At 59.8% G+C, this 57,511-nt stretch carries 51 protein-coding genes and 1 pseudogene (1 of these 52 cut by a window edge); 35 read left to right on the forward strand and 17 right to left on the reverse strand.

Annotated elements, in window-relative coordinates; all coding sequences use genetic code 11:
* Positions 1-118: 118 nt before the first annotated feature.
* The 4 genes from ALQ04_RS00930 to ALQ04_RS00945 all read left to right on the forward strand — a co-directional run bounded on the left by ALQ04_RS00930 (position 119) and on the right by ALQ04_RS00945 (position 3,699).
* A complete protein-coding gene (locus tag ALQ04_RS00930) occupies positions 119-1,192 on the forward strand; it encodes an ABC transporter substrate-binding protein (protein WP_122313794.1) in 1,074 nt (357 codons plus the stop codon).
* Positions 1,179-2,177, forward strand: a complete 999-nt coding sequence (locus ALQ04_RS00935) for an ABC transporter permease (protein WP_122313795.1) — start codon at positions 1,179-1,181, stop codon at positions 2,175-2,177. The genes ALQ04_RS00930 and ALQ04_RS00935 overlap by 14 nt, the downstream gene beginning before the upstream one ends.
* Positions 2,171-2,965, forward strand: coding sequence for an ABC transporter ATP-binding protein (locus tag ALQ04_RS00940; RefSeq protein ID WP_122313796.1), 795 nt, complete (start codon positions 2,171-2,173; stop codon positions 2,963-2,965). Before ALQ04_RS00935 ends, ALQ04_RS00940 begins: the two co-directional genes overlap by 7 nt.
* Before the next feature lie 89 nt (positions 2,966-3,054).
* Positions 3,055-3,699 (forward strand): TetR/AcrR family transcriptional regulator, encoded by a 645-nt coding sequence (locus ALQ04_RS00945; protein WP_122313797.1) that lies wholly within the window; start codon positions 3,055-3,057, stop codon positions 3,697-3,699.
* Between the two features lie 92 nt (positions 3,700-3,791).
* Here the strand turns inward: ALQ04_RS00945 and ALQ04_RS00950 are convergent, their stop codons facing one another.
* A complete protein-coding gene (locus tag ALQ04_RS00950; protein ID WP_122313798.1) occupies positions 3,792-6,536 on the reverse strand; it encodes a glycoside hydrolase family 3 protein in 2,745 nt (914 codons plus the stop codon).
* Positions 6,537-7,016: 480 nt separating this feature from the next.
* On the opposite strand from ALQ04_RS00950, the gene ALQ04_RS00955 reads away from it, so the two are divergent.
* The 13 genes from ALQ04_RS00955 to ALQ04_RS01015 all read left to right on the forward strand — a co-directional run bounded on the left by ALQ04_RS00955 (position 7,017) and on the right by ALQ04_RS01015 (position 18,133).
* The gene (locus ALQ04_RS00955; RefSeq protein WP_183142077.1) at positions 7,017-7,235 is read left to right on the forward strand and encodes a hypothetical protein; all 219 of its coding nucleotides are present in this window, start codon (positions 7,017-7,019) and stop codon (positions 7,233-7,235) included.
* A gap of 87 nt (positions 7,236-7,322) precedes the next feature.
* A complete protein-coding gene (gene gspE, locus ALQ04_RS00960) occupies positions 7,323-9,047 on the forward strand; it encodes a type II secretion system ATPase GspE (protein WP_183142078.1) in 1,725 nt (574 codons plus the stop codon).
* Positions 9,044-10,246, forward strand: coding sequence for a type II secretion system inner membrane protein GspF (gene gspF / locus ALQ04_RS00965; RefSeq protein ID WP_122313801.1), 1,203 nt, complete (start codon positions 9,044-9,046; stop codon positions 10,244-10,246). Before gspE ends, gspF begins: the two co-directional genes overlap by 4 nt.
* A 24-nt stretch (positions 10,247-10,270) precedes the next feature.
* Positions 10,271-10,702 (forward strand): type II secretion system major pseudopilin GspG, encoded by a 432-nt coding sequence (gspG, locus tag ALQ04_RS00970; protein ID WP_122313802.1) that lies wholly within the window; start codon positions 10,271-10,273, stop codon positions 10,700-10,702.
* Between the two features lie 8 nt (positions 10,703-10,710).
* Entirely contained in the window at positions 10,711-11,145 is a 435-nt protein-coding gene (locus ALQ04_RS00975) for a GspH/FimT family pseudopilin (protein WP_122313803.1), read from the forward strand.
* The gene (locus tag ALQ04_RS00980; RefSeq protein WP_122313804.1) at positions 11,145-11,516 is read left to right on the forward strand and encodes a type II secretion system protein; all 372 of its coding nucleotides are present in this window, start codon (positions 11,145-11,147) and stop codon (positions 11,514-11,516) included. The genes ALQ04_RS00975 and ALQ04_RS00980 overlap by 1 nt, the downstream gene beginning before the upstream one ends.
* On the forward strand, positions 11,513-12,145 hold the full coding sequence (locus ALQ04_RS00985) for a prepilin-type N-terminal cleavage/methylation domain-containing protein (protein WP_122313805.1): 633 nt from the start codon (positions 11,513-11,515) through the stop codon (positions 12,143-12,145). The genes ALQ04_RS00980 and ALQ04_RS00985 overlap by 4 nt, the downstream gene beginning before the upstream one ends.
* Positions 12,142-12,876: a general secretion pathway protein GspK gene (locus ALQ04_RS00990; protein ID WP_122313806.1), complete on the forward strand. Its 735-nt coding sequence runs from the start codon at positions 12,142-12,144 to the stop codon at positions 12,874-12,876. Before ALQ04_RS00985 ends, ALQ04_RS00990 begins: the two co-directional genes overlap by 4 nt.
* Positions 12,873-13,928 (forward strand): type II secretion system protein GspL, encoded by a 1,056-nt coding sequence (locus ALQ04_RS00995; RefSeq protein ID WP_122313807.1) that lies wholly within the window; start codon positions 12,873-12,875, stop codon positions 13,926-13,928. Before ALQ04_RS00990 ends, ALQ04_RS00995 begins: the two co-directional genes overlap by 4 nt.
* Positions 13,903-14,514, forward strand: a complete 612-nt coding sequence (gene gspM, locus ALQ04_RS01000) for a type II secretion system protein GspM (protein ID WP_122313808.1) — start codon at positions 13,903-13,905, stop codon at positions 14,512-14,514. The genes ALQ04_RS00995 and gspM overlap by 26 nt, the downstream gene beginning before the upstream one ends.
* Positions 14,511-15,038, forward strand: coding sequence for a general secretion pathway protein GspN (locus tag ALQ04_RS01005; RefSeq protein ID WP_122313809.1), 528 nt, complete (start codon positions 14,511-14,513; stop codon positions 15,036-15,038). The genes gspM and ALQ04_RS01005 overlap by 4 nt, the downstream gene beginning before the upstream one ends.
* Positions 15,038-17,338, forward strand: a complete 2,301-nt coding sequence (gene gspD, locus ALQ04_RS01010) for a type II secretion system secretin GspD (RefSeq protein ID WP_122313810.1) — start codon at positions 15,038-15,040, stop codon at positions 17,336-17,338. Before ALQ04_RS01005 ends, gspD begins: the two co-directional genes overlap by 1 nt.
* A 75-nt stretch (positions 17,339-17,413) precedes the next feature.
* A complete protein-coding gene (locus ALQ04_RS01015; RefSeq protein WP_122313811.1) occupies positions 17,414-18,133 on the forward strand; it encodes an alpha/beta hydrolase in 720 nt (239 codons plus the stop codon).
* A 14-nt stretch (positions 18,134-18,147) separates the two neighbouring features.
* On the opposite strand, the gene ALQ04_RS01020 is transcribed toward ALQ04_RS01015, so the two are convergent.
* Positions 18,148-19,296, reverse strand: a complete 1,149-nt coding sequence (locus ALQ04_RS01020) for an MFS transporter (protein WP_183142081.1) — start codon at positions 19,294-19,296, stop codon at positions 18,148-18,150.
* A 626-nt stretch (positions 19,297-19,922) separates the two neighbouring features.
* On the opposite strand from ALQ04_RS01020, the gene ALQ04_RS01025 reads away from it, so the two are divergent.
* From ALQ04_RS01025 to ALQ04_RS01035, 3 genes are read left to right on the forward strand one after another with little or no spacing between them, the layout of a single operon-like run.
* Positions 19,923-20,654: a GntR family transcriptional regulator gene (locus ALQ04_RS01025; RefSeq protein ID WP_122313813.1), complete on the forward strand. Its 732-nt coding sequence runs from the start codon at positions 19,923-19,925 to the stop codon at positions 20,652-20,654.
* A gap of 47 nt (positions 20,655-20,701) precedes the next feature.
* Positions 20,702-22,003 carry an MFS transporter gene (locus tag ALQ04_RS01030; RefSeq protein WP_122313814.1) on the forward strand — a complete coding sequence of 434 codons (1,302 nt, stop codon included), beginning with the start codon at positions 20,702-20,704 and terminating at the stop codon, positions 22,001-22,003.
* 55 nt (positions 22,004-22,058) lie between these two features.
* On the forward strand, positions 22,059-22,904 hold the full coding sequence (locus tag ALQ04_RS01035) for an amidohydrolase (protein WP_122313815.1): 846 nt from the start codon (positions 22,059-22,061) through the stop codon (positions 22,902-22,904).
* Positions 22,905-22,920: 16 nt separating this feature from the next.
* On the opposite strand, the gene ALQ04_RS01040 is transcribed toward ALQ04_RS01035, so the two are convergent.
* The 8 genes from ALQ04_RS01040 to pncA all read right to left on the reverse strand — a co-directional run bounded on the left by ALQ04_RS01040 (position 22,921) and on the right by pncA (position 33,482).
* A complete protein-coding gene (locus ALQ04_RS01040) occupies positions 22,921-25,959 on the reverse strand; it encodes an efflux RND transporter permease subunit (protein ID WP_122313816.1) in 3,039 nt (1,012 codons plus the stop codon).
* On the reverse strand, positions 25,956-27,047 hold the full coding sequence (locus ALQ04_RS01045) for an efflux RND transporter periplasmic adaptor subunit (protein ID WP_259644869.1): 1,092 nt from the start codon (positions 27,045-27,047) through the stop codon (positions 25,956-25,958). The genes ALQ04_RS01040 and ALQ04_RS01045 overlap by 4 nt, the downstream gene beginning before the upstream one ends.
* Positions 27,044-28,231 (reverse strand): efflux RND transporter periplasmic adaptor subunit, encoded by a 1,188-nt coding sequence (locus tag ALQ04_RS01050; RefSeq protein WP_122313817.1) that lies wholly within the window; start codon positions 28,229-28,231, stop codon positions 27,044-27,046. The genes ALQ04_RS01045 and ALQ04_RS01050 overlap by 4 nt, the downstream gene beginning before the upstream one ends.
* Before the next feature lie 63 nt (positions 28,232-28,294).
* Complete coding sequence (locus ALQ04_RS01055) at positions 28,295-29,164, reverse strand: alpha/beta fold hydrolase (RefSeq protein ID WP_122313818.1); 870 nt, start codon at positions 29,162-29,164, stop codon at positions 28,295-28,297.
* A gap of 492 nt (positions 29,165-29,656) precedes the next feature.
* Positions 29,657-31,054, reverse strand: coding sequence for a HAMP domain-containing sensor histidine kinase (locus ALQ04_RS01065; protein ID WP_122313820.1), 1,398 nt, complete (start codon positions 31,052-31,054; stop codon positions 29,657-29,659).
* On the reverse strand, positions 31,032-31,715 hold the full coding sequence (locus tag ALQ04_RS01070) for a response regulator transcription factor (RefSeq protein ID WP_122313821.1): 684 nt from the start codon (positions 31,713-31,715) through the stop codon (positions 31,032-31,034). The genes ALQ04_RS01065 and ALQ04_RS01070 overlap by 23 nt, the downstream gene beginning before the upstream one ends.
* A gap of 123 nt (positions 31,716-31,838) precedes the next feature.
* Entirely contained in the window at positions 31,839-32,753 is a 915-nt protein-coding gene (locus ALQ04_RS01075; RefSeq protein ID WP_122313822.1) for a formate/nitrite transporter family protein, read from the reverse strand.
* Positions 32,754-32,834: 81 nt separating this feature from the next.
* Positions 32,835-33,482: a bifunctional nicotinamidase/pyrazinamidase gene (gene pncA, locus ALQ04_RS01080; RefSeq protein WP_122313823.1), complete on the reverse strand. Its 648-nt coding sequence runs from the start codon at positions 33,480-33,482 to the stop codon at positions 32,835-32,837.
* Positions 33,483-33,681: 199 nt separating this feature from the next.
* Here pncA and ALQ04_RS01085 point away from each other — a divergent pair, with 199 nt between their 5' ends.
* Complete coding sequence (locus tag ALQ04_RS01085; RefSeq protein WP_122313824.1) at positions 33,682-35,808, forward strand: TonB-dependent siderophore receptor; 2,127 nt, start codon at positions 33,682-33,684, stop codon at positions 35,806-35,808.
* 45 nt (positions 35,809-35,853) lie between these two features.
* Here the strand turns inward: ALQ04_RS01085 and ALQ04_RS01090 are convergent, their stop codons facing one another.
* The 4 genes from ALQ04_RS01090 to ALQ04_RS01105 form a co-directional block, all read right to left on the reverse strand.
* Positions 35,854-36,810: a D-2-hydroxyacid dehydrogenase family protein gene (locus ALQ04_RS01090; protein WP_122313825.1), complete on the reverse strand. Its 957-nt coding sequence runs from the start codon at positions 36,808-36,810 to the stop codon at positions 35,854-35,856.
* 33 nt (positions 36,811-36,843) lie between these two features.
* The gene (locus ALQ04_RS01095; RefSeq protein ID WP_122313986.1) at positions 36,844-37,497 is read right to left on the reverse strand and encodes a DUF1345 domain-containing protein; all 654 of its coding nucleotides are present in this window, start codon (positions 37,495-37,497) and stop codon (positions 36,844-36,846) included.
* Between the two features lie 128 nt (positions 37,498-37,625).
* Entirely contained in the window at positions 37,626-38,969 is a 1,344-nt protein-coding gene (gene gudD / locus ALQ04_RS01100) for a glucarate dehydratase (RefSeq protein ID WP_122313827.1), read from the reverse strand.
* Between the two features lie 37 nt (positions 38,970-39,006).
* Entirely contained in the window at positions 39,007-40,332 is a 1,326-nt protein-coding gene (locus ALQ04_RS01105) for an MFS transporter (protein WP_122313829.1), read from the reverse strand.
* 506 nt (positions 40,333-40,838) lie between these two features.
* Here ALQ04_RS01105 and ALQ04_RS01110 point away from each other — a divergent pair.
* From ALQ04_RS01110 to ALQ04_RS01120, 3 genes are all read left to right on the forward strand, one after another.
* Positions 40,839-41,552 carry a FadR/GntR family transcriptional regulator gene (locus tag ALQ04_RS01110; protein ID WP_122313831.1) on the forward strand — a complete coding sequence of 238 codons (714 nt, stop codon included), beginning with the start codon at positions 40,839-40,841 and terminating at the stop codon, positions 41,550-41,552.
* A 154-nt stretch (positions 41,553-41,706) separates the two neighbouring features.
* The gene (locus ALQ04_RS01115) at positions 41,707-42,798 is read left to right on the forward strand and encodes a sugar diacid recognition domain-containing protein (protein WP_122313833.1); all 1,092 of its coding nucleotides are present in this window, start codon (positions 41,707-41,709) and stop codon (positions 42,796-42,798) included.
* A gap of 111 nt (positions 42,799-42,909) precedes the next feature.
* On the forward strand, positions 42,910-44,046 hold the full coding sequence (locus ALQ04_RS01120; protein WP_122313835.1) for a glycerate kinase: 1,137 nt from the start codon (positions 42,910-42,912) through the stop codon (positions 44,044-44,046).
* Positions 44,047-44,202: 156 nt separating this feature from the next.
* Here the strand turns inward: ALQ04_RS01120 and ALQ04_RS01125 are convergent, their stop codons facing one another.
* Positions 44,203-45,213: a LacI family DNA-binding transcriptional regulator gene (locus tag ALQ04_RS01125; RefSeq protein WP_122313837.1), complete on the reverse strand. Its 1,011-nt coding sequence runs from the start codon at positions 45,211-45,213 to the stop codon at positions 44,203-44,205.
* A 188-nt stretch (positions 45,214-45,401) separates the two neighbouring features.
* On the opposite strand from ALQ04_RS01125, the gene ALQ04_RS01130 reads away from it, so the two are divergent.
* The 7 genes and pseudogenes from ALQ04_RS01130 (at position 45,402) to ALQ04_RS01155 (ending at position 52,972) form a co-directional block, all read left to right on the forward strand.
* Complete coding sequence (locus ALQ04_RS01130; RefSeq protein WP_122313839.1) at positions 45,402-46,571, forward strand: Gfo/Idh/MocA family protein; 1,170 nt, start codon at positions 45,402-45,404, stop codon at positions 46,569-46,571.
* Positions 46,572-46,597: 26 nt separating this feature from the next.
* Positions 46,598-47,650 carry a sugar phosphate isomerase/epimerase gene (locus ALQ04_RS01135; RefSeq protein ID WP_122313841.1) on the forward strand — a complete coding sequence of 351 codons (1,053 nt, stop codon included), beginning with the start codon at positions 46,598-46,600 and terminating at the stop codon, positions 47,648-47,650.
* A gap of 43 nt (positions 47,651-47,693) precedes the next feature.
* Positions 47,694-48,944, forward strand: coding sequence for a nucleoside permease (locus ALQ04_RS01140; RefSeq protein WP_122313843.1), 1,251 nt, complete (start codon positions 47,694-47,696; stop codon positions 48,942-48,944).
* Positions 48,945-48,959: 15 nt separating this feature from the next.
* The gene (locus ALQ04_RS01145) at positions 48,960-49,829 is read left to right on the forward strand and encodes a sugar phosphate isomerase/epimerase (RefSeq protein ID WP_122313845.1); all 870 of its coding nucleotides are present in this window, start codon (positions 48,960-48,962) and stop codon (positions 49,827-49,829) included.
* Between the two features lie 165 nt (positions 49,830-49,994).
* Positions 49,995-50,762, forward strand: a pseudogene (locus ALQ04_RS27530) (MCP four helix bundle domain-containing protein); the annotation flags it as partial.
* 18 nt (positions 50,763-50,780) lie between these two features.
* Positions 50,781-51,620, forward strand: coding sequence for a methyl-accepting chemotaxis protein (locus ALQ04_RS27535; RefSeq protein ID WP_409077224.1), 840 nt, complete (start codon positions 50,781-50,783; stop codon positions 51,618-51,620).
* Positions 51,621-51,730: 110 nt separating this feature from the next.
* Positions 51,731-52,972: an AGE family epimerase/isomerase gene (locus ALQ04_RS01155; RefSeq protein WP_122313849.1), complete on the forward strand. Its 1,242-nt coding sequence runs from the start codon at positions 51,731-51,733 to the stop codon at positions 52,970-52,972.
* Between the two features lie 15 nt (positions 52,973-52,987).
* On the opposite strand, the gene ALQ04_RS01160 is transcribed toward ALQ04_RS01155, so the two are convergent.
* Entirely contained in the window at positions 52,988-54,076 is a 1,089-nt protein-coding gene (locus ALQ04_RS01160; RefSeq protein WP_122313850.1) for an AbrB family transcriptional regulator, read from the reverse strand.
* Between the two features lie 117 nt (positions 54,077-54,193).
* Here ALQ04_RS01160 and ALQ04_RS01165 point away from each other — a divergent pair, with 117 nt between their 5' ends.
* The 3 genes from ALQ04_RS01165 to ALQ04_RS01175 all read left to right on the forward strand — a co-directional run bounded on the left by ALQ04_RS01165 (position 54,194) and on the right by ALQ04_RS01175 (position 55,819).
* On the forward strand, positions 54,194-55,096 hold the full coding sequence (locus ALQ04_RS01165; protein ID WP_122313852.1) for a LysR family transcriptional regulator: 903 nt from the start codon (positions 54,194-54,196) through the stop codon (positions 55,094-55,096).
* A 95-nt stretch (positions 55,097-55,191) separates the two neighbouring features.
* Positions 55,192-55,398, forward strand: a complete 207-nt coding sequence (locus ALQ04_RS01170; protein ID WP_122313854.1) for a hypothetical protein — start codon at positions 55,192-55,194, stop codon at positions 55,396-55,398.
* Between the two features lie 208 nt (positions 55,399-55,606).
* Complete coding sequence (locus ALQ04_RS01175; RefSeq protein WP_122313855.1) at positions 55,607-55,819, forward strand: hypothetical protein; 213 nt, start codon at positions 55,607-55,609, stop codon at positions 55,817-55,819.
* Between the two features lie 88 nt (positions 55,820-55,907).
* Here ALQ04_RS01175 and ALQ04_RS01180 read toward each other — a convergent pair whose 3' ends face one another.
* Complete coding sequence (locus ALQ04_RS01180; protein ID WP_122313857.1) at positions 55,908-56,405, reverse strand: nucleoside 2-deoxyribosyltransferase; 498 nt, start codon at positions 56,403-56,405, stop codon at positions 55,908-55,910.
* Positions 56,406-56,572: 167 nt separating this feature from the next.
* Between ALQ04_RS01180 and ALQ04_RS01185 the strand changes: the two genes are divergently transcribed.
* On the forward strand, positions 56,573-57,511 hold the 5' portion of the coding sequence (locus ALQ04_RS01185; protein WP_122313988.1) for a VRR-NUC domain-containing protein. 705 nt of this gene lie beyond the right edge of the window; only the first 939 of its 1,644 coding nucleotides appear in the window; it begins with the start codon at positions 56,573-56,575; its stop codon lies beyond the right edge, outside the window.

Consider the following 57,511-nt stretch of genomic DNA (forward strand, 5'->3'; position numbering starts at 1 on the left):
GTATAAGAGACAGGTTTTATCCGGTGATATGGTTTTAACCCGTTGCCGGATCCTTGAGAAAAGTTATTAAAACTTTTCGGTGAAGGCGTTCACCGTACTTTCTCAAGGAACTACCTGCATGGCCGCTCTGGATTCTCTCACCCGTCGCCGCTTGCTGGGATGGGCCAGCGCAGCGCTGGCCAGCCCTCTGTTGCTGTCGTTGCCACGTTCTGGCTGGGCGGTGGATGAACACGCAGGGCATTTGAGCCATCCGGACATTGAGCCTGCCGGCACCGGAGAATTTATCCGTCTGGCCGAGCCGCGTGCGCTCAAGCTGGCGGTCAACCTCAATGCGGTGTGTCTGGCGCCGGTAGTCATCGCCCATGGCCAGGGTTTCTTCAAGAAACACAATCTGGACGTGGAACTGGTCAATTTCGGCAACTCCACTGAAGTGCTGCTCGAAGCCATTGCCACCGGCAAGGCCGATGCCGGTGTCGGCATGGCGTTGCGCTGGCTCAAGGCGCTGGAACAGGGTTTCGATGTCAAGCTGACGGCCGGGACTCATGGTGGTTGCCTGCGCCTGCTGAGCGCCATCAACAGCCCGATCAACAGGCTGGAAGACCTCAAGGGCAAGTCCATCGGCGTCACCGACATGGCCAGCCCGGACCGCAACTTCTTCTCGGTGCTGCTCAAGAAGCACGGCGTTGATCCGGTGCGCGATGTGCAGTGGCGGCTGTATCCGGCTGACCTGTTGGGCACTGCGCTGGAGCGCGGAGAAGTGCAGGCGGTCAGCGGCAGCGACCCGTTCATGTATCGCCTGATCAATGCCGGCAAGGCCCGCGAGCTGTCGACCAATCTGGTGGATGAATACGCCAACCTGAGCTGCTGTGTGGTGGGTGTCACCGGCAAGCTGGTGCGCGAAGACAAGCGCGTGGTGGCGGCTTTGACCCAGGCAATTCTGGAAGCCCACGATTATGCGGTGAAAAATCCCGAAGTGGTCGCCAAAGGCTTTCAGGCCCATGCCTTGAATACCTCGGTCGAGGAAGTGCAGGCGATTCTTCACGACCACACCCATGGCCATCATGCTGTCGGCGCGGCCTTGACCAGAGAGATCCAGACCTACATCACCGATTTGAAAACCGTCGAGGTGATCCGCCAGAGCACCGACGCTGCCGAGTTCTCAAGGGAGATTACTGCTGATGTCTTCAATTGAGGTTTCCACATCGGCAACAGTGATAGCCGCCAGGGCACCCCGCTTCTGGACCCAGGGCGCAGTGGCTGTGGCTGTCTGGATCGCGGTCGCGGCACTGACGCTTTATCTGCCCAACGCCACGCGCAAATGGCCGATGACCGAGGGCCTGGCCAATCTGTGCCTGGCGGTTGCGCTGTCGATCATGCTCGCCGGGATTGCCGGGCGCTGGTCGAGTGTATGGGCGCGGCGCACTCAGGCGGCCGGGCCATGGCTGATTGCCTTGCCGATTCTGTTGGGAATCTGGGAAGTGCTGACTGCCAAGTCGGGCCTGTTGCCTGTGCCATTTTTTGCACCGCCGCAGGCCTTGCTGGATGTGTACGTCGAAGACTGGCCGCGTCTGCTGGAAAGCCTGCTGCATTCGGCCTTGTTACTCGGCACTGGCGTAGCGCTGGGCGCGATCACTGGTTTTATCGCCGGAGTTTCCATCGGCTGGTCGAGCGGGATTGGCTACTGGCTGCATCCGGTATTGCGGATTCTCGGCCCGGTGCCGTCCACGGCCTTGCTGCCACTGTGCTTCTTTCTGTTTCCCACCAGTTGGAGTGCCAGTGTGTTCCTGATCGCCCTGGCCACCTGGTTTCCTGTCACGGTGCTGACCTGGTCGGGCGTCGCCAGTGTCGACAAGGCTTATTACGACGTGGCGCGCACGCTGGGTGCCAGGCCGACTTTCCTGATTTTCCGGGTGGCGATTCCGGCCGCCTTGCCGCACGTGTTCGTCGGGCTGTTCATGGGCCTTGGCGCGTCTTTCTCGACCCTGGTGGTGGCCGAGATGATGGGCGTCAAGTCCGGGATCGGCTGGTATCTGCAGTGGGCGCAAGGCTGGGCGGCCTACGCCAATATGTATGCCGCGCTGTTGATCATGGCGCTGGCCTGTTCCGGGCTGATCACGGCGCTGTTTCTTATTCGTGACCGTCTGCTCGACTGGCAACAAGGAACCATGAAATGGTAGCGACTGCTCAGGCTTCAAGTTCCGTATCGCAGGCCGGGCTGGCGTTGCGGATCGATAACCTCAGCCATGCTTTCGCGCTGGATGGACAGCCCCTGCCGGTGCTGGACAAGGTTTCGCTGGATATCGCGCCCGGAGAATTCGTTGCGCTGCTGGGGCCATCCGGCTGTGGGAAGTCCACCTTGCTGCGCCTGGTCGCCGGGCTGGAGCCGGCGGATTCAGGCGCGTTGCTGGCCGATGGCGTGCCCATTGCGGGTCCCGATCCGTCTCGGGTGGTGGTGTTTCAGGACCCGACCCTGTACCCATGGCGTCGGGTCCGGGACAACGTGGCGCTGGGCTTGCAGGCTCAGGGTTTGCTGAAAACCCATTCGGCCAGGATCGATGCAGCGCTAGCCAAGGTCGGGCTCAGCGAGTTCGGACGGGCCTATCCCCGGCAATTGTCCGGCGGTATGGCGCAGCGGGTAGCGCTGGCACGGGCGCTGGTCAATGAACCGCGACTGCTGATTCTTGACGAGCCGCTGGGCAAGCTCGATTCCCTGACCCGGATTGCCATGCAGCAGGAACTGATCGATCTCTGGCAGCGCCAGGGATACACCGCGTTGCTGGTCACCCACGATGTCGAAGAGGCGTTGCTGCTGGCCAACCGGGTGATCGTGTTCAGCGACCGGCCAGCCAGTATCAAGGCGCAATTGACCATTGAGCGGCCTTATCCGCGCCATCGCGACGATCCATACCTTGTCGACCTGCGTCGCCGGATTCTCGGTCTGCTGGGGTTGGGCGAACGATGGTAAAGGCCTGTTGCGATAACCGGTCGCGTTACGGGATTGCGAGCGCTGACTCGAGTGAGTAGGGTACGCGCCTGTTCAGGAAGGAGCTTGCCATGACCCGGCACAACCCACAGGACGCGCAGGCACCGGCAACCCGGCAACGGCGTGCGCCCAAAGGCGAAAAACGTCGTGAAGAATTGCTCGATGCGGCCTTGCAGGTGTTTTCCCTGGAGGGCTATACCGGTGCATCGGTGGCCAAGGTCGCGAGCATCGTCGGGATTTCCGTTGCGGGCCTGCTGCATCACTTCCCGAACAAGATTTCGCTGCTGATGGGAGTGCTGGACCGCCGCGATGAAGTCAGTCGCAAGCTCGCCGACGAGGTCCGTGCGGAAAACAATCTTTCCGGCCTGCTCAATAGCCTGCGCGCCATCAACCGTTCCAATGCCACGGCTCCGGGCGTGGTGCGTGCCTTCTCGATTCTGAATGCGGAAAGCCTGCTGGAAAACCAGCCAGCCTGGGCCTGGTTCCAGACACGCTATCAGCGGATCTACGAACGGATGCTGGGACAGTTTTCAGCGCTGGTCGAGAGGGGAGAAGTACGTGCCGACGTGGACTTGCCCACGCTGATCAAGCAGATTCTGGCAATGATGGACGGCTTGCAGATCCAGTGGCTGCGTTTCCCGGAACAGGTGGATCTGGTGGAGAGTTTCGACACCTACATTGCGCAGGTCGACAGGGATATAAGGGCTCATCCTTGAGCCAGGCCAGGCTGAAACAATCAATGTGGGAGAGGGCTTGCCCGCGACAATGATGTCACCGGCAAGCCGCTCCCAAACGTCAGCGCACGGGGTTACTCGTCACTGGCCTGGTCAAACACACCACCGGTCTTCACCGCCGGCTTGCTGACATTCACCGAGTTGAGTGCCGAACGTGGCAGTGGGTTGCTGGTGGTGGTCGACAGTTCCTGACGGAACGGGTTGACCACTTTGGCGTTCAGGCGGATGTCCTGCGACGAGTTGCCCAGCGACAGGTTGAAGGTGTCGGCATCGACCACCCACTGCTTGGACTTGACGTCGTAGTAAGCCAGCGAGCGATCATTGAGCTCGATGGTTACCCGCTTGCTTTCACCCGGCTTGAGGAACACTTTCTTGTAGCCCTTGAGTTCCTTGAGCGCGCGCTCGACTTTCGGATTCTGCTGACCCACATACAACTGGGCCACTTCCGAACCACCGACCTTGCCGGTGTTGGTCAGGTCGAACGAAACCTTGATCGGCGTATTGCCGACCGCGACACCCGGCGTGACGCTGATGTTGCTATAGCCGAAGGTGGTGTAGGACAGGCCGTAGCCGAACGGGTAGAGCGGCTTGATGCCTTTTTTCTCGTAACCGCGATAACCCAGCAGCAGGTCATCCTTGTAGTCCATTTCCTTGAGCGTGTTCTGGTTGTCGAATTTCGGGAAGGACGCATAGGCCGGGTTGTCCTCGATATTGCGCTCGATACTGATCGGCAGCTTGCCCGAAGGATTGACCTTGCCGAACAGAATCTCGGCCAGTGCCTGGCCACCGTTCTGGCCCGGGTAGAAGGCATGCAGCGCCACCGGAACCTGATCGATCCAGTCGCTCATTTTCAGCGCAGTACCGCCGTACATGGTCACCACGGTGTTGGGGTTGACCCTGGCGATGCTCTGGATCAGTTCGTTCTGGTACTCGGGCAGATCGAAGCTGTGGTCGAAACCTTCACCTTCGTACTCGGCGCTGTTACCCACCGCGACTACCACCGCGTCGTAAGCCGACAGATCCTGCGGAGCGTTCAGCGCTGCCCAGCTCATCTGTACGCCTACCAGGCCGCCCATGGTCGAGAGGTAACCGGCACGGCGCGAGTATTCGAGCTTCACGTCGTAGCTCTTGCCGGCTTCCAGGTTGATCTTGGCGTATTCCGGGATGGTCGGCGGAATGCTGTTGCCCGGCAGTGGCTTGCCATCACCGTTGTCGATGATTTTCTTGCCATTGACGTACAGGCGTACGGCGCCGTCGGCGCGAACCTTGAACACCTGCTCGCCGCTCTGGCTCGGAGTGATCTTGCCGCTGTAGCGAATCGAGGTGGAAGAGGTATCGCCATTGAGCGAGCCGGAAGTCGAACCCTTGCTGGTGTACGGGTCGGAAGTCGAGGTATTGCTGTCGAACGGCAGATCGGTGTCGTTGGCCCAGTCCAGGTCGACATGGTTTTCGGTGCGGGTGACCGCCGCATCGCCTGACCAGTTGGCGTTGCTGAAGTATTCGACCTTGATGCCCTTGACGTCGTCGCCAGCGGTGTTGGTGCTGGTCCATTGAGCCGCGCTCGGGTCCAGTGACAGGCCGTCGATGAACTCGACCTTGGCATTCGGCGCAATCTGCTGCAGGCCGCTCAATTCGCTGACGTAGCGCAGCGCCTGAACGTTGGCACTGCCGAAACCGGTTGGCGGAGCGTATTTGGCCAGGTTGCCGACGACGGCGATTTTCTTGACCTTCTGCTTGTCCAGCGGCAGCAGATTGTCCTGGTTCTTGAGCAGCACGATACCTTCACGGGCAGCATTCAGGGCGACCTTGTTGCTGGTTGCGCTGTTCATATTGTGGGTGGTCAAAGGCGTCTTGCTGTCGAACTTGTACAGGTAGATCTGCTTGAGAATGCGGCGCACCTTGTCGTCGATGGTCGCTGCGCTCAACTCACCGCTGTCCAGGTAAGGCTTGAGGATGGTGCTGTTCATCTGGTAGCCCATCATGTCCAGGTCAGTGCCTGCCTGGGCGGCTTTCAGACCATTGACGACAGCGTTGTAATCGCTTTGTACAAAGCCCTTGTAACCCCATTCCTTCTTCAGGATCTGCTTGATCAGGTGCTCGTTTTCACAGGCGAACTCACCGTTCACTTTCTGGAAGGCGCACATCATCATGGCGACGTTGCCGTTCTTGGCCGCCGACTCGAAGGCGGGCAGCGACATCTCGCGCAGCACGCGCTCGTCCATGATCTGGTTCAGATTGAAACGGTTGCTTTCCTGATCGTTGGCTGCGTAGTGCTTGGCGTTGGCCCAGACACCGCGAGCCTGGATGCCGTTGATGACGCCGGGTGCCAGGCTGGCGCCGAGGAACGGGTCTTCACCGGAAAGGTACTCGAACGCACGACCGCCATAAGGCATGCGGTACAGGTTGACACCCGGGCCGGTAATGAACTGATAGCCACCGGTTGCGGTGTCATAACCCAAAGCCCGACCGAGGTCGATGGCCCGGCGCGGGTTCCAGGTAGCGGCCAGGTTTGGACCGGACGGATAGACCACGCCCTGATCATTGCCCTCGCTGGTGTAACGCACGCCGACGCCACCGTCGGCGCCATGAATCTGTGGTACGCCGTAGCGCGACAAGGGCTTCACATCCCAGCCGCCGGTACCGCCGATGTAGGTCAGTTTTTCTTCCTGGGTCATCTTGTCCAGGGTCTTTTGCGCAGCCTTTTCGGCGCGGGCTTCACGAGCTTCCTGCTGAGCGGCGTCGGTAGCGTGCACCTGAGATACAGCCAATGCCAGCAGGGCCAGGGCCGACTGGGCGCCGATCATTTTCCGTTTGTTCATGCGTCTCTCCAACAACTTGATAATAAAGGGTCGTGCAGGGCGAAGCCGCGGAGGGTCGCGTACTTCATGTACTTTTTCGTGGGCAACAGTTTCCCGTCACCGCGATTCAAAGTGTTTTAACTTCAACGGGGTGTTGCTGTTTTATGGTGTTTTTAGCATTTGAATATTATTTGATTTTGCTGTTCGTTTGATTCTAAGTGGCCACTAGTTGATGGCAGTTTGAACTAACGAATCGAAACAATTAAGACGAAATTCACGATAAAAAGTCAAATAAAACTGTGATTTTGTGGGTTTTTGACTTTTTTCTTTACAATTCAGGAACTCTTGTTAAACCTACTGGTCGATTGGTTTAAGAATTTTCAGCGTCCTGTTGCTTTGGTGAAGGTCGTTTGTGGATGAGCTGCTTAGTTGCTCGTCCGGTTTGGATTTCTTGGGCTGTTTTATCTAATCCCATAAATTTAGTTGTCTGGAGTTCATGTTATGAAGTTGTCGGTTTTCGGAGCGGGTGTTGTTCTGGGTCTTACCCTCAGTGGGGCCGTAGTTGCGGCTGAGGCCACCGATGCAGATGCGACTTCCGGGGCGAGCGATTCCACAGTGATGACCCAGACTCAGGACGCCAAGGCGGCGAAGAAACAGAAGACTGAAACCACCAAGGGTGGTCGTCCGCAGGGCACCACCACTCAGAAGCAGGCTGATTGATCGTTCGATGATTCTGAGTACGGCCTCCCTCGCTATGGGGGAGTGCTGTAGTCTATGCCCCTCCGATGCGTACAGATTTCCTTTCAAATGCAGTCAGCTCCCGTCGATGCCACCCAGCTCCTGATTCCCGATGCCGCCCAGGTTTGCGCCTGGCTGATGGGCAATGCCGGTCTGAAAACCCAGGACCTTGAGCGAGCCCAGCGCCTGCAACAGGAGTCCGAAGGCACCGATTTGCTGGCGCTGTTGACTCGCCTGGGGCTGGTCTCCGAATTCGAGCTGGCGCGTGCCTGGGCCGCGTTGTTGCAGGCCCCGCTATTAATGGCTGACGCTGCACCGCCCTTGCTGGACCCGTTGCCTGCACTGACTGAGCGCTTCATGCGCCACTATCAGGTGGTTCCGGTGGGCTGGAGCGATAACGGCTTGCAGGTGCTGGCAGCCAATCCCGCAGTGCTGTACCCGTTTCAGGCGATTGCCTATGCTTGTGAAGTGCCGGTCGGCTTGTCGATAGGCCCGCGTAATGAAGTCGAAACCTTGATCGAGCGTTATTACGGTCAGGGCCGTTCGGCCATGGGCACCCTGATTGAAAACCTCGATGAAGACGGCGGTTCGCTGGAAGATATCGAGCATCTCAAGGATCTGGCCTCAGAAGCGCCGGTGATTCGCCTGGTCAACCTGATCCTGCAACGTGCAGTCGAACAGCGTGCCTCGGACATCCATATCGAGCCGTTCGAGAGCCAGTTGAAGGTGCGTTATCGCATCGATGGTGTGCTGCATGAGGCCGAAGCGCCGCCGTCCAGTTCATCGGCAGCGGTGATTTCCCGGATCAAGATCATGGCGCGACTGGATATCGCCGAGCGCCGCCTGCCTCAGGACGGGCGGATCATGCTGCGCATCCAGGGCAAGGAACTGGACCTGCGGGTATCCACCGTGCCCACCAGTTTTGGCGAGTCGGTGGTCATGCGTCTGCTGGATCGCCAGACCATCGACTTCGATTTCCCCAGCCTGGGTTTCGATGGCGAACGCCTGCAGCATTTCCTGGAAGTGCTGGAGCGACCGCACGGCATTCTGCTGGTGACCGGCCCGACCGGTTCCGGCAAGACCACCACTCTTTATACCGCCTTGTCACGCTTGAACACCGCCGAGCGCAAGATCATCACCGTCGAAGACCCGGTGGAATACCAGCTCGAAGGCATCAACCAGATCCAGGTCAAGCCCGCCATCGGCCTGGACTTTGCTGGCGCCTTGCGTTCCATCGTGCGTCAGGACCCGGATGTGATCATGATCGGTGAAATGCGTGACCTGGAAACCTGCCGGATCGCCATTCAGTCCTCGCTGACCGGCCACCTGGTGCTTTCGACCCTGCACACCAACAGCGCTGCGGCGAGTATCACCCGCTTGCTGGACATGGGTGTGGAAAGCTATCTGATTGCTTCGACGGTCAATGGCATTCTGGCCCAGCGGCTGGTACGTCGCCTGGACCCGGCGACCCGCGAAGCCTTCGATGCGCCGCCGGAACTGATCGCCGAGCATGGGCTGGAACGCTTTACCGACGAGCGCCCGATTCGTCTGTACCGGCCACGTGCCGATGCGCCGGGTGGCGGCTATCGCGGGCGCAGTGCGATCACTGAGTTGCTGGTCATGAATGAAGAACTGCGCAGCCTGCTGATGCGCCATGCCGATGCCGCGACTCTGGAAGAGGCCGCCCGTCGTGGTGGCTTGCGCACCTTGCATGAGGAAGGCTTGCGGCAGGCAGTGGCCGGCGTGACATCGCTGGAAGAAGTGTTGCGCGTGACCCGTGGTGAAAGCTCATGAGTCTGTTCAAGTTTCGCGCCCTGGATGCTTCCGGGGCTGTGCAGAACGGTGCGCTGGAAGCCCGGGATCAGGATGCTGCGGTCGCTGCCTTGCAAAAACGCGGGCTGATGGTCCTGCATATAGAAAGTGCCGGTCTGGTCGGTTTGCGTCGGGCGCTGGGCCGCGGTTTGCTGAGTGGCGCGGCGCTGGTCAGCTTTACCCAGCAACTGGCGACGTTGCTTGGCGCCGGCCAGCCTCTGGAACGATCTCTGGGAATTCTGCTCAAACAACCTGGCCAACCACAGACCAGAGCCTTGATCGAGCGGATTCGCGAACAGGTCAAGGCAGGTAAGCCGTTGTCCGTGGCCCTGGAAGAAGAGGGCAACCAGTTCTCGCCGCTGTATATCAGCATGGTGCGCGCCGGTGAGGCCGGTGGTGCGCTGGAAAGCACCCTGCGCCAGTTGAGCGATTATCTGGAACGCAGCCAGTTGCTGCGCGGCGAAGTCATCAATGCGCTGATCTATCCGGCGTTCCTGGTGGTCGGCGTACTGGGCTCGCTGGCGTTGCTGCTGGCTTATGTGGTGCCGCAGTTCGTGCCGATCTTCAAGGATCTGGGCGTGCCGATCCCGCTGATTACCGAGGTCATTCTCAACCTTGGCCAGTTTCTCGGCGATTACGGGCTGGCACTGTTCGCCGGGCTGATTGTTCTGGGCTGGGTAATGGCCGTGCGCCTTCGCGACCCGCAGCGCCGCGAACGGCGTGACCGCCGCCTGCTTGGCATACGGGTCATTGGCCCGTTGCTGCAACGGGTCGAGGCCGCACGCCTGACCCGCACCCTCGGCACGCTGTTGAGCAATGGCGTGGCCTTGTTGCAGGCGCTGGTGATTGCCCGCCAGGTCTGCACCAACCGGGCCTTGCAGGTGCAGGTCGAGCAGGCCGCCGAGTCGGTCAAGGGCGGCGGTACGCTGGCCAGTGCCTTTGGTGCGCAGCCGCTGTTACCCGATCTGGCCTTGCAGATGATCGAGGTTGGCGAACAGGCGGGCGAACTGGACAGCATGCTGCTCAAGGTCGCCGATGTGTTCGATGTCGAAGCCAAGCGTGGCATCGACCGCATGCTCGCTGCACTGGTGCCTGCACTGACCGTGGTCATGGCGGGAATGGTCGCGGTGATCATGCTGGCAATCATGCTGCCGCTGATGAGCCTGACCAGCAATATCTGAATTCATGAATGAGGAATCACCCCGATGAGTGTTAACCGTACGCGCTTCAAACCCGGACGCCGGCAGGGCGGTTTTACCCTGCTGGAAATGCTTGCCGTGATCGTCCTGCTGGGCATCGTGGCGACCATTGTCGTGCGCCAGGTGGGCGGTAACGTCGACAAGGGCAAGTACGGCGCGGGCAAGGCGCAACTGGCAAGCCTGGGCATGAAGGTCGAAAGCTATGCGCTGGACGTCGGTTCGCCGCCCAAGACCTTGCAGCAACTGGTGGAAAAGCCCGGCAACTCTTCAGGCTGGAATGGCCCTTACGCCAAGCCTTCGGACCTCAAGGATCCGTTCGGTCATGCTTTCGGCTACCGCTTCCCGGGCCAGCACGGCAGTTTCGATCTGATTTTCTATGGTCAGGACGGTGAGCCCGGTGGTGAAGGCTACAGCGCCGACCTGGGCAACTGGGAGTAAGTGCACCTATGAATTCTCCTGTCGCGAACCGTGGTTTCACCCTGATGGAAATGCTGGTGGTGCTGGTGTTGATGAGCATCGCCGTAGGTCTGGTGGGTTTCGGTTTGCAACAGGGCTTGAACGCGGCCAGCGAGCGGCGTGCAGTGGGTGACATGGTCGAGGCGCTGCGCGCCACCCGGGTACGCGCGATTGTCAGCGGGCAACCGGCGCGTACCGAGTTCGACTTGCGGGACATGAGCTTCAAGGCCCCCGGCAAGCGAGTCCAGCACTGGCCAGAGCGCCTGCACGTGACCATGCAAACGGCCGCCGATCTGGGCGCTTCGGTCGAGTTTTATCCCGATGGCGGCTCCAGTGGCGGTAACGTCACGCTGGTCAATGGTGATCGTCGCTGGCGGATCGACATCGGCTGGCTGACCGGCAGTGTTCAGGTGCGCACGCTCTGATGAAAACCTCGCAGTCGGGTTTCACGCTGCTGGAAATGCTCGCAGCCCTGACCGTCATGGCGCTGTGCAGCAGCGTGTTGCTGGTGGCTTTCGGGCAGAGCGCCCGGTCATTGCAGCAGGTGTCGCGCAGCGACCGGCTGAGCCATGCCGCACGTACGATCCTGGATCAGGAAAGCGCCGGGCCTCTGGAAAACAGCACTCGCCAGGGCGTACTGGGCGGAATCGACTGGACCCTGAATATTCGCCAGATACCGGGGAGCAATGAGCGCACGCGGCTGTTTCGCCTGGACCTGACGCTTCAGGAAAATCAGCGACGTGCCGAGTTCAGTACCCTGAAACTGCGCGGCACCGTGTCTGGAGCTGGATCGTGAGGTCCGTCCAGCGTGGTTTCACGCTGCTGGAAATCATGCTGGTGCTCAGCCTCATGGGGATATTGCTGGTGCTGATTGCCGGTGCATTGCTGGGCGCCAATCGCGCGGTGCTCAAGGCCGAGCGTTATACCGCCAGCCTGGATGAAGTGCGGGCGACCCAGGCATTCCTGCGCACTTCGATCGGTCAGGCACTGCCACTGGATACTTCCGACGATGACAGCGTCGGCAACGGTTTTTTCGAGGGTTCGGCCCATCAGTTGCAATTCGTCGCGACCCTACCTGGCGAACTGGGCGGCGGTATTCAGCGTCATACCCTGCAATTGAACGGGCCTGAAGGACAGCGTGACCTGCAAGTGGCGTTCGAGCAGATCAAGTCCGGCGCGGGCGGTACGACCGTGCAGGCGTGGGGTGAACCGCAGGTCCTGCTAAATAACGTGCAGTCGCTGACGTTCAGTTATCGCGGCTTCTCGCCCAAGGGCAAGCCGACCGGCTGGCTGGCTGAATGGCCATGGCCCAGCCGCCTGCCCGCTGCGGTGCGGATCGATATGCAGCTCAACGGGTCGGTGGCCTGGGTCAGTGAAGTGGTGGCCTTGCGTCTGGATCTGTCCGGCGGGGCAGGTGGCCAGTGACCGGATCCGACAGGCAACAGCGCGGCGTCGCGCTTTTGGTGGTGCTTTGGGTGCTGGCCTTGCTCAGCCTGTTGCTTGGCGGGCTGGCCGGCTGGGTGCAGCTTGAAAGCCGTCAGGCGCTGTGGCTGCGGCAGAATACCCAGGCTCTCCTGGCAGCCGAGGCGGGCATGAACATGGCGATCCAGGGGCTGCTCGATCCGTTGCAGCGCAAGTTGTGGGTGGCGGATGGGCGTGCGGTCATGTTGAAGTTCGATGATACGCAACTGCTGGTCAGTGTACGCAGTGAGCAGGGCAAGCTGGACCTTAATAGTGCGCCGGTTGCGGATATTTCCAGGGTCTTGCAGGCCTGTGGCGCGACGAAAAACCAGGCCGGTGTCATCGCGCAGTTTCTGGAAGCGCAACGTCATGCAGGACAGCCGCCTTTGCGGGTGATCGAAGAAGTGCGTCAGTTACCGGGCATGAACCAGGCGCTGTATGTCTGCCTGGTGCCGGAAGTCACATTATGGAGCGGGCTGGAACGGCCTGATCCGGCTTTTGCGACGGCATTGATACGTCGCAGTCTGAACCTGCCGAACCGCAGCGCAGTCGGGGCAGATCCCGGCGAGGTGCTGTTCATCGACACTCAGGCACAACGACCGGGCGGCGTGTCCGCCCAATTACAGACCACGGTTCTATTGAGTCCATCGGGGGGAGGCGCACAGCCGTATCGGGTGCTGCGTTGGCAAGAATGAATTCATTATCAGCACGTCTGGCACCGCTTTTTGCCTTGCGCGAGCGGGTTGCCCAGCATTGGCGTGGCAGTCTGGCCCAGCGTGGCTGGCAAGTATGGCTGGCGGAGCTCAAGGCTTGCCTGCCGGTTCGCGTGCGTCAATGGCTGGTCCACGAAACCGTCGAGCAAGTATATCCCTGGCCGCTGCAGTCGCCGTTGCCGGGGGCGATTGCCGAGGCACGCCGGATCCTGCTGCTGTCGCCGGACGATGTGCTGGTGCAAAGCCTGCAATTGCCAGCGGCGGCCGCCCGCAACCTGTCGACCGTGGTGGGCTACGAACTGGATCGCTTTACCCCGTTCGAGGCCGGGCAGCTGTATTTTGTCGCCCGCCAGGAAAGCCGCAGCGCCAGCTTCGTGCAGGTCACGCTGGTGGCGATTGTCCGTGAACGTCTGGACCGCATCCTCGCCGAGTGCGCGGCACAGGGGCTGAAGCCCGATGCCGTGGATGTCGGCAGCACCGCGCAACGCATGGGCATCGACCTGTTGCCGATGCCGTTGCGCGCGCATCAGGTGCGCTCCGGGCATCGGGTTCAGCGCTGGCTGTTATGGAGTTGCGGTGCCTTGTTGTTTGGCCTGATGTTGCTCTGGCTCAACGACCGGCAGCGGTTGCTGGAAGAAATGCAGGCTCAGGTGCAGGCGCAAAGGAGTCAGGTGGCGGAAATCCAGAAGCTACGCCAGCAATTGACCAACACCCTTGGCGCGGCCAATTACCTGCTGCGCCGCAAGGCAGCCCAGCCACCCTTGTCGGCGTTGCTCAGCGAACTGACCACCTGCCTGCCTTCCGACACCTGGATCGAGCATCTGGAAATCAGTGACAGTGCCGAAGTCGCCTTTTCCGGCCAGAGCGCCAAGGCCAGTGCCTTGATCGCCCGCGCCAAGAACTGCCACAGCCTGGATAACGCGCAGTTTCAGGGCGTCATCCAGCCCGATAGCAAAACCGGCAAGGACCAGTATTCCCTGCGTGCCCATCTGCATCAGGAGAACGCCGATGCGCCGTCCACTGACAAGCCGTGAACGGCGGGGCGCAGCCCTGATCGTCCTGGCGCTGGTGCTTTACCTGGCTTACTGGTTGTTGATCGACAGCTGGTTTGCCGGCCCTCTGCGCGAAATCAACGAGCAGACCGAACAACTGCGCGAGCAGCAACAGCGTTATGCCGGCTTGCTCCAGCAAGGCGATTCGCTGCGCCAGCAACTGGATCAGGCCCGCAACGATCCGGCCAGCAGTACCAGCCTGCTACCGGGTGAAGACCCGAGCGCCGTGGCCGCCGATCTGATGCAGCGCATCGCCGACCTGATCAACAACCACGCCACGACCGGTGGCGGCTGCAGCCTGACTCAGCGCATGCCGATCACCCCCGAGCAGGACAGCGCCGAGCCCTATCGGCAGGTCAAGGTCAGCCTGACGTTGAACTGCGCCATCGAACCGCTCACGGCCATCCTGCATGCCCTGGAGTATCAACGGCCGTTCCTGTTCGTCGATGAAATGAGCATGCGCCGCGATGCCAATGCTCCGGCCAGTGGTGGCGCGGGCAAGCTGGTGGTGCATCTGCTGGTGCGTGGTTACCTGCAACCGGCCGCGGCCGGGGAGGAGGCGCCATGATCCGTGCATTACGTCCTCTGGAATGGTCGCTGCTGGGGCTGGCAACACTGCTGGCGGGGTTGATTGCCCTGGTGCTCAGTGGCGTCGCCCATTCGCCGGACTGGCTGCCCGAGGAAGCTCCGCGCAATCCGGCCAATCAATCGGCAAAGGCCCGGCAGGCTCCCGAAGCGAGCCTGGAAAGTCTGTCCAATACCTGGAAAACCCCGTTGTTCAGCCCTGATCGCAGCCCGGATCGGGCCGTGCAGGTCGAGACTCAGGCTTCCAGTCTGTCGGGGCTGACCCTGACCGGCGTGATCCTTGATGGCTCGCTGCGTGTTGCCTTGCTCAAGCAGGCCAGTGGTTCGCCCTTGAAAGTCAGGCAGGGCGAGCGCATGGCCAATGGCTGGACCCTGGAGCGCATCGAGCCGATGCAAGCCGTATTCAGTCTCGATGGCCGCACCCAGGCCCTGCGCCTGCCCGCGCCGCGCCTGCCGCCGCCGTCGAATACACCACCGATTACTTTAACCAACGATTCAGCCCCGTGATGGGTACCTTTTCAGGAGTTCCTGCCATCGCTACCTTGCGCACACCCTTGCTTTGTCTGGCCACCGCCGTTGCTCTTGGCGGCTGCGCGTCTGCGCCCGACACTCTTGATCCCGACAACGGCATGCTGCAGGAAGCGCTGCAAGGCACGGGTTCCCAACGTCCACCGGTAGATCCGCGCAGTGAGCAGGTTCCTGTCGATACCCAGCCACAAACCTCGGCGATTTCCCCGCAACGACAGATCATCAAGGGCAATCAGCGTTTCATCCGCCAGCCTGCGGCGCCTGAGGCCAATCCTCAGGCCGAGACCGGCGATATCGTGTTCAACTTCACCAACCAGCCGATCCAGGCGGTGATCAACAGCATCATGGGTGACCTGCTGCATGAGAACTACAGCATTGCCCAGGGCGTGAAGGGCGATGTGAGTTTCTCCACTTCCAAACCGGTGAACAAGCAACAGGCCCTGTCGATTCTGGAAACCCTGCTGTCCTGGACCGACAACGCGATGATCCGCCAGGGGGATCGCTATGTGATTCTGCCATCCAGCCAGGCGGTGGCCGGCAAGCTGGTGCCGGAAATGCCGGTGGCGCAACCTTCGGCGGGCATGTCGGCGCGGCTCTTTCCGCTGCGCTATATCTCGGCCACGGAAATGCAGAAGCTGCTCAAGCCCTTCGCCCGGGAAAACGCTTTCCTGCTGGTCGACCCGGCGCGCAATGTACTGAGCATGGCCGGTACCCCCGATGAACTGGCCAACTATCAGGACACCATCGACACCTTCGATGTCGACTGGCTCAAGGGCATGTCGGTGGGTGTTTTCGGCCTGCAACGCGCTTCGGTCAGCGAACTGATGCCCGAGCTGCAACGGATCTTCGGTCCCAAGAGCGGCATGCCGCTGGCGGGCATGGTGCGCTTTTTGCCCATCGAAAGGACCAACTCGGTGGTGGCAATCTCATCCCAGCCCGAGTACCTCAGCGAAGTCGGGCAATGGATTCACACCATCGACGAAGGCGGCGGCAACGAGCCGCAGATGTACGTCTATGACGTGCGCAACATGAAAGCCACGGACCTGGCCAAATACCTGCGCCAGATCTACGGCACTGCGGCAATCAAGGATGACTCGCCGGCCAAGGTCGCGCCGGGACTGCGCACCACCACACTGTCCTCGCTCAACTCCAGTGGTGGCATGGGCTCGGGCATGAACGGCATGAACGGCAGCTCTGGCGGCATGGGAAACAGTGGCGGTTTCGGCAATAGCCGTGGCCTGAACAACAACATGAATAACCAGAATAGCGACGACAGCGAAGCCCAGGACGAGGATCAAGGCAGCGGTTCTACTGACAGTGCCCAAGGCGCGAATGCCAGCAAGAGCCTGGATGCCAGCACCCGGATCACTGCGCAGAAGAGCAGCAACCAGTTGCTGGTCCGCACGCGCCCGGCGCAATGGAAGGAAATCGAATCGGCAATCAAGCGCCTCGACAATCCGCCGCTGCAAGTGCAGATCGAAACCCGCATTCTGGAAGTCAAACTGACCGGCGATCTGGACATGGGTGTGCAGTGGTATCTGGGCCGCCTGGCTGGCAACTCCGCCAGCACCACGGTTGCCAATACCACCGGCAGCCAGGGTGCACTGGGTGCCGGTGGGGCAGGGCTGGGCGCGACGGACTCGTTGTTCTACTCGTTTGTCAGCAGCAACCTGCAGATCGCGTTGCGTGCCCTGGAAACCAATGGCCGCACGCAAGTGCTGTCGGCACCGTCGCTGGTGGTCATGAACAACCAGCAGGCGCAGATTCAGGTGGGCGACAACATCCCGATCAGCCAGACCACGGTCAATACCAACACGTCCGACACGACGCTGAGCAGTGTCGAATACGTGCAGACCGGTGTGATTCTGGACGTCGTGCCGCGTATCAATCCGGGTGGCCTGGTGTACATGGATATCCAGCAACAGGTCAGCGATGCCGACACTTCGGGCATTACCGATGACAATGGCAACCCGCGGATCTCCACCCGCTCCGTGGCGACCCAGGTGGCGGCGCAGAGCGGCCAGACGGTATTGTTGGGCGGCCTGATCAAGCAGGACAACGCCGAGACGGTCAGTTCGGTACCCTATCTGGGCCGCGTTCCCGGTCTGCGCTGGTTGTTTGGCGCGACCAGCAGATCCAAGGATCGCACCGAACTGATCGTCCTGATTACCCCTCGGGTCATTACCAGCAGCAGCCAGGCACGCCAGGTTACCGATGACTACCGCCAGCAGATGCAATTGCTCAAGCCGCAAGTCTCGAAAACCAGCATGCAGAATTAAGCGGTCAGGACTGGACCTGACATCCACTCATGGCGTTGCCTGTTTCCGGTGGCGCCTAACAGAGGTCATGGACATATGTTGAAATTTTTCGCCGCGTTATTGTTGGCCTTTTCCGGGCTGGTCCAGGCGCAGGACGGCCTGCAGACCGATCTGTCCCTCAAGTACCTGGCCCAGGCCAGCAGCGAAACCCCAGACAAGCCGCTGATCATTTTCATTCACGGCTATGGCAGCAACGAGGCTGACCTGTTCGATCTCAAGGATCACTTGCCGCGTGGTTACAACTACCTGTCGGTGCAGGCGCCTACCGAACTCAGGCCGGGCAGCTACAAGTGGTTTACCCGCAAGCCCGATGCCGTGGTCTACGATGGCGTGACCGAAGACCTGAAAAGCAGTGGCCAGTTGCTGACGAAGTTCATTAGCCAGGCGACCAAAAAATACCGCACCCAGCCTGGAAAAGTGTTCCTGGTCGGCTTCAGCCAGGGCGCGATGATGAGCTACGAAGTTGCTCTGCGCGATCCCGAACTGGTTGGCGGCTTTGCGGCGCTTAGCGGGCGGCTTCTGCCGGTGCTGGCATCGAGCCTCAAGCCGCAGGAACGCTTGAAAACCCTCAAGGTCTTTATCGGCCATGGCACCGAAGATCATCCGGTGATCTACGCCAGCGCGCCTGAGGCCGAAACCATCCTCAAGTCGCTGGGCATCAACCCGCAGTTCCATACCTATCAAGGCCTGGGGCATAGCATCAATGGTCAGGAGCTTGCCGACTTGAAACAGTGGCTGGAACAGGCGCTTGATTGAAATCGCACAGCCTGCTACTGCCGCGAATCCTTGAGAAATACCAGCAGCGCAAGCAGCGGCAGGGCAGTGCCCACGGCAATGATCCAAACCCAGCCGCCATGGTCGAACAGCACGCTGGCCACCGACGAACCAATGGCCCCGCCGATAAAGATGCTGGTCATGTACAGCGCATTGAGCCGGCTCCGACTGGCAGCATCCAGTGCATAAACGGCGCGCTGGCCCACCACCAGATTCATCTGCACGCAGAAATCCAGCACAACTCCCGTCACTGCAAGCCCGATAAGGTTGAACGAGCCCGGCAGCAGAGCTGGCAGAAAACACAGTGCCCCGAACAGCAGGGCACCTCGCGTGGCGACACGACTGTGGCCTGCATCGGCAAGACGCCCACTCAAGGGCGCCGCAATTGCACCAATCGCACCGATCAGTGCAAACAGGGCGATCTGGCTTTGCGACAAACCATGGTTACGCGCCAGTTCCAGCGGCACGGCGGTCCAGAACAGGCTGAAGGCGGCGAACATACAGGCCTGATACAACGCCCGCTGCCTGAGCACCGGCTGCTGGCGCAACAGCACCCACAACGAAGACAGCAACTGGCCATACGAAGCCCGATGGTCCGGCACACGTTTGGGAATGGTGGTTGCCAGCACAATACTGATCCCCGCCATCAACACCGCTGCCGAACCAAACATCGCACGCCAGCCAAAGTGATCGGCCACCACACTCGAAATCGGTCGGGCCAGGAGAATTCCCAACAGCAGCCCGCCCATGATCGAGCCGACTACCCGACCGCGTGATTCCTCGGGTGCCAGATGCGCCGCCAATGGAATCAGCATCTGTACCGAAACCGAACTGAACCCCACCAGCAAAGACACCACCAGAAACAGATTGGGCTGCTCGGCCAGCGCCGCACCCAAGAGACTGAGAATGGCGACCCCGGTGGTCAGCAGCATCAGCCGCCGGTTTTCCAGCAGATCACCCAGCGGCACCAGAAAGAACAATCCCAGCGCATAACCGACCTGCGTCAACGACACGATCAGACTGGCCATGGTGCTCGACAAGCCAATGTCCGGCGCGATCAGTTCAATGATCGGCTGGGCGTAATAGATGTTGGCGACGATAGCCCCGCAGCAGAACGCAAACAGCATCACCAGACCCCGGGTCATGGTGATCGCGCCGTGCCGGGCGTGGGTCGAGGTATTCATGGATTTTCTCGCTTGAACAATGGACCGGACAGCCGCTGGAAACGCGTCTGGCAGAGAGGTCGGGACTTGATGCCGAGCAGGCTAACGGCTTTGCCGGAGATTAGGTAGGCATGGCGGATTGATACAAGATATTTCTGAAAGCGATAGTTGAGGAGAATCGCTTCGGTACGAGGCTGAGTGAAGAAAAAGCCTTGCACTTGGGGAGCTATTTTTTTGAAAACGCTGCGCTTAAGCGGTTGTTTAAATCTATTTGATGGTTTTTGCCGGGCTTCATGAAAAAGCAGCCTGCTCGTACGTCTTCCTTCGGATGTGTCGATTTTGTATCGGTTCCCGTACAGGTTCTGTTTGGAAAGTCAAGCGCCTGTTTAAGCATGGAGCAATCATGCATATGTGGCTTTTGAAAATACTTTCTCCACGAAATGGATTTGCATGGGGTAGGTCGGCGTGATTTTTTACTGCTCGAAAGCCAGGCTGCAGGACACCTGCATCAACCGAATGCTGGCAATTTGACCACCGGTCCTTGACGACCATTTGTAACGAGACAATACTGTGCCCGAATTCATATATATGACTGGGCAATTACAACAATGAACAAGCTTTCAAGTGATGAGCGCCTGCCGCTTTATCAGCGATTGCGAGACTGTCTGGCTGAGCAGATCGCCAACAACCGCTGGCGTCCGGGGGAGGCGATTCCTACCGAGGCGGCGCTTTCTGCCGAGTATTGCCTCTCTACCGGCACGGTGCGCAAAGCCATCGATATGCTGGTCAATGACAACATTCTTGAGCGCCAGCAGGGACGTGGCACGTTCATTCGGCGTGCGCAGTTCCAGTCTTCGCTGTTCCGTTTCTTCCGCTTCCAGACCGAGTCCGGTGTTCGTCAGGTTCCGCAAAGCCGGATTCTGTCGGTCGAGCCGGTGACTGCACCTTCGGCGGTCAGCCATGCGCTGGGGCTTGTTCCTGATGCGCCGGTGATCCGCATGATCCGTCTGCGCTTGCTGGATGCCCAGCCGGTGCTGACCGAAGAGATCTGGTTGCCTCGGGTCCAGTTCCAGGCGCTGCTGGAGGTCGACCTGGATGCCCAGGGGCCTTTGCTTTACCCGATCTATGAAGACCTGTGCGGTCAGGTTGTCGCTTATGCCGAAGAAACCCTGACCGCCGAGTCGGTCAGCGACATCTATGCCCGCATGCTGCAGGTTCCGGTCGGCAGCCCGGTCGTGGTCATTGAGCGTCTGGCGCGCAATTACGCCGGCGAGCCTCTGGAATGGCGCCGTTCGCGCGGGCATGCCAGCCACTTTCGGTACAGCGTAGAAATTCGATAAGCCCTGATTCAAAACACTTACCTGCACGCTTCATAAGGATATAACGCATGTTCAGTTGGTATCGCGAAGTCACACCAAAGGAGCGCAAGACGTTCTGGGCCTGCTTCGGTGGGTGGTCGCTGGATGCACTGGAAGTACAGATGTTCGGGTTGGCCATCCCAGCCTTGATCGCCGTTTTTGCCTTGAGCAAGGCCGATGCGGGCATGATCAGTGCCGTGACCCTGGTGACTTCGGCGCTGGGCGGCTGGGTGGGAGGCACCTTGTCGGACCGTTATGGCCGGGTCCGCACCTTGCAGTTGATGATTCTGTGGTTCTCGTTTTTCACTTTCCTGTCGGCGTTCGTGACCGGCTTCAACCAGTTGCTGATCGTCAAGGCCATGCAAGGCTTCGGCATCGGTGGTGAGTGGGCGGCGGGTGCGGTGCTGATGGCCGAAACCATCCAGTCCAAATACCGCGGCAAAGTGATGGGCACCGTACAGAGCGCCTGGGCCGTGGGCTGGGGCCTGGCCGTATTGCTGTTTACCCTGATTTACTCGTTTGTGCCGCAGGACATTGCCTGGCGGGTGATGTTTGGCATCGGTCTGCTGCCTGCCTTGTTGATCATCTGGGTGCGCCGCAACGTCGAGGAACCGGACAGCTACCAGCGCATGCACAAGGAAAAGGCCCAGTCGGGTAACTTCTTCAAATCCATGGCCGGTATTTTCCGCCCTGAACTGCTGCGCGTGACCCTGCTGGGCGGCCTGCTGGGCCTCGGTGCCCATGGCGGTTACCACGCTGTGATGACCTGGCTGCCGACTTTCCTCAAGACCGAGCGCAATCTTTCGGTGCTGAGTTCCGGTGGTTACCTGGCAGTGATCATTTTCGCCTTCTGGTGTGGCTGTATCACCAGCGGCATGCTCATCGACAAGATCGGCCGGCGCAAGAACATCGTGCTGTTCGCCCTGTGCTGTGTAGTTACCGTGCAGTGCTATCTGATGCTGCCACTGAGCAACACCCAGATGCTGTTCCTCGGTTTCCCGCTGGGCTTCTTCGCGGCAGGCATTCCGGCCAGCCTCGGTTCTTTTTTCAATGAACTGTACCCGGCGGATGTGCGCGGAGCAGGGGTCGGGTTCTGCTACAACTTCGGCCGTGTGTTGTCGGCGGTTTTCCCGTTCCTGGTCGGTCACATGAGCGAGCACATGTCTCTGGGCATGGCGATCGGTATCGATGCCGGGATTGCCTACGGTGTGGCGATGGTTGCTGCACTTTGCCTGCCGGAAACCCGTGGCCGCAACCTGCAGGGCGCGTCGGCCACGGCAGATGATGGCGACAAGGGGGCCTCCGACAAGGGTGCGCCACAGCAGGCCTGACCAGCCGATTACCCGCGCGGTGCCACTGCACCGCGCTCACTTCATAGATGATTCCATGACTGACCCCTGTACTTCGCCGATTCTCGGTATCGATGCCCACGCCCATGTCTTCGGCAATGGTTTGAACCTGACTTCAAGTCGACGTTACACCCCCGATTACGAAGCCACCTTGCAAGCCTATCTGGCACATCTGCAGGAGCATGGCTTGAGTCATGGCGTGCTGGTGCAGCCCAGTTTTCTGGGCACTGACAACCAGTATCTGCTTGATGCCCTGTCCCATGCGCCGGAGCGTCTGCGCGGGGTTGCGGTGGTGGATAACACCGTCAGCCGCTCGGCGTTGCAGCGCATGGACGAGCAGGGCGTGGTCGGCATCCGGCTGAACCTGATCGGCAAGCCATTGCCGGACTTCAACGAGCCCGGCTGGCGGGAGCTGTTCAGGAACGTCTGGGCGCTGGGCTGGCATATTGAGCTGCATCGCCAGGTGGCCGATCTGCCGGGGTTGATCCGCGATCTGCTGCCGTTTGGCTGCAAGATCGTGGTCGATCATTTTGGACGGCCCGATGCCCGTGTGGGTGTCGACGATCCAGCGTTTCAGGCCTTGCTGGAACTGGGCCTGAGCGGGCAGATATGGATGAAGGTTTCTGCCATCTACCGCCTGGGCGGCAGCGATGAGCAGAACCTGGATTTCGCCAATGCGGCATTGCCCCTGCTGATCAAGGCTTTCGGTGCGCGGCGTTTGGTGTGGGGCAGCGACTGGCCGCATACCCAGCACGAGCACCACATCAGCTACGCCACAGTAGTCGAGCAATTCAGGAACCTCGACTGCCCGGCCCCGATCAAGCAGAGCATGCTGGTCGAGGCTGCACAGGCGCTGTTCGATTTCTCTACGGTCGAGCTTTGATTCGACCGTTCACCGATCAGCCTTTGGGAGCCTGGATCCTGTAGCAGGCCAGGTACAAGGCGGGCAGGAAGAACAGCGTCAACACGGTGGCTATCGCAATCCCGCCGATCATTGCATAGGCCATCGGTCCCCAGAACACTTCACGGGCAATCGGAATCATCCCCAGGCTGGCCGCGGCAGCGGTCAACAGAATAGGCCGGCAACGGTGTTCGGTGGCCTTGACCACTGCATTCCAGGCATCTTCTCCTGCGGCCATGAACTCATCGATCTGTGTCACCAGAATCACCGAGTTGCGGATGATGATGCCGATCAGCGCCAGCACGCCGAGAATGGCGACAAAGCCCAATGGATAGCCGGTCAGCAACAGGGCGGCAACCACGCCGATCAGCCCCAGCGGGACCACGCTGACCACCAGCAACAGTTTCTTCACGCTGTGCAACTGGATCATCAGGAAGCTGGCGACCAACAGCAGCATCAGCGGCACCACTTTAAGGATCGGTCCCTGCGAACGGGCGCTGGCTTCGACTGCACCACCGGTGGCCACCGAGTAGCGCACCGGCAGTTGATCGGTGAAGGCCTTGACCTGCGGTTGCAACTGTTTGACCAGCGCTGCCGGTTGCAGCGTGCCGATCACGTTGGCTTTCAGGGTAATGGTCGGCAACCGGTCGCGACGCCATACCAGCGGCTGTTCCTGTTCGTAGCTCAAGGTGGCAAATGCCATCAGCGGCACAGTAGCGCCATTGGGCGTCGGGATCTGCAGGCTGCTCAGGGTTTGCAGCGAACTGCGCTCCTGATCCTCGGCACGGCCGATCAGGTCGATCAGGTAAGTGTCATCCCGCACCTGCGTGATGCTGGTGCCGGTGACCAGACTGTTGAGGATCTGCGCGACGTCTTCGGACGACAGGCCGAACTGGCGGACCTTGTCCTGGGCGATATGGATCTTGAGCACCTTGCCCGGCTCGTTCCAGTCATAGATGACCTGGCCGATGTTGGGGTTGGCATCCAGAATGCCGGCCAGGGCCATGGCATTGCTGCGCACCTGTTCGATGTCCGGGCCGCTGACCCGGTATTGCACCGGCCAGCCCACCGGTGGCCCCATGTTCAGGAGCTGGACATAACCGCCGACGCCGACGAAGTCATCGCGAAAGCGCTGGCGCAGGCGTTCGATCAGCCGGTCGCGGCCTTCGCCGCCGCGGCTGACGATCACCAGTTGTCCGTAGAACGGATTATTCAATTGCTGGTCCAGCGGCAGGTAGAAGCGCACCGCGCCTTTGCCGACATAGGAACTCCAGCGCAGGATCTCCGGATCGTCCTTGAGCGTGGCCTCGAAACGGTCCATGGTCTGGCGCGTGCCTTCGATCGAGCCGTTCTGCGGCATGTAGATATCCACGAGGATTTCCGGGCGATCGGAGTCGGGGAAGAACTGGTTCTGCAGCAGTTTGCCGGCGAACAGCGAGCCGACGAAGACCACGGCGGTGACGCCGATCACCCACCAGCGATGTTTCAGGGCCTGCAACAGCACGCGCTGGAAGCCTCTCATCCAGGCGCTGTCATGGGCATGGCCCTTGGGCTTTTTCAGGATATAGATACCGATCAGCGGCGCGAACAGCACCGCAACCAGCCATGACAGCAGCAATGCGACGGCAATCACGGCAAACATGGTGAACACGTATTCACCCGCCGAACTGGAGTTCAGGCCAATCGGCACGAAGCCGGCGACGGTCACCAGCGTGCCGGTCAGCATCGGAAAGGCGGTCGAGGTATAGGCAAAGGTTGCGGCCTGTTGCAGGGAGTCGCCGCCCTCCAGTCGCGTGACCATCATCTCCACGGTGATCATCGCGTCATCCACCAGCAGGCCCAGCGCAATGATCAGCGCGCCCAGGGAAATGCGCTGCATGGTAATGCCGCTGTACTCCATGAAGACAAACACCAGCGCCAGCACCAGAGGAATCGAACAGGCGACCACCAGGCCGGCACGGATGCCCAGGCTGATGAAACTCACCACCAGCACGATCAGGATTGCCTCGAACAGCGCGCGGGTAAAACCGCCAATGGCCTTGTCGACCACATCGGCCTGGCTGGACACCAGATTCACATCGATACCCAGCGGCAGTTCGCTGGTCAGTTCGTCGATGCGCTGCTGCAACCGGGAGCCGAATTCCTGAATGTTGCCGCCTTGCTTCATGGCCACGGCCAGGCCGATGGCTGGCTGGCCGTTGAAGCGAAACAGCGAGGAGGGCGGGTCGGCATAACGGCGTTCGACCGTCGCCAGATCGCTCAGGCGAAAGAAGCGGTCGCCAAAGCGCAGGTTCACCGCCAGCAAGTCCTGCTCGTTGGTGAACTGGCCGGTAGTGCGCACAGCGATGCGTTCGGGACCGGCTTCCATGACGCCAGCCGGGGTGACCGAGTTCTGCGCCTGCAGGCTTTGCAGCACCTGGCGTTGATCGATGCCCAGCGCGGCCAGCTTGCGGATCGAGAAGTTCAGGTAGATGACTTCGCGTTGCGCGCCAAGCAGCTCGATCTTGCCCAGGTTCGGTACGCTGCGGATATCGGCCCGGACCTGCTCGACATAGTCACGCAACTGACGGAACGACAGGCCATCGGCGGTAAAGGCATAGATACTGCCGAAGACGTCGCCGAATTCGTCGTTGAACGCCGGGCCTTGAATGCCACTGGGCAGTTCGCCGCGCACGTCCATGATCTTCTTGCGCACCTGATACCAGGCGGCCGGGATATCCGCGCTGCGGGTTTCGCTCTTGAGAAACACGAAGATCGTCGATTCACCGGCCAGCGTGTAGCTTTTCACGTAGTCCAGTGCATCGATTTCTTCGAGCTTCTTTTCCAGGCGATCGGTGACCTGCTGCAAGGTGTCGGGCAGGGTCGCGCCCGGCCAGCGCGCCTGGATGACCATGGTCTTGATGGCGAAGGACGGATCTTCCTCTCGGCCCAGATTGAGGAATGACCAACTGCCCATCAGCAGTGAAACGAACATCATGTACCAGACCAGCGTGCGATGCTTGAGGCCCCAGGCAGAAAGATTGAAGCGCTCTCTCACAAACTGACCTCTCGTTCCACGCGGATTTTCTGTCCTGCTCTCAGGCTGTTCACACCGGCGATCACCACCTTGTCGCCGTCATTCAGTTCGCCGCTGACCCGCACCGACGAGCCATGGCGGATCAGCACCTGCACCGGACGCGGATTCAAGGTGGCGGTCTGTGGATCGATGACCCACACCTGCGCCTGGCCATTGAGTTCCTGCAAGGCGCTATCGGGCAGTTCGCGGAAGGAGGCCACGTTGCTGCTGATTTCGACGCTGACGGTCGAGCCCAGGCGGAAGCTGTCCGGAATCTGCTGCAGCGCCAGGCGCACGCGCCGGGTCCGGGTTGCGGCATCGATCTGTGGCGATAGCTGACGCACCTGAGCTGTGACCGAGACTTGCTCGTTCAACTGGGAAACCACCTTGATCTGCATGCCTTCAGCCAGGCTGGCCGCAAGCTCGACCGGCAGATCCACCACGGCTTCGCGGCTTTCCGGGCGCGCCAGGCTGACCACGGAATGACCGGTGACCATCACCTGACCGACTTCGGCATGCCAGCCGGTGACCACACCGTCGAACTCGGCCAGCAGGCGAGTGTAGGAAAGGTGGTCGCGGGCCTGTTCGGCTGCAATGCGCGCCTGATGCAGTAGCGCTTCCTGACTGCGCAGGTCGCTGCTCAGCCTGTCCAGATGCGCCCGCGAGCCCACGCCGCGCTCGAACAGTTGCTGATAGCGCAACTGCTCGTCACGGGTCTGTTGCCATGAAGCCTGGGCCTTGTTCAGCTCTGCCTGACGGGCGCGTAGCTGGTTCTGCTGGTCGCTGGGTTCAAGGGTGGCCAGCAGCTCACCCTTGCGCACCAGTTGGCCGGTTTCGGCATGTCGGGTGGCGATGCGTCCGGCGATGCGAAAACCCATGGCCACTTCGTATTGTGGCTGGATGCTGCCGGCGAAGCGTCCGTGCAGGTCATGGCGCTGATCGACGATTTCGGTGAACAGTACGGGCCGTTCGATGAATTCGCGCACCGGTTTGTCCCGGCAGCCCGACAGAAACATGAGCAGCACGCAGAACATCCACAGTTGTATGCAGGTCTTGATGGTCAGACTCATAGTGTGTTTTCCGATGACTCGGCGGAGTTCGAGGTGCTTTCGGCGACATCGACCTTTTGCCCGGGATAGAGGAACTGAGCACCTTTGGAAACCACCTTGTCGCCATCCGCAAGGCCGGAGCCGATGACCACCTGGCCTTGCTCGTAGCGCATGACCTGCACCCTGGCCAGCCTGACTTGCGACTTGTCGTCCAGCAGCCAGACCGCGGGCTGTCCGTGGCTGCGGCTCAAGACGGACCAGGGCAGGGTAAATGCCCGCTGCGAGTGGCTCAGGAGTTGCGCACTGACGACGGTTCCCAGTGCCAGGGTTGCGGCGCTTTCCGGCAGGGAAACCCGCACCCGCAGCGTGCCGCTCGATGCGGAAACGATGGGCGTGACTTCACGAATCGTGCCGTTGATCCTGATTTCGGGCAGGCCAAGCGTGCTGATCAGCACGGCAGCGCCGGGCTGGTCGGAACTCAGCAGAGATTCATAGGCGGCAAATACCGCTTCACGTTCGCCATCTTGAGCAAGGCTGAAAATCGGGGTGGCGGCCTGTACTACCTGGCCTTCTTCGGCATGGCGAGCGGTAATGACCCCGTCGGCTACCGCAACCAGTTCGGTATAACCGACCTGATCCCGGGCATTGGCCTGACGGGCCTTCAACGAAGCCAGGTCTCCGCGGGCACTCTCCAGAGCGGAGAGTGCCTGCTGGTATTCACTGAGATTGGTATAGCCTTTGGGCAGTAAGGTTTGCTGACGCTGATAGTTGTTTTGTGCAAGGCGCAACCGTGATTCCCGGGCTGCCACTTCGGCATTTGCCGACTCCAGGTCGGTCTTTTGTTCACGCGGGTCCAGTCTGGCAAGTACCTGATTGGCCCGCACCCGATCCCCCACATCCACGAACCGCTCTACAAGCTTGCCCGACACGCGAAAGGACTGATCAGTCACCTTGCGCGCCTGGATGTCGCCTGTCAGTACCACACTGTTGGTGACATCACTCGATGTCACTTGCTGGACGGCCACTCGAACCCGGGCTTTTTCCGCAGGTTTCCCGGCAGAACAAGCGCTGATCGAGAGCGCCAGAACACAGTGAAGTCCTATAGCCAGCCAGGGCTGGCTCAAAGACGGTCTGTGATGTGAAGGTCGGATTTTTCCGGTAACACGGCAAAACGAACGTAAAAGAGTTTCACGAGAAATAGTCATCAACAAAACAGCCACTGCCTGTGGAATAAGCCAACACCGGTGAATCAGCGTTTCACGGGTGTTTCAGGCAATTGCCGTTGCGTCTGGCCAGACGTGCTGGCTGCTGGTTTCCTCGGTGCCGAAAAATTCCAGCACGTTCTTTTGCGATGCACGCCAGGCTGCCTTGCTCTCCAGATCCAGGAAGTGGCCGGTATCGGCAACGACCTTGAAGCTGCTGTGGGCAATGTAATTGGAAAAGCTGCGGGCATCTTCGACCGTGGTGTATTCATCCTTGTCGCCATTGATGAACATCACCGGAATCTTGATCGAGGAAAAACGCTCCACATAATTACTGGCGCTGAGTTTGCGGATCTGGCTGATGTGGAAGTCGATCTGCCCGTATTCATGCTCGGCAAGACTGATCAGGTGCTTGTAGTTGTACAGCTTGAACAGGCGCGGCAGATATTTGCCGACCGTATCATTGAGCAGGGAGCCGATTTTGCGTTTTTCGCGGGCGGCGAGGTAGATCTGCGCCTTGTCGATGTAGTCGAGCATCGGCTCGTTCAGCACCGGAGAGAAAGAGGAGATGATTGCCTTTTCCACCGTAGGTGGCGATTCGGCAAGCGCCAGTAGCGCCGAGACGCCGCCCCAGGAAACCGAAAGCAGGTAATTGACCTGGAAGCGATCGATCAATTGCAGCAGGATCTGGACCTCGTCTTCCTTGGTCACGATCAGGTCATCGCGGTTGTGATCGCGGGACTGCCCGGCGAAAGGCAGATCGAACAGCACAAGGTTGTAGTGCGGTTGCAGATACTTGACCGTCTGGCCAAAGGAACCGGTAGTCGACAGTGCTCCGTTGATCAGCAGAACGGTTTTTGCAGCACTGCTTTTCCAATAGGTTTCGGTGTAAAGCTTGAACTCTCCAACACTGATAATCTTTGATTGCGCGCCCATAATGAAAAGCCTCCCAGGCTAAGTCGATCCTACTAAGTTGATACGGTTTTCTCTGCTTTAGCGGCCATGCCAAAGCCTCGCCTGGTTAGTGGCGAAATCCATTGAGGTTTTTATTGTTATGCGGTGCGGTTAAGAACGTGAATCGCGGTGACTATTGATAACGCACAGCGTACGGGACCGACAAGGGGCTGACGCCATAAAAATGTCGACGTGGCGAGGTCCCCGCTTTCAGGGACGAAAGGACAGGGTGATAGCAAAGAGATATTATTCGGTGAAAAGCAGCTTATCGAGCAGGAAAAACTCACCTATTGAGTGGAACTTGTGAGTGCTGAATCGGTCCAACAGCGTCTTGTTTTGAAACTTATTGTTACAAATTAGCGCTTGCCAGCGTGTGTCAGTTTTATAGCGAAGTAACTTTTTCCGCAGATTAGCGATTTTATCTTCGTCAAAATGCAGGCACGGAACTGTCTGCAATGGGCATTGCGCCCTGTGTCATAGCAGAGTTTTCATCTGTTGGCATTCCAATACCAGGCTGGCACCTCCGTACGGGCTGGTGCCGATATGCAGAGTGAAGCCATGCAGGTTGACGATGGCTGCAACTACCGACAAACCAAGGCCGAAACCACTCTGCTGATTACCGTCCTCGCACCGATAGAAACGCTGGAATACGGCTTCGCGTTCGGTTGGCGGGATACCGGGGCCGGAGTCCTGAACGGCGATACAAGGGCTGCTGCCATCGCCTTCGCTGTAGGCGCTGATCAGCACGGTACCACCGGCAGGTGTAAATTTGATTGCATTGCTCAACAGGTTGGCCAGTGCTTCAAACAGCAAGGCCCGATCGCCGACCAGTGTCGGCAACGGTTCATTGAGTTGCAGGATCAACAGAACCTGATCTTCTTCGGCAAGTGGCAGGTAAAAGTCGTGAAGTTCCTGCAAGAGCGGGCGCAGGTCCAGTTCAACGAATGCCGAGCGTCGTTGATGGTCCTCGATTTCCGAAATACGCAAAAGTCCGCGAAAGCGCGCCATCAGCGTGTCGGCTTCGGCGATTACTTGCGTCATCTGGGCGGCTTGTGGCGAGTCGTCTGCCGATTGCTGCTGGATACGATAAAGCTGGGCGCGCAAGCGGGTCAGTGGAGTGCGCAGGTCGTGGGCGATGTTGTCGCAGACCCCCTTGACCTCGTTCATCAGTTTTTCGATACGGTCGAGCATGGCATTGACGATCACCGCCAGCATGTCCAGCTCGTCGGGGCGGCTGGACACCGGCAGGCGGCCTGACATGTCGCCGGCAATGATCGACTCGGCGCTGGCCTGAATGGCGCGAATCCGGCGCAACGGCCGACGACGCAGCAAGTGCCAGCCGGCCACGACCGGGACGATGGTCAGGGAAATGCCCCACAGCAGGGCCTTGAGAATCAGGGTCGAGACAGCGAACAGCGAGCCGTTGTCACGCACCAGTACCAGCCAGCGATCATCCGGAGTCCTGGTGGCGATGGCATCGCAACTGTCGCTGGGCAGTTCCGGGTCGTTGGAGTCGATGCAATTGCTCAACTGATGGATATGACCATCGAGCGGCAGGCTGGAAGGGATTTGCCGGATCGGTCCGGCCAGCGGTTGCAGATTGGCATCGAACAGGCCGTAGGCATCCACGGAACGCATGTCGAACGTCATGCTGGTGGCCAGCGCATCCACCAGTGCATTGCCCTCGAAGCGGGAAAACAGTTGCTGGCGCTGCATCAGCGAATGCCGGGCGAGATTGCCCAGATAGGAAGTGACTTCCCAGTACAACACGCCCAGCAGAATGCCGCTCCAGGCTACGAACAGAAAACTGTACAGCGCCAGCAGGCGGCTGCTTGAGGAGTGCCAGCCCTTAGACGGGTTCGGCAATGACATAGCCCGAGCCCCGCACAGTCTGGATCAGCGGCGCGTTGCCGGGCGGGTCGATCTTCTTGCGCAGGCGGCCGATGTGCACATCGATCAGGTTGGTGCCCGGATCGAAGTGATAGCCCCAGACTTCCTGGAAAATCATCATTCGAGTGATGATCTGTCCGCTGTTGCGCATGAGGAATTCCAGCAGCTTGTACTCGGTGGGCAGCAGGGCCAGTGGTTTTCCGCCGCGACAGGCTTCCCGGCTGATCAGGTTCAATTCCAGGTCGGCAACCTGCAGCACGGTCTTGGCCGCGCTTACCGGGTTGCTGCGACGCAGCAGGACTTCGACCCGTGCGGCCATTTCATCGGAAGCGAAGGGTTTTGGCAGGTAGTCGTCGCCGCCGGCGCGCAGGCCGCGGACCCGTTCGTCGACGTCCGACAGGGCGCTGATCATCAGGATCGGGGTGGCGATTCCCTGGGCGCGCAGGTTGGTGACGATACTCAGGCCATCCATTTCCGGCAGCATGCGATCCAGGGTAATGAGGTCATAATCGCCGCTCGCCGCCCGGGCGAATCCGTCACGACCGTTGTCGACCCAGTCCACTTCAAGGCCATGGCTGCTGAGTTCCGCAACGATTTCCCTTGCGGTGACAGCATCGTCTTCGATTGCCAGGATTCTGGTCATGATCTTTGCCTGAATGAATACGGGAAAACACTAGCTTGCCTATTAATGCCCGGCTGTTTCCTGAATAAAAGTTTAAGAAACATTCAGGGTGGATCTGTGCCTGCTGCCGTACACCTTTACAGGCTAGGCACTTTCAGTGCGTTCCTGGTTCTTTTTGGCAAGGGCCTCGGCCTGGCGTTGCTTGCGATCACGCTCCCACTTGGCGGTCGTGTCCTTTTCACTGCGGATCTGCGCGTGGCTGAGCAGCCCGAAGATGAAACTGCCGCCGATGATATTGCCGGCCAGCGTTGGCCCGGCGAAGACCAGCCAGAAATCCTTCCAGCCCAGTTCACCGGCAAACACCAGATAGGACACTTCGGCAGAACCGACAACGATATGGGTAAAGTCACCCAATGCCATCAGGTAAGTGATCATCACAATGATGGCTATCTTAGCGCTCTCCATGGAGGCGATCATCCAGACCATGGTCGCAATCATCCAGCCGGACACGATGCCCTTGGAAAACATCTGGTTGAGGTCGTTTTCCATGACCTTGCGCCCGATCTCGAGAAACGCCTGGTCGGTCTTGCCATCGAAAATCGGCAGGTTGAGCATCACGTAGGCGACCAGCAGGGTGCCGGCCAGATTGCCGACCAGCACGATGGTCCAGAGCCGCAACAGCCTGCCGATGTTGGTCAGGGTCAGTTTGCTCATGACCGGTAATACGGCGGTCAGGGTGTTTTCGGTAAAGAGTTGCTGGCGAGCCAGGATCACAGCCAGGAAGCCTGCCGAGTAACCAAAGCTGGCGATGACATGACTGGCGTCGACATCCGCCAATCGCGATCTGAATAGCCCCATGGCCATCAGCGACAGCCCCATGGTCAGGCCGGCAGCCAGTGCCGACCACCACAAGGCAGCGGCGCTGCGCTCCAGCTCATGGTCGCCCTGGATACGAATGGTTTCATGCAGGACCGCCGCACGGGGCGGCTGGTTTTCGTCGATTTCGCGTTCTTCTTCGGCTGACAGGCCGGGAGTCTTGCCGTCTGGGGTCTGATCCATGGAACTGAACTTCCTGAGCGTGGGGGCTGCAGGTTCAGACACGGGCCGACGGACGTCGTTCGCCTGCCCGGGCGCGAGAATTCATGGCGCGATCAGGTCTGTGCTCTGCACTCGTTCAACTCCGCAGGCGAGCATGCCTTGCCAGGCATTTTCCAGTGAGCCATGCATATCGATGGCGCGGCAGGCGTCTTCGATCACGTAAGTGTTGAAGCCTGCCCGACGAGCGTCCTGGGCCGACCAGGCAACGCAGAAATCCAGCGCCAGGCCGACCACGAACAACGTGTCGATGTCGCGCTCCTTCAAATAGCTGGCCAGCCCGGTTGGCGTAGTGCGGTCCGCTTCCAGAAATGCCGAATAGCTATCGATGTGCGTGTTGCAGCCCTTGCGCAGGATCAGTTGCGCATGCGGCAGCTCCAGCTCGGCATGCAATTGCGCGCCGTGGCTGCCTTGTATGCAGTGATCCGGCCACAGCGTCTGCGCGCCGTAGGGCAGGGTGATGCTCTCGAAGGGCGTGCGTCCCGGATGGCTGGAGGCGAAGGATATATGCCCGGCCGGATGCCAGTCCTGAGTGACGATCACTCTGGGGAAACGTGCGCCCAGGCGGTTGATCAGGGGCAGCAATGCATCGCCGTCGGCGACTGCCAGTTGGCCGCCGGGCATGAAGTCATATTGCATGTCGATGACCAGCAAGGCGCAGTTGGGGGCGGCGGGCTTGTTGGAGAGAGGCATGGGGTGGCTCCTGAACCAGATGAGTCGTGCAGGCCCCCAGTTTGCCTGCTTATCGAGGTATTTGCGAAAGGTGTGAGCCTGTCCATTTTTATTTGTTGGCAATTTGTATCAAGTACTAATGAGAATCTGTACTATTCGCGCCAAAAAACCTGCCAGGTCCAATGAAGGCCTGGTATTTCATCAGGGGATATCCACGTTGATGCGTCGCACTCTGCTTTCTCTTTGTGTCATTCAAGCCATCACCCAGGCAGCCTGGGCTGATCAGGTTACTGCCGATAAATCGTCGATCGAACTCCAGAACATCGACATCCAGGGAACTGCCGACACCGAGCAGGCGACGGGGCCGGTTCAGGGCTATCGTGCGACCCGTTCGGCCAGTGCCACCCGTACCGATACGCCTCTGCATGAAACCCCGCAGTCGATCAGTGTCGTCACCCGCGAAGCCGTGGAAGACATCGGCGCTATCCGCCTGCAGGATGCACTCGACTACGCCGGTGGCGTGGGCCGGGCCAACAACTTCGGCGCGCAGGGCCTGACCACTTTTACGGTGCGTGGCTTCACCACCGGCGAGTTCTACCGCAACGGCTTCCCGATCAACCGTGGCTATCCGAGCATGCCCGATGCCAACACCATCGAGCGTCTTGAAGTCCTGCGCGGTCCGGCCACCACTCTGTACGGCCGTGGCGATCCCGGCGGTACCTTCAACGTGGTGTCCAAGCAGCCGCTGGCCGAAAGAACCGTCACCCTGGGCAGCCAGTTCAACGATCAGGGCATGAAGCGCGGGACCCTGGATGCTTCCGGTCCGCTGGATGACGAAGGTCGTTTTGCCTATCGCCTGAACGTCGTGGGCGAGGGTGGCGATACCTTCCGTGATCACGTCGAAACCGAGCGTTACGGCGTGGCTCCGGTCTTGAGCTGGCAGGTCAACGACGCGACCCGCATCATTTTCGAGGGCGACTTCATGCGTAACAACGCGCCCCTCGACCGTGGCCTGACCCGCTACACCACCCAGACCCGCACGGCTTCACGCGATTCGTTCTTTGGCGAGAAGGATGCAGGCAAGCTGCATACCGACACCAGCATGGCGCAGGTGCGTTTCGAGCATGACCTCAACGACAGCTGGAAGCTGGGCGGCGGCTTCCAGCTGCTTGATGGCACCATGCAGGGCGATGCGGTCGAGGCCAACGGCATGAATCCCGACGGTCGCACACTGGCGCGTAACTACAACTACCGCAAGCTGGAGTGGACCGACCGCGACTGGCAGCTCAACGTGACCGGTAACTTTACCGCCGGTGGTTTCGAGCACACCTTGCTGGCGGGTGTGGAGTATGAGGATTACGACTACAAGTCGATCATTCAGCGCTCCGCGAGTGGTTCAAACGTCTACACCATCGATATCTTCGATCCGGTCTATGGCCAAGCGCGTCCGGCGCTGACCCGCACCACGACCCATGACAAGGAAAACCTCAAGACTTACGCAGCATTCCTGCAGGATCAGGTGGCTCTGACCGAACGCCTGAAATTGCTGGCCGGTGTCCGTTTCGAGCGTTTTGAGCACGACTACGATTCCTATCTTTCCACCAGCGAAGACTTCACCAAGAGCGACAACGCAGTCACTCCACGCCTGGGTATGATCTATGACCTGACCGATACGGTCGCGGTTTATGCCAATACGGCGCGCTCCTTCAAACCGAACACCGGTGCCAGCCGCCTGGGCGGTGGTTTCAAGGCTGAAGAGGGCAAGTCCTATGAAGTCGGCGTGAAGTGGCAGGCGCTTGAGCGTCAGTTGAGCGTCGATGCTGCGGTCTATCAGATCGACAAGAAAAACGTCCTGACCAGCGATCCGGTCGACCCTACATTCAGTGTGGCGGCCGGTGAAGTGCGTAGCCGTGGCTTCGACCTGAACGTGGTCGGTAACCTGACTCCCGAGTGGCGCCTGATGGGTAACTATGCCTATGTGGATGCCGAGGTCACCAAGGACAACTCACTGAATAAAGGTACCCGCCTGGCGAATATCCCGGAGCAGAGCTTCAGCCTGTTGAACGTCTACGAGTTCCAGAGTGGCACCCTGAACGGTCTGGGCGTCGGCGCGGGTGGTCGTTATGTGGCGCAGCGTGAAGGACGAACTGTCAACGAGTCGTTCGACATGGGCAGCTACACGGTTTTCGACCTGCTGTCCTACTACAAGGTCAACCAGCACTTGAAGCTCAACCTCGATGTTAAAAACCTCTTCGACAAGGAGTTTGAAGAGGGCGCGTGGGGTAATGCCTTTGCTTACCCAGGCGCGCCTCGCACCGTACAGGTCGGTTTCTCCTACACCTTGTAAGGCGTGAAGTCTTCGCGAGCCCGCTCGCGAAGACGCGTTTTCCCATCAGGCAAACACTCGAATTGGCGCGCCCGCATGCCAGGCCTGGATATCTTCAATCATCTGGCTGAAGAAGGTCCGGTAGTTGTTCTCGGTGACATAACCGATATGCGGGGTCGCCAATACGTTTTTCAGGGTGCGGAACGGATGTTCGGCCGGCAGCGGTTCGGCATCGAAGACATCCAGTCCTGCACCGGCAATCCTGTGTTGCTGCAGGGCTGCAATCAATGCCGCTTCATCGATGATCGGCCCACGTGACGAATTGATGATGTAGGCACTCGGTTTCATCCAGCCCAAGGCCTCTGCATCCACCAATCCCCGGCTTCGGTCGCTGAGCACCAGATGGACCGACAACACGTCGGCCTGCTCGAACAGCTCCTGTTTGCTGACATAAATGACGCCCGCTTCGGCGGCGGCTTCGGCTGTCAGGTTCTGGCTCCAGGCAATGACCTTCATGCCGAACGCCTGGCCATAACGGGCAATCCACTTGCCAATGCTGCCCAGTCCCAGAATCCCCAGCGTCTTGCCATGCAGATCACTGCCCAGGCCGATCTGCCAGTTGCCGTCGCGCAGTGAGTTGGCTTCCGCGACCAGATTGCGGGTCACGCCCATGATCAGCGCCCAGGTCAATTCCGGCGCTGCATGTTTGTAGCTCTCGGTGCCGCAGACCTCGATTCCCAGCCGTCGGGCGGCCTTTATATCAATTGCCGCGTTGCGCATGCCGCCGGTCACCAGCAACTTGAGGCGTGGCAACTGGCTGAGCAGTGCTTTATCGAACAGCGTGCGCTCACGCATCACGCAAATGACCTCGAAGCCTTGCAGGCGCTGCACCATGGTCGCGGTGTCGGCAGGGAAGTCATGCAGGAAGCTGACTTCGCCGACCGGGGCCAGCACCGACCAATCGACAACGTCACGCGCAACGTCTTGCCAGTCATCGAGCACTGCAATGCTTGTTTGAGTCATTCGAGAGCTTCCGGGTGATGAAAGGTTGAGCCGTCAGCCAAACAGGCTGGCAGCGATATTGATGGAAAAGCCGAGAATCGAGGTATTGAAGACAAAGCCGATCAGGCTCTGGGCCAGTACGATCCTGCGCATGCCCCGGCTGGCCACGCCCACATCCGAGGTTTGTACGGCAACGCTCAGGGTGAAAGAAAAATACAGGAAGTCCCAGTAATCTGGCCTGGTTTGCGCATCGGCAAAGCGCAGTGCGGGTTCCTTGCCTTTCCAGGTGTAGAACAGGCGGGCGTAATGCAGGCTGAATACCACTCCGGTCATCAGCCACGAGCCTGCGATGGTCAGGCCGGTAAAGGCGTAATGCAGCAGGCGCTGATCGTTGCTCATGTCCTTGCTGCCGGCCAGTTCGAGAAAGATGGCGGCCAGGCTGGCAAGGGCGGCAATGCAGACGGTCAGCAGGACCACGCCGGCATTTTCGTCTTCGATTTCGGCGATTCTTTTGACGTCCTCAGCATTGCTGCGCAGGGTACGGGTGAGGATCAGAATCAGGTAGAACCACACACCAAGATTCCAGCCGATCAGGCATTTGCTGGTAAAGGTGGCGTCCGGGGAGATAAAGGCAGTAGCAATGCCGCCTGTCAGGCCCAGTAATGTGGCCAGACTCAGGCGCGGATGAGTGCGAGCGATATGGAGCATGGCGGCCAGTCGCGACAAATGTTGCACACACCTTAGCACGACAGGATCGGAGCAAAAAAAACGGCGCGTAAGGGGGTTACGCGCCGGTTGCCAGGGGGGAGTGGCAAGTCTGTCGAAAGTGGCCGGGATCAACGCACCAGGCAAGGCTGCTTGTTGTTGAATTCCCAGTTCGGAATCAGGAACTGCATGGCCGCCGCATCGTTGCGTGCGCCCAGGCCCATGCCTTTGTACAGCTCGTGGGCCTTGTTGAGTTGGTCCATGTCCAGTTCGATGCCCAAGCCCGGTTTTTTCGGAACCTGCACGTGACCGCCGATGATCTGCAGCGGTGCCCTGGTCAGGCGCTGGCCGTCCTGCCAGATCCAGTGAGTGTCGATGGCGGTGATATCGCCCGGTGCCGCAGCGGCGACATGGGTGAACATCGCCAGGGAAATATCGAAATGGTTGTTGGAGTGCGAGCCCCAGGTCAGGCCCCATTCATTGCACATCTGCGCGACCCGTACCGAGCCCTGCATGGTCCAGAAATGCGGGTCGGCCAGTGGGATGTCGACCGATTGCAGCTGGATCGCATGACCCATTTCACGCCAGTCGGTGGCGATCATGTTGGTGGCGGTCTTCAGTCCCGTGGCGCGGCGGAACTCGGCCATGACTTCGCGACCGGAGAAACCGTTTTCCGCACCGCACGGATCTTCTGCATAGGCCAGCACATGATGCTGGTCGCGGCACAGGCGGATCGCCTCCTTCAATGACCAGGCGCCGTTCGGGTCCAGAGTGATGCGTGCGTCCGGGAAGCGTTCGGCCAGAGCGGTCACCGCTTCGATTTCTTCATCGCCGCGCAGCACGCCGCCCTTGAGTTTGAAGTCCTGGAAGCCATAGCGGCTGTGCGCGGCTTCGGCCAGGCGGACCACCGCTTCTGGAGTCAAGGCCTTCTCATGGCGAACCCGGAACCAGTCGTTATCGGCGTCCGGCTCGCTGCGATAGGGCAGGTCGGTCTTGTGTTGATCGCCGACATAAAACAGGTAGCCGAGCATTTCCACCTGATCGCGCTGCTGGCCTTCGCCGAGCAGGGCGGCCACCGGCACTTCCAGGTGCTGGCCGAGCAGGTCGAGCAGGGCGGCTTCCAGTGCGGTCACGGCGTGGATGGTGATGCGCAGGTCGAACGTCTGCTGGCCGCGGCCACCCGAGTCGCGTTCGGCGAAGGCCTGGCGTACATCGTTGAGGATCTTCTGATAAGTGCCGATGCTGCTGCCGACCACCAGTGAGCGGGCATCTTCCAGGGTCTGGCGAATGCGCTCGCCGCCGGGTACTTCGCCAACGCCGGTGTTACCGGCACTGTCCTTGAGAATCACGATATTGCGGGTGAAGTACGGACCATGCGCGCCGCTGAGGTTGAGCAGCATGTCATCGTGACCGGCCACGGGTACGACTTGCAGGCTGGTGATGACAGGCGTCTTGTGTGCAATCTGAGTAGTCATGAGGCAATCCTGTAAAAATGCTCGGGCGGACGAGTGATCAATGGGGCGCCGAGGTCTGCACGGCGGCAACCGGTGTCGCGCCGGGCTTGGGTGTATTGCGGGCGGCGAAGACGATGATCGCGGCAATGATCGAGGTCGCGGTCAGGCCATAGAGCCCGCCCTGAATCGAACCGGTGTTCTGTTCGAGAATGCCGAAGGTGGTCGGTGCCACGAAGCCGCCGAGGTTGCCCACCGAGTTGATCAGGGCGATTACCGCTGCGGCGATCCGGGCATCCAGATACGCTTGCGGGATTGGCCAGAACAGTGACGATGCCGACTTGAAGCCCAGTGCTGCGAAGCAGATGGCGACAAAGGCGAAGATCGGGCTGCCGGTGGTCGACAGGAACATGCCGGCTGCGGCGATCAGCAGGGCAATGGCGACCCAGGCTTGCTGGTTTTTCCATTTCCCCGACAGCGAAGCAAAGGCGTACATGCCGATGATCGACAACAACCATGGGATCGAGTTGAACAGGCCGACCTGGATATCGTTCAGGTCACCCATTTTCTTGATGATGCTGGGCAGCCAGAAGGTTGCTGCGTAGATGGTCAACTGGATGAAGAAGTAGATCAGGCAGAACAGAATGATCTGGCTGTCCTTGAGCAGCTTGCCCAGCGACGGTTTGATCGGGCTTGCCGCTTCACGGGCCAGTTGCTCGTCGTCGATGGCCTTGACCAGAGCATCTTGCTCGGCGCGGGTCAGCCACTTCGCATCGTGCGGCTTGGAATCCAGCCAGAACCAGACAAAGAAGCACAGGCCTACCGAGAACATACCCTCGATGAAGTACATCCACTGCCAGCCTTTCATGCCCAGGCCGTTGATCTGCAGCAGCAGACCCGACAGCGGACCGGCAATCAGCGAGGCAATGGCCGAGCCGCTGAGGAAGATGGCAATCGCCTTGCCTCGCTCCACGCCTGGCAACCAGCGGGTGAAGTAGTAGATCACGCCTGGAAAGAAGCCGGCTTCGGCCACGCCGAGCAGGAAGCGCAGGATGTAGAAGTGGGTTTCGTTCTGGATGAAGGCCATGCACGAAGCAACGATGCCCCAGGTGAACATGATGCGGGTCAGCCAGATACGTGCGCCGACCTTTTGCAGCAAGAGGTTGGAAGGCACCTCGAACAACGCATAACCGATGAAGAACAGGCCGGCGCCCAGGCCATAGGCCGCAGCACCGATGCCCAGATCATGCTCCATGTGCGAGCGCACGAAGCCGATGTTCACCCGGTCGATGTAGTTGACGATAAACATGATGACGAAAAGCGGCAGGACGTGGCGTTTGACCTTGGATATGGCCGAACTCAGGGTCGGATCGAGGCCGCCCGCCATCCCGGGATTGGATGTGTTCACTGTTGAATCTCCCACTCGTTGTTTTTATGCGGGTATTTGCAAGATGTGTCCCTTGCATTGTCGGTCATCATACAAGTAAAAGTGCGTTGCGCAAGTCCCTTCGTCGCTGGATATGCAGCGTTTTTTTGTTTTTACAGAGGGTGTATTTGTGCTGAATGACATTGTATCTGGCAGGCTGATTATGGCTTTTAAGCCTTTATTTGTTGGGTTTAGTGGGTTTTTACCGAAGGTTTTGCTTCGAGGCAGGCGAAGATGGACTTGCCTGAGAGTGCAGTAAAAAATATTGAGTGACTGAAGATGCCATATTTGGCTTTTATGATAACTTGTCTGACAAGTTAAACAAGTCCGGATGCCATATCGAATGGGCGTGCCGGGCGCTTTGCGGTGTTATGATCCGGCCCATCGCAAGGCTTGGCTTCACTGTTTCAGACAAGTGAAAAGGCCAGGCCCCGGTGTTTACAACGTCTGTTCAGGACCTGAGCATCATGCAAGAACCCAGCATCGCGCCGTCAAAACGTCGTCAACACAGCCTGGCTACCGACCTGGTCACCGAGCTCAGCCAGCGGATTCTGCTGGGCAAGATTGCCCCCGGACAAAAGCTGCCCTCGGAAAACGAGATCGTCCGCGAGCATGGCGTCAGCCGCACTGTGGTGCGCGAGGCGATTTCCAAGTTGCAGGCCTCAGGGCTGGTGGTGACCCATCACGGTGTCGGCACTTTCGTGCTGGAGCGCAACGACCAGACCGGGCTGCGCCTGAAGGTCGAGACGGTTTCCCGGGTGCGCGACATCCTCGAACTGCGCATCGGCCTGGAAACCCAGGCGGTGGCCCTGGCTGCGCTGCGCCGTACCGACGAACAACTGGCCGCGATGCGTCAGGCGCTGGATGACTATCAGGACTTGCTGGCCAACGAAGACAGTTGCGTGGAAGCCGACAAGCGCTTTCACATGCTGATCGCCGAGGCCACCGGCAATCCCTATTTCATTGAAATCATGCAGCACCTGGGCAGCGCAATCATTCCCCGCACCCGCATTGCCTCAAGTGAACGCGCCGGCGCCAACCTCGCGCACCATGGCTATCTGGCCAACCTTGAGCACGAAGCCCTGCTCAGCGCCATCCGTCGCAAGGATCCCGACGCAGCACGAGCCGCCATGTGGACTCACCTGAGCAACAGCCGCGAACGCCTGGTGCCGCTGGAGTAGATATCGGATTATGCGAGGCGGGCTTGCCCGCAACGGCGGCCTCCCGGATACAGACAATCGCGCAACTTGCAGGCACACTCCAGACCTCAATAAATCCAAAATCGTATCCGCATGCCCAGCCAATCCACACCTTTCCTGCCGCAGGACTCCACCCATGTTCGCCCTTGACCGAGCGCTGGCTCAGGACATTGTCGACCGGGCCATGGCGATTCTTCCCTACAACGTCAATGTCATGGACTACCTGGGCATCATCATCGGCAGCGGTGACCCGGAACGTTTGTGCACCCGGCATGAAGGCGCTCAACTGGTCCTGGCCAACAGCCGGGTGGTCGAAATCGATTCCCAGGCAGCGCTGCACCTGGGCGGCGTCAAACCCGGCGTGAACCTGCCGCTGATGCTCGACCACAAACTGGTCGGCGTGCTCGGCATCACCGGTGAGCCGGATGAGGTCCGGGTCTACGGCGAGCTGGTGCGCATGACCGCCGAAATGCTCATGGAGCATCGTCGTCAGCAGGCCGATCGGCAGTGGCGCCTGCAGCGCAGTGAAGACCTGCTGGCCCGTCTGTTATTGCCGGACTGCCCGGACAGCCTGGTGGATGAAGCCCTGCAATTGGGCCTGCAACCACAATTGCCGCGTCAGGCGGTCTTGCTCCGCCTGGCCGAACAGACTTCGACGGCCGGCCAACTGGTGGCCTGGCTCAATGGGCGTTACGCCGACAGCTGGTGCGTGATGCGCGAGCCCACGTTGCTTTACTGGTGCCGGGCGCAGGGCAAGGATCGTGACGATGCATTGCTGCTCAAGCAGTTCGACGAACATGGCTGGCCCGTGCTGCAAATGGCCACCGCAGAGCAATCGACCGATCTGACCTCGCTGCGTCAGGCCTGCGCTGCGGCGCGGGATCTGCTGGATTACGCCACTCAGGCGCGCCCCGGGCAACGTCTGCTACGCCTGGAAGCCTATCGTCTGCCAGTACTGTTCTGGCGCCATCGGCATGACTGGCTGGCCCTGGAGGTTGCCGAACCGATTGGCCGTTTGCACAATCACGGCCCGTTGCTGGAAACCCTGTGTAGCTGGTTCGAGTACAGCGGCGAAAGTCAGGCCTGTGCCGAAGCCTTGGGGATTCATCGCAACAGCCTGCGTTACCGGCTGGAAAAGATCGCCGAACTGACCGGTTGCGACCCTTACAAGACCGATGACCTGTTGCGCCTGTATCTGGGTGTGCAAATGACCGTACGCTCGGGCTGAACAGCGGTTTTGTTCAAATGACCGATAACCGTCGGCATTCATTGTGCGAAGGTCAGGCGGAAAATCCATGACAGGGTGAGAACATCCCTGCATCGGATATGGAGAACAACAATGAAAATCGTCATCGCCCCCGACTCTTTCAAGGACAGCCTCAGTGCCCAGGCGGTCGCCACTGCGATTGCCAGCGGCCTTGCCGAAGTCTGGCCCAATGCCGAACTGATTGAATGCCCGATGGCCGACGGTGGCGAAGGCACCATCGAAGCCGTGTTGGCGGCCTGCAACGGCCAGTTGCTGAGCGCCGAAGTCTGCGGTCCTCTGAATAATGCCGTGCAGGCCCACTGGGGCTGGTTGCCGGAAAGCCGCACCGCGATCATTGAAATGGCCATGGCCAGCGGCCTGCAATTGTTGAGCCTCGAACAGCGCAACGCCTGCATCACCACCACCTACGGCACTGGCCAGTTGATTGCTGCGGCGCTGGATGCCGGAGCGCAGCGGGTGATCCTGGCGATTGGCGGCAGTGCGACCAACGATGCCGGCACCGGCATGCTTTCGGCGCTCGGTGCGCGTTTTCTCGATCGTGATGACCAGCCGCTGGCGCCGGGTGGCCTGGCTTTGGCGCAACTGGCTCGGGTCGACCTCAGCGGCTTTGATCCGCGCTTGGCCGATGTGCGTTTTGAAATCGCCGCCGATGTCGACAACCCGCTGTGTGGCCTCAACGGTGCTTCGCATATCTTCGGCCCACAGAAAGGCGCATCGCCCGAACAGGTTCTGGCGCTGGATGCGGCCCTTGGGCATTTTGCCGATCTGTCCGTGCAGGCGGTCGGCCAGGACCTGCGCGACAGTCCCGGCAGCGGTGCGGCTGGCGGCATGGGGTTTGCCGCCAAGGCCTATCTCGCCGCTTCATTCCGTGCCGGCGTGGAAGTGGTGGCGGACCTGACCGGTCTGGAGCAGGCACTGGCGCAAGCGGATCTGGTGATTACCGGAGAAGGGCGCTTCGATGCCCAGACCTTGCGCGGCAAGACCCCGTTTGGTGTGGCCAGGGTTGCGGCGCGCCATCAAGTGCCGGTCATTGTCCTGGCTGGCACTCTGGGCGACGGTTACGAGCGCTTGTACGAACACGGCATCAGCGCCGCTTTCGCACTGGCCAGCGGCCCGATGAGCCTCGACCAGGCCTGCCGCAATGCAGCCGCTCTGCTGCATGACCGGGCCCGCGATCTGGCGCGGGTGTGGAGCCTGGCGCGGGGTTGAGGGGCAAACGATGGGCAGACTGTATCGGGCGTAAAAGCCCGATGTGGTGCGGGTTGGGCGCTGCCGACCGCACAAGTAACCGCACAAGTAACCGCACAAGTACCGCACAAGTAAAATGATCGCTTTCAGCCTTCCTGACTCATCAGCTTGAGCTACTTACCGCCCCCTGAAACCCGGCGCCGCCGTGCTGTCTCGCAGTGTCAATTCATAGGGCAATACGATATGGCGCTGCTCGATGGTTTTCTTCTCGATCAAGGCGATCAGCATTTCCACGGCGGTCTGACCGAAAGCTTCGGCTGGCTGGGCGATGGTGGTCAGGGGCGGGTCGCAGTAGGCGGCCAGGGGAATGTCGTCGAAACCCACCAGTGAAAGGTCTTCGGGCACGCGCAGGCCTTGTTGCTTGATGCGTTTCAGGGCGCCGATGGCCATTTCATCGTTCTCGCAGAACAGCGCGGTGGGCCGTTCGGGCAGTTCCAGTATCGCAGTTGCGCCGTCGTAACCGGCCTGCAGGCTGAAGTCGCCGTGACAGATGAGCGTGGGGTCGAAGGCGATACCGGCCTGTTCCAGTGCGTCGAGGTATCCGGCGACGCGGTCGCGGGTCAGGGGGCTGCTTTTCGGGCCCTTGATCAGGCCGATACGCCGATGCCCCAGGCCGATCAGGTGTTCGGTCATGGCCTTGGCAGCAGCATGATTATCAAGGCTGATGGTCGGATGGCGACCCTCCTTGATCACTTCACAGGCGTTGACGATGGGCGGCAGGTCGACGCCGGGCGAGGGTGTGTCGAACGGGTCGAAGGCGCGCAACTGGATCACACCGTCGGCCTGGTGGGCATACACCAGCTCGGCAAATGCCCGCTCGGTTTCCTCGCATCCCTGGGTGTCGCACAGGAGTACCCGGTAGCCGGCTGTCTGGGCGGCCTGTTGGGCGCCACTGATCACCCGGGCAAAGAAACTGTTGGCGATGGCCGGCACCAGAATCACCAGATTGGCGGTCTTGCGCGAGCGGAACTGCACGGCCATGAGGTTGGGTCGATAACCGGCCTGTTCCACGGCAGCATTGACCTTGTCGCGGGTGTCGGGCAACACGCGCTCGGGTGACTTGAGCGTTCGGGAGACGGTTGCTACCGAGACACCTGCCAGCCTGGCCACTTCACGGATATTGGACAAAACCACCTCGTTTCAGACTGCACGGTCCGAGAGCTTACCGCAGGTTGACGCTACACCGAAATCTGCGCAATTGCCGATTCCGGGTTTGACACCCGACGCCAGCGGGTTTAATTTCCCGTCATGATGTAACCGGTTACATTGTTCGCCGGATCGAATACTTGCCCTGCCTCCCACAGAGAAGATTCACGATGAATGCAGCAGTGCCAAAAATAAGAATGGGCTTTGTCGGTGGCGGTGAAGGTGCCTTTATTGCCCAGGCGCACCGTCAGGCCGCAGGTCTTGATGGGCGTTATGAACTGGTATGCGGTGCCTTCAGTCGCGATGCACAGAACAACCGCCAGACCGGCGAAAGGCTGGGTCTGCCTGCATCACGCTGTTATGCCGACTGGCAGCACATGCTTGATGCCGAGCGGGAGCTGCCCGCCGAGCAGCGCATGGAATTACTGATAATCGTCACCCCCAATCATCTGCATGCTCCGGTGGCCAGCGAGGCGTTGAGTGCCGGTTTTCATGTGTTCAGCGAAAAGCCTGCCGCGTTGAATCTGGCCGAGTTGCTGGCCTTGAAGGAGGTGGTCGCGCGCAGCAACCGTCTTTATGGCCTGGCCCATACTTACCTGGGTTATCCGATGGTCTGGCAGGCCCGGGAAATGGTGCGCAGTGGCGTCATCGGCGAGTTGCGCAAGGTGATTGTCGAGTACCCGCAAGGCTGGCTCAGCCAGGATACCAGGAGCAAGCAGGCCGACTGGCGTGGTCAGCCCGGGCAGTCCGGATTGGGCGGTTGTATCGGCGATATCGGTACGCATGCCTTTTCCCTGGCGGAGTTCGTTGCAGGCCAGCCGATCAGACAACTGTGCGCGATGCTCGGCGTACACATTGAAGGCCGACAACTGGACGATGATGCCTCGATGCTGTTCAAGATGGCTGAAGGCGCCAGCGGTGTGTTGATTGCCAGCCAGGTCTGCGCCGGTGAGGAAAATCCGCTCAAGATTCGCCTCTACGGCAGCAAGGGTGGCCTGGAATGGCAACAGGAACAGCCCAACAGCCTGATCCATCGCAGCCTCGACCAGCCATTGAGCGTCCTGCGCTCCGGGGTCGGCCAGCCCTGGTTGTGTGAAGCCGCTCTGCAGCGTATGCGTTTGCCGGCCGGGCATCCCGAAGGCTATCTGGAAGCCATGGCCAACCTTTATGGCGATTTCGCTACGGCCATTCGTGCTCAGGTCAGCGGCAACGAAGCCGCTGGTGTTCCTGGCATCGAAGTCGGATTGCGCGGCATGGCCTTTATCGAAACCGTGATCGCCAGCCATCGTGGCGAGGCCAAATGGACTGAGCTGGTCTGCACCCAGGGAACACAATCATGAAACCGGATAATCAGGCATCTACAGGGATGCGCGGGCCGGGGATCTTTCTCGCCCAGTTCATGTCCGCGGAAGCACCTTTCGACACCCTGGCCAATATTGCCCAATGGGCCGCTTCCCAGGGTTACAAGGCCATCCAGTTGCCGACCCTGGGCACGCAGTTCATCGACCTGTCCCGCGCCGCTGAAAGTCAGAGTTATTGCGATGAATTGAAAGCGGTCTGTGCCCGGGCCGGTGTCGAGATCAGTGAACTGTCGACGCATCTGCAAGGCCAGTTGGTGGCCGTGCATCCGGCCTTCGATACGCTGTTCGACGACTTTGCCCCGGCCCATTTGCGCGGACAACCACAGGCCCGTACCGAGTGGGCCATCGAGCAGTTGAAACTGGCTGCGCGGGCCAGCCAGCGTTTGGGGCTGACGGCACACGCGACCTTTTCCGGGGCCTTGCTATGGCCCTACGTTTACCCATGGCCGCAACGCCCAAATGGTCTGGTCGAGCAAGGCTTTGCCGAACTGGCCAAGCGCTGGTTGCCGATCCTGGAGTGTTTCGAGGAGGCGGGCGTCGACCTGTGCTACGAGATTCATCCTGGCGAGGACCTGCACGACGGCGCCAGTTTCGAGCGTTTTCTGCAGGCCGTCGATCATCATCCGCGGGCGACCATTCTGTATGACCCGAGCCATCTGTTGCTGCAGCAGATGGATTATCTGGGCTTCATCGACCGCTATCACGAGCGGATTCGCATGTTTCACGTCAAGGATGCCGAGTTCCGTCCGGACGCCCGCTCGGGTGTGTATGGCGGCTATCAGGGCTGGGTCGAGCGCCCCGGTCGTTTTCGCTCGCTGGGCGATGGCCAGGTCGATTTCAAATCGATCTTCAGCAAGCTGACCCAATACGATTTTTCCGGCTGGGCCGTGCTGGAGTGGGAGTGTTGCCTCAAGGATTCGGCACAGGGCGCGGCACAGGGCGCGCAGTTCATCCGCCAGCACATGATCGACAAGACCCGAAAGGCCTTCGACGACTTCGCCAGTGTGGCATCCGACGAGCGTTCCAACCGTCGGCTACTGGGATTGCCCGACGCCTGACTCCGCCGCTGTTTAACACTATAAAAATAAAACGGTGACTGTTATGACCAAGATGACTGCGCGTCTAAGCGCAATGATGTTCCTGCAGTTCTTTATCTGGGGGGGCTGGTTCGTCACCCTGGGCACCTTTCTTTCCACGACCCTGGGGGCCAGCGGAGGACAGGTCGGCATGGCGTTTTCGACCCAGTCCTGGGGCGCGATCATCGCGCCTTTTGTCATCGGCCTGATCGCTGACCGTTACTTCAATGCCGAACGGATCCTCGCGGTGCTGCATCTGCTGGGCGCGGTGCTGCTGTATCAGCTGTACCGGGCGCCGGATTTCAGCCAGTTCTATCCGTACCTGCTGGGCTACATGATCATCTACATGCCGACCCTGGCGCTGGTCAATTCGGTGGCATTTCGGCAGATGCGCGACCCGGCCCTGGAATTTGCCCGCATCCGGGTCTGGGGCACCATTGGCTGGATCGTTGCCGGTCTGGTGATCAGTTTCGTGTTTGCCTGGGACTCGAAGGACGCTATCTCTTCCGGCGCGTTGCGCAGCACTTTCCTGATGTCATCGATTGCCTCGCTGGTACTCGGACTCTACAGCTTCAGCCTGCCAGCGACACCCTCGCAGAAAGCCGCGGACGGCGGCGGTTTCCGACAGATGCTGGGGCTGGATGCCCTGGGCCTGCTGAAGGATCGCAGCTATCTGGTGTTCTTTATCGCTTCGATCCTGATCTGCATTCCGCTGGCGTTCTACTACCAGAACGCCAACTCGTTCCTGGCCGAAATCGGTGTTGCCAATCCCACGGCGAAAATGGCGATGGGTCAGGTTTCCGAAGTGCTGTTCATGCTGCTGTTGCCGCTGTTCATTCACCGCTTCGGCATCAAGGTCGCCTTGATGGTCGGCATGCTGGCGTGGGCCTTGCGTTATCTGTTGTTCGCTTACGGCAACAATGGCGACCTGGCCTTCATGTTGTTCGCGGGCATCGCCTTGCATGGCATCTGTTATGACTTCTTCTTTGTCTCTGGGCAGATCTACACCGATGCCAAGGCTTCGGAGCGCTTCAGAAGCTCCGCTCAAGGGCTTATCACGCTGGCTACCTACGGCCTTGGCATGTTGATCGGCTTCTGGGTTGCCGGTCATGTCTCGGATTATTACGCCACTTCCGATGGCCATCACTGGCGCAGCATCTGGCTATTCCCGGCGACTTTTTCACTCGGTGTCGTGCTGGTGTTTCTGCTGGCTTTCCGCGATGCGCGACCGGCCGCTGTTTCGCTTTCCAATCCTGAACACATCAAAAATCAATAAATAAAGGAAGTTGCCATGCGGTTAATGAAGTCTGTCTTGCTGTCAGCAATGTTCGTCGGGATTACCCTTGGAGGCTCAGCCGCAATGGCTACGCCGCCGGTGAATGCCTACAGCCCGATTGCGCTGCAAATGTATACGCTGCGAGATGCCGGTACGCTTGAGCAGCAATTGGCCATGGCCAGGAGCGCGGGGTTTCGTTCGGTCGAAGTGGTGGGCAATCAGGGCGTGACGGCCAATGAACTCAGGTTCCTGCTGGACAAGTATCAGCTCAATGTTATTTCGTCCCACGAACAGCTGGCAGCCCTGCGCAACAACCTTCCTGCCACGATTGCCTTCAATCAGGCGATTGGCAACCGGGTTCTGGTCTTGCCCTGGCTTGAACTGGCCGACCGCCCGACCGATGCAGCAGGCTGGCGCAGGCTGGGTGCCGAACTGGACCGATTGGGTGCCAGGCTGCGCGATTACGGCATGAAGCTGGCCTACCATAACCACGATTTTGAAATGAAAGAGTATCAGGGCAGGACCGCTCTGGAGTGGATGGTCAGCGCTAGCAAGCCCGAGAATCTGTGGCTGGAGGTCGATGTGGCGTGGATTTCCCGTGGCGGCCATGATCCGGCGCGTTTTATTAGAAAGTATGCCAGTCGACTGTTTGCCATCCATGCCAAAGACAATTCCGGCATTGGCGTGCGCGACGATGAGCGCAACTTCGCACCATTGGGAGAAGGGCTGCTGAACTGGAAGGAGATCATTCCAGCCTATGAGAGAACCGACAAGCCTCTCTATATCGTCGAGCATGACCTGCCCAAGGATCCGGCTGCCATCATCACAACCTCCCGGCGCAACCTGATTGCCGAACTGGCTGCCGAGCGGCAATCCCACAAATGACAGCGTAAGTTCTGGCTGTACGGAGCCTGGTAAAACAGGCTCCGTCGTAGCACCGCAAAAATGATGGCACTCGGCTCTCAAGAAGCGTCTTGCCGAGTCGATATGCTGGGTGGTTGTCTGACAACGTTGCTCCAACTGCCTTCTAAATATAAAAGAGCTGCCGCCATGAACTTACGCAAATTGACTATTGCTCGCCGTGCGGGCCTGGGTTTTACCCTGATCTCCCTGCTGGTTGCATTGTTGGGCTGGTTCGCACTGGTGCAGATGTCTGCGATTCGCCAAAGCGAGATCGCCGTTGAAACCAACTGGCTGCCGAGCATGCGCGTGGTCAATGACATTCGCGAAATCATGTTGCGCATCCGGACCATTTCCCTGCGTATGGCGCTGGACCCGGATCCCAAGAGTATTCCGACCTATCGCGGCCAGATGGATGTGCGTAATCAGGATCTGGTCAAGAAGCTCGATGTTCTCGACAAGTTTGTCGACACACCTGAAGAAAAAGTCCTCGCCGATCAGTTCCGCACCAGCCTGGCTGAATATCAGAAAGCCCTGGAGCGCTCGTTTGTGCTCGCTGGCCAGAACGACACTGCTGGCTTGAACAAGCTGCTGCTGGTCGATATGAAAACCATCGTCGATGGCTCGGGCAAACAACTGAGCGACATGTCCGAGTTCTACAATCAGAAGGTCGATGCCGAAGGCAAGGCCGCCGAAATTCAATATGACCAGTCACGCAACATCGTGATCGGCTTCGTCATCCTTGCCGCGCTGGGCACCATCTGCCTGGCCCTGTTGCTGACCCGCAGCATCGTCAGGCCGCTGGAAAAAGCCGTTTCCGCTGCCGAATATGTCGCCCGCGGCGACCTGACCCATGACATCGTTGTCGATGGCAGCGATGAAGTCACTCGTCTGCTGCGTGCGCTGGAGCAGATGCAAGGTGGCCTGCGTACGGCCATGCGCAATATCAGCAGCTCCGCGACCCAGCTGGCATCGGCAGCGACCGAACTCAACTCGATCACCGAAGACAGCTATCGCGGCCTGAACCAGCAGAATGCCGAGATCGATCAGGCGGCCACGGCCATCAACGAAATGACCTCGGCCGTAGAAGAAGTGGCGCGCAATGCGGTGTCCACTTCCGATGCGTCCAATCATTCCAGCACTTCGGCCAAGGCCGGTCAGGCGCGGGTAATCGAGACCGTACAGTCGATCCAGACCCTGACCGACAACGTGCAGGCCACTTCGGCACTGGTGCAGAACCTTGCCGATCAGTCCCAGGACATCGGCAAGGTGCTGGATGTGATCCGCTCGATTGCCGAGCAGACCAACCTGCTGGCCCTCAACGCAGCCATCGAAGCGGCGCGTGCGGGCGAGTCCGGCCGTGGCTTCGCGGTGGTGGCCGATGAGGTACGCGCACTGGCGCATCGTACCCAGCAGTCGACCCTGGAAATCGACACCATGGTCAGCGCCATGCGCAATGGTTCGTCGCAGGCCCTGGAGTCGATGATGACCAGCCGTGACCGCGCAGGCTCCACGCTGTCGCTGGCTCAGGATGCCGGTGAGTCGCTGAGCGAAATCACATCCTCGATCAACCAGATCTCCGAACGCAATCTGGTCATCGCCAGCGCTGCCGAGGAGCAGGCTCAAGTGGCGCGTGAAGTGGACCGTAACATCGTCAACATTCGCGATCTGTCCATGCAATCGACCCAGGGCGCAAACCAGATCAGCGCTTCCAGCCATGAGCTGTCGCGCCTGGCTGCGGACCTCAATCAGGTCGTGTCCAACTTCAAGGTCTGAAACAGATCCTGCACAGGTCCGCTTGCTGCTGACCGACCGTGGCGCGCATTATTGCCCACGGTCGGACAGACCACCGGTAAATTTCTTATCGTTGGAGGCAGCATCGCGTCATGGACAATAATTACAACTTCAGCAGTTGGCTGCTTTCGCAACGTCATCATCAATGGCTGGCGCAGGAAGGCATGCGCCTGCTGACCTTTGCCAAGGCTTCCCGGCTGGAAAACGGTTTCGGCAGTCTCGACGACTATGGCCGTCTCATGGTCGGTGCCACGGCCCAGACCATGAACACCGCACGCATGACCCACAGTTTTGCCATGGCCCACGCGCAAGGCATTCCTGGCTGCGCGGCGCTGGTCGACCACGGCATTGCGGCCCTGGCGGGGCCACTGCGCGATGCCGAGCATGGTGGCTGGTTCAGCGCGGCCCTGGAGGAGGGCGGCAAGACCGACAAACAGGCCTATCTGCATGCCTTTGTCGCCCTGGCCGCCAGTTCTGCCGTGGTGGCCGGACGGCCTGGCGCCCAGGCGTTGCTGTCCGATGCGATACACGTCATCAATAGCCGTTTCTGGAGCGATGAGGAAGGCGCGATGCGCGAGTCCTTCGCCCGTGACTGGCAGGGTGAGGAAGCCTATCGCGGCGCCAACAGCAACATGCACAGTACCGAGGCTTTCCTGGCCCTGGCGGATGTCACCGGCGACGGGCAATGGCTTGAGCGGGCGCTGAGCATTGTCGAGCGAATCATTCATGGCCATGCCGCGGCCAATGACTTCAAGGTCGTCGAGCATTTCAGCCAGTCCTGGCAGCCGTTGCCCGACTATAACCGCAACAATCCCGCCGACGGTTTTCGTCCGTTCGGCACCACGCCGGGGCATGCCTTCGAGTGGGCGCGGCTGGTGCTGCATCTGGAAGCGGCGCTCAAGCGCGCCGGTCGTGCGGCTCCGGACTGGTTGCTGGACGATGCCCGCCAGTTGTTTGCCAATGCCTGTCGGTATGCCTGGGACGTCGATGGCGCACCGGGGATTGTCTACACCCTCGACTGGGAAAATCGCCCGGTAGTACGCCATCGTCTGCACTGGACCCACTGTGAAGCGGCGACCGCGGCGGCTGCATTGCTGCAACGCACCGGTGAGAAACAGTATGAGGACTGGTATCGACTCTTCTGGGAGTTCAACGAAACCCTGTTCATCGACCATGAACACGGTAGCTGGCGTCATGAACTCAACGAACTGAACGTGCCGAGTGCTGATATCTGGCCGGGCAAGCCGGACCTGTATCACGCCTATCAGGCCACGCTGCTACCGGTCCTGCCCCTGGCGCCCAGTCTGGCCAGTGCCCTGGCCGGTGTCGACTGAGCGTCTACAGGCCAATCAATGGGCCGGCACCTGCTTGTGGGTCAGGCGGATGATCTGCCTGGCCAGGAAGCTGCCGGTCAGGATCACCCCGAACAGGCGCAAGGTCTGCATCGCAATCACGAAACCCACGTCGGCATGGGTGTCGATGGCAATGATCGCCATCGCATCCAGACCGCCGGGGCTGGTGGCCAGATAAACCGAGAGGTAATCCTTGTCGAGCATCACGGCAATCAGCCAGGCCGAAAGGGCACACAGAACGATCAGCAGCATCGAGGCGAAGATCATCATCGGCAGACGCCGCCAGACGTAGCTGATGGTCGGCCGGTCAAAGCGCAGGCCGATGTAGCAGCCAATCGCGCCATATCCCATGGCCAGCAGCCAGGTGGGAATGGTGATCTGCAACAGACCGCTCAACTGCAACACACCGCCGAGCATCAGCGGTACCAGCAACGCACCTGCCGGCATCCGCGAACCCAGCAGCACACCGACCACGATCACACCCAGACTCAGGCCCATATCCAGCAGATTCATGCCGTGGACAGCCACTTCGCTGCTGTGCAGGTCGGCACCGCCGTCGGGCACGCCCATCAGGCGGCTGACCAGCGAGCCGACCACCACGACGCACACCACGCGTACATATTGCATGGTGGCGACCACTCGTGAATCGGCGCCGTAGTCTTCGGACATCGCCACCATTGCCGAGGCTGCGCCGGGCGAAGTGCCCCAGGCGGCGGTGTTGCTGGGGATCCCGGCAAAGCGCACCAGCACCAGCCCGACCACCGCGCTGAGCAGCACCGTGATGATCGTGGCGAACAGCATCACATGCCAGGACTGCATGGCGGTGATCAGCACGCCCATGGTCATGGCGTGGGCGATCAGTACGCCGACAGCGCCCTGGCCCAACTGGAAGAGCTTTTTATTCATGCGGATGGTGGCGCCCGACACACCAAAACCGATGGCAACCAGCATCGGACCGAGGAACAGCGCCGCAGGAACGTTCAGGTATTTGAGAAACTGGCCGAAGGCGCCTGCGATCAGGAGCAGGCTTGCCCATTGGGCCAGCGGAGACAGCGAGGATAAAGACAGGTTTGCAACACGTGGCAAGGAGATTCTCCCAGACTTTGGCCGGTCAGGAGCTGATCGGACAGGTCAAGTATCGACATTGCAATCGATCAAGTCTATTTTCTAATAATCATGAATTGATAACTTTGGTTGATAGATATGGACCTGCGGGACCTCACGTACTTTGAAACCATCGCCGAGCTGGGGCATCTGGGACGTGCTGCGGAAAAACTCAATCGCAGCCAGCCGGCATTGACCAAAAGTATCCAGCGCCTGGAAGAGTCGTTCGGTACGCGGCTGTTTCAGCGCGACGGGCGGCGTATCAAGCTGACCCCGGTTGGTGAGCTGCTCCAGGCCCGCGGCAAGGAATTGCAACAGAGCATCGCCCAGACCCGGCGCGAGGTACGGGATTTTGCCAGTGGCATGGTCGGTAATATCCGTGTGGGCTGTGCGGCAACCATGGCCGAGTACCTGATGCCCAAGCTCGCCTCGGCCTTGCTGCAACGCACACCGGACGTGACCATCAAGCTGGTGGTCGGCCAGGACGATCTGCTCGGCGAATCGCTGCGTTCGGGGCAACTGGACATGATTATCTGCTCGCTGATTCCTGACGATGAGCACGTGATCAGTTATCCGATTCTTGAGGACGAGGCGGTGGTGATTGCCAGTGAACATCACCCGATTTTCCGGGCGCCGCTGCAGATGAGCGATTTGAATGCCTACCGTTGGGTATTGCCGCCTGTCGGTGTCTCGTCGCGTAAATGGCTGGATGCCACTTTTACCGCCCACGACCTGCCGTTACCCGTGGTGCAGATCGAGGCGAATTCGATTTCCCTGCTGCCGGGCCTGATTGCCCGGAGCAATCTGTTGAGCTTTATTGCCAGGGAGTCACTGGAATTCGGCAAGAACATGCAACATCTTCGCGAGGTGCCGCTGGAGCAGACCACCATGAAACGCACCATCGGCGTGACGCAACGCAGAGACGGCTACCTGTCTCCTGCGGCGCAGAGCATGTTGCAGATGCTGCGTGATAACGGCGGCGAGTTCTTGAGCTGGCGCTGAGATTTTGCGCTTTGCTTCGTGGCTGCGTTAGCCTGTATTCATGCGGATGCGTAGGACGCATCTGATTTCATTGGAAAAACAGGAGCAAGACAAAGATGCATACCTCTTCATTCATCTCCACTGTCAGTCCCACGCTGCATTTGGGCGGTGACCAATCGCCCCTGAACGATGCCGATGCCGATGAAGACAATGATCCGGAAGGTTATCTGGACCTTGAGATCCTTGGCCTGGATGACTTCATCGATGCCGACAAACTCGATCCGGTGATTACCGGGGATATCGGTTCTTCAAGCCTCGGTTGATATGTCGGCAGACACCGTGTTGGGCGGGTTCACTCGCTTGGAAGCGTTGAAGTGCGCCCCGCAAGTTGGATGCCGGCCGCTTCAATGCCAACGGCGATTACAGTGGGGTAAACAGGTGGCCAAATCCAGAGGACGCCGCGATAACAGAAGCGCTGCTGCTTTACGGGCTAAAGGTGGAGTGGGGCGTACAAGTACGCGTACTCGCTCAATGGGCGTAATTGGCGTATTGATCGCGATTTTGCTGCCGGTGGGGCTGCTGATTGTGATCTCGTCAAAGTACCCGACCATGATAGAGCGCAGAATGGAAGCTCGTGATCGCGAGCAAGCGACAAGCGTAATGCCACGGCAGTCTCAGACCACTATCGAGATCATAAAGCCTGATGGCACGCAGATGGATAATGTCTACATGCAGCGCAACTGAGATAACCCGGATATGAAGCATGTCTTGCCGGGCTTTCATTGGTCGATGAGCTTTCGCGAATGAATTCGCTCTCGCGCAGTTTGTGTATTCAGGAGCGGGCCAGATAACGGGCCAGTGCCTCGACCCCTAACTCTGCACTCGAACTGTTTCCCGCCCAGGTGCAGGCAAGCATCAGGTTACGCGGCAGGTCGAAGTCTTCAACGAAAAGACCCTGGCTGTCGTAACCCTTGGCATCGTGAGGCACCAGTTCACGCAAGGACGCCACCGGCTCGAAATAGCCCCACACCGGTTTGTCCAGCGCCACCGCCATGCCGACCTCGAACGCGGTGCCGGAGTCAGGTTCCAGCCCGCGAAACACATTCAGGTTGGCGAGCACCGCAGTGCAGCGCTTGATCATTTCGATATTCATGGTGCAGATCAGTTGTGCCGTCTCGCGAGGCGGGAGGCCAGGCGTTACCTCGTTGTCGAACGGGTACAGGCCTTCAAGGCCATGGGCGGCACACAAGGCCTTCAGATAGCGGCCATGTTCGATGGCGTCCTTTCTGAATACATCGAAACCGGCGAGATAAACCAGCGGCGCTTGCATATCCGCTCCTTGGCGAAGTAAAGATTCTGCCGAGTTTACGACCGCCACGCCGGAATCGGAAACGAACCATTTATCGGCCCGCAGCCAGCCAGCCCGTTTCTGACTGGAATCTGTACGGATAACCAGTATTCTTGGCCGTCTGTCCCTGCTTGTGTGTGGCCGTATCCTTGAGCATTTCACCTCTCGACAATCCGTTTTATTACCTGGAAAACTTTCGTCAGGTTCTGGCCTGGATCGTCCAGCGTTACGACGATCTGCTCGATGAGCAGGAGCGGCATTTTATCGATGACTTTGCCCGACTGCCGATACCCGCCCAGGGTTTGCTGGTGCGGATGGTCATGCGCAAGGGAACGCTGTTTCGTGCCAGCAAGCTGAACTATGTCGAGATTGGCGATACCCGTGCAGCGGTGCTGCCATTGCTGGAACTGGGGTGGGTCGATGCAGCTCCGGCACTGGATCTTGAGGCGCTGTTTCAGTTGTTGCGCAAGGACGAACTGAGTCACTGTTTCAAGGCTCATGCAGTCAAGGGCCCGGAGCGCAAGACGGCGTGGTTCGAGCGTTTGCAGACTGTTTATGATGACGCCCGGCCTCTGGATCAGTGGCATCCCGATCTGGACGATCAGGTCTTCGAGCTGAAAGTCATGGCGCTGTGTGATCGCCTGCGGCTGCTGTATTTCGGCAATCTGCATCAGGAATGGTCGGAATTCGTGCTGGCGGATCTTGGTATCTATCGCTACGAGAAAGTCGAGTTTACCGTGGACTCGCGGGCCATCGGCGAACGGCTGGATATCGAGGTCTGCCTGCAACTGCATGCCTGTCGGGACGCGCTGGGGCAGGGCGCAGAACTGGCGACCCTGGCCGAGCAGGCGCTGGCCGTCGAGACGCGCAATCCGTGGCTGCAGCGGCGCTGTGCCAGGCTGCTGTTTCATATCGGCCAGCAGGCCGAACGCCTGCAGGACTGGCCGCTGGCGTTGAGCGTTTATCGTCGATGCACTTACCCCGGAGCACGCTCCAGACAGATCCGGGTCCTGGAACTCAGTGCCGAGTACGCCCAGGCCATGACACTTCTGGAGCAGGTCAGGGCTGTGCCGCATAACGATGCCGAG

The sequence above is a fragment of the Pseudomonas cichorii genome (assembly GCF_003700275.1).
GTDB lineage: Bacteria > Pseudomonadota > Gammaproteobacteria > Pseudomonadales > Pseudomonadaceae > Aquipseudomonas > Aquipseudomonas cichorii_B.

Coding starts and splice junctions, on each gene's coding strand:
- ALQ04_RS00930 (WP_122313794.1), top strand. CDS start 119: ATGGCCGCTCTGGATTCTCTCACCCGTCGCCGCTTGCTGGGATGGGCC.
- ALQ04_RS00935 (WP_122313795.1), top strand. CDS start 1,179: ATGTCTTCAATTGAGGTTTCCACATCGGCAACAGTGATAGCCGCCAGG.
- ALQ04_RS00940 (WP_122313796.1), top strand. CDS start 2,171: ATGGTAGCGACTGCTCAGGCTTCAAGTTCCGTATCGCAGGCCGGGCTG.
- ALQ04_RS00945 (WP_122313797.1), top strand. CDS start 3,055: ATGACCCGGCACAACCCACAGGACGCGCAGGCACCGGCAACCCGGCAA.
- ALQ04_RS00950 (WP_122313798.1), bottom strand. CDS start 6,536: ATGAACAAACGGAAAATGATCGGCGCCCAGTCGGCCCTGGCCCTGCTG.
- ALQ04_RS00955 (WP_183142077.1), top strand. CDS start 7,017: ATGAAGTTGTCGGTTTTCGGAGCGGGTGTTGTTCTGGGTCTTACCCTC.
- gspE (WP_183142078.1), top strand. CDS start 7,323: ATGCAGTCAGCTCCCGTCGATGCCACCCAGCTCCTGATTCCCGATGCC.
- gspF (WP_122313801.1), top strand. CDS start 9,044: ATGAGTCTGTTCAAGTTTCGCGCCCTGGATGCTTCCGGGGCTGTGCAG.
- gspG (WP_122313802.1), top strand. CDS start 10,271: ATGAGTGTTAACCGTACGCGCTTCAAACCCGGACGCCGGCAGGGCGGT.
- ALQ04_RS00975 (WP_122313803.1), top strand. CDS start 10,711: ATGAATTCTCCTGTCGCGAACCGTGGTTTCACCCTGATGGAAATGCTG.
- ALQ04_RS00980 (WP_122313804.1), top strand. CDS start 11,145: ATGAAAACCTCGCAGTCGGGTTTCACGCTGCTGGAAATGCTCGCAGCC.
- ALQ04_RS00995 (WP_122313807.1), top strand. CDS start 12,873: ATGAATTCATTATCAGCACGTCTGGCACCGCTTTTTGCCTTGCGCGAG.
- gspM (WP_122313808.1), top strand. CDS start 13,903: ATGCGCCGTCCACTGACAAGCCGTGAACGGCGGGGCGCAGCCCTGATC.
- ALQ04_RS01005 (WP_122313809.1), top strand. CDS start 14,511: ATGATCCGTGCATTACGTCCTCTGGAATGGTCGCTGCTGGGGCTGGCA.
- gspD (WP_122313810.1), top strand. CDS start 15,038: ATGGGTACCTTTTCAGGAGTTCCTGCCATCGCTACCTTGCGCACACCC.
- ALQ04_RS01015 (WP_122313811.1), top strand. CDS start 17,414: ATGTTGAAATTTTTCGCCGCGTTATTGTTGGCCTTTTCCGGGCTGGTC.
- ALQ04_RS01020 (WP_183142081.1), bottom strand. CDS start 19,296: ATGACCCGGGGTCTGGTGATGCTGTTTGCGTTCTGCTGCGGGGCTATC.
- ALQ04_RS01025 (WP_122313813.1), top strand. CDS start 19,923: ATGAACAAGCTTTCAAGTGATGAGCGCCTGCCGCTTTATCAGCGATTG.
- ALQ04_RS01030 (WP_122313814.1), top strand. CDS start 20,702: ATGTTCAGTTGGTATCGCGAAGTCACACCAAAGGAGCGCAAGACGTTC.
- ALQ04_RS01035 (WP_122313815.1), top strand. CDS start 22,059: ATGACTGACCCCTGTACTTCGCCGATTCTCGGTATCGATGCCCACGCC.
- ALQ04_RS01045 (WP_259644869.1), bottom strand. CDS start 27,047: ATGAGTCTGACCATCAAGACCTGCATACAACTGTGGATGTTCTGCGTG.
- ALQ04_RS01050 (WP_122313817.1), bottom strand. CDS start 28,231: ATGACTATTTCTCGTGAAACTCTTTTACGTTCGTTTTGCCGTGTTACC.
- ALQ04_RS01055 (WP_122313818.1), bottom strand. CDS start 29,164: ATGGGCGCGCAATCAAAGATTATCAGTGTTGGAGAGTTCAAGCTTTAC.
- ALQ04_RS01065 (WP_122313820.1), bottom strand. CDS start 31,054: ATGTCATTGCCGAACCCGTCTAAGGGCTGGCACTCCTCAAGCAGCCGC.
- ALQ04_RS01070 (WP_122313821.1), bottom strand. CDS start 31,715: ATGACCAGAATCCTGGCAATCGAAGACGATGCTGTCACCGCAAGGGAA.
- ALQ04_RS01075 (WP_122313822.1), bottom strand. CDS start 32,753: ATGGATCAGACCCCAGACGGCAAGACTCCCGGCCTGTCAGCCGAAGAA.
- pncA (WP_122313823.1), bottom strand. CDS start 33,482: ATGCCTCTCTCCAACAAGCCCGCCGCCCCCAACTGCGCCTTGCTGGTC.
- ALQ04_RS01085 (WP_122313824.1), top strand. CDS start 33,682: ATGCGTCGCACTCTGCTTTCTCTTTGTGTCATTCAAGCCATCACCCAG.
- ALQ04_RS01090 (WP_122313825.1), bottom strand. CDS start 36,810: ATGACTCAAACAAGCATTGCAGTGCTCGATGACTGGCAAGACGTTGCG.
- ALQ04_RS01095 (WP_122313986.1), bottom strand. CDS start 37,497: ATGCTCCATATCGCTCGCACTCATCCGCGCCTGAGTCTGGCCACATTA.
- gudD (WP_122313827.1), bottom strand. CDS start 38,969: ATGACTACTCAGATTGCACACAAGACGCCTGTCATCACCAGCCTGCAA.
- ALQ04_RS01105 (WP_122313829.1), bottom strand. CDS start 40,332: ATGGCGGGCGGCCTCGATCCGACCCTGAGTTCGGCCATATCCAAGGTC.
- ALQ04_RS01110 (WP_122313831.1), top strand. CDS start 40,839: ATGCAAGAACCCAGCATCGCGCCGTCAAAACGTCGTCAACACAGCCTG.
- ALQ04_RS01115 (WP_122313833.1), top strand. CDS start 41,707: ATGTTCGCCCTTGACCGAGCGCTGGCTCAGGACATTGTCGACCGGGCC.
- ALQ04_RS01120 (WP_122313835.1), top strand. CDS start 42,910: ATGAAAATCGTCATCGCCCCCGACTCTTTCAAGGACAGCCTCAGTGCC.
- ALQ04_RS01130 (WP_122313839.1), top strand. CDS start 45,402: ATGAATGCAGCAGTGCCAAAAATAAGAATGGGCTTTGTCGGTGGCGGT.
- ALQ04_RS01135 (WP_122313841.1), top strand. CDS start 46,598: ATGCGCGGGCCGGGGATCTTTCTCGCCCAGTTCATGTCCGCGGAAGCA.
- ALQ04_RS01140 (WP_122313843.1), top strand. CDS start 47,694: ATGACCAAGATGACTGCGCGTCTAAGCGCAATGATGTTCCTGCAGTTC.
- ALQ04_RS01145 (WP_122313845.1), top strand. CDS start 48,960: ATGCGGTTAATGAAGTCTGTCTTGCTGTCAGCAATGTTCGTCGGGATT.
- ALQ04_RS27535 (WP_409077224.1), top strand. CDS start 50,781: ATGCGCAATATCAGCAGCTCCGCGACCCAGCTGGCATCGGCAGCGACC.
- ALQ04_RS01155 (WP_122313849.1), top strand. CDS start 51,731: ATGGACAATAATTACAACTTCAGCAGTTGGCTGCTTTCGCAACGTCAT.
- ALQ04_RS01165 (WP_122313852.1), top strand. CDS start 54,194: ATGGACCTGCGGGACCTCACGTACTTTGAAACCATCGCCGAGCTGGGG.
- ALQ04_RS01170 (WP_122313854.1), top strand. CDS start 55,192: ATGCATACCTCTTCATTCATCTCCACTGTCAGTCCCACGCTGCATTTG.
- ALQ04_RS01175 (WP_122313855.1), top strand. CDS start 55,607: ATGGGCGTAATTGGCGTATTGATCGCGATTTTGCTGCCGGTGGGGCTG.
- ALQ04_RS01180 (WP_122313857.1), bottom strand. CDS start 56,405: ATGCAAGCGCCGCTGGTTTATCTCGCCGGTTTCGATGTATTCAGAAAG.